Annotated in this window: 53 protein-coding genes and 6 pseudogenes (2 of these 59 running past the window's edge); 27 read left to right on the forward strand and 32 right to left on the reverse strand. The window is 72.6% G+C overall.

The window, feature by feature from the left end; genetic code table 11:
- Window positions 1-125: the end of a lactate 2-monooxygenase gene (locus tag ACIP94_RS19590; RefSeq protein WP_402426684.1), read on the forward strand. The gene continues 1045 nt to the left of window position 1, outside the view; 125 of the gene's 1170 nt are visible here — the last part of the coding sequence; its start codon lies beyond the left edge, outside the window; it ends in the stop codon at window positions 123-125.
- The gene (locus ACIP94_RS19595; RefSeq protein ID WP_402426686.1) at window positions 122-1099 is read left to right on the forward strand and encodes a 2-hydroxyacid dehydrogenase; all 978 of its coding nucleotides are present in this window, start codon (window positions 122-124) and stop codon (window positions 1097-1099) included. The genes ACIP94_RS19590 and ACIP94_RS19595 overlap by 4 nt, the downstream gene beginning before the upstream one ends.
- Before the next feature lie 59 nt (window positions 1100-1158).
- Here the strand turns inward: ACIP94_RS19595 and ACIP94_RS19600 are convergent, their stop codons facing one another.
- The 3 genes from ACIP94_RS19600 to ACIP94_RS19610 form a co-directional block, all read right to left on the reverse strand.
- Window positions 1159-2847, reverse strand: coding sequence for an RICIN domain-containing protein (locus tag ACIP94_RS19600; RefSeq protein ID WP_402426688.1), 1689 nt, complete (start codon window positions 2845-2847; stop codon window positions 1159-1161).
- Between the two features lie 799 nt (window positions 2848-3646).
- Window positions 3647-4024, reverse strand: coding sequence for a toxin Doc (locus tag ACIP94_RS19605; protein WP_402426690.1), 378 nt, complete (start codon window positions 4022-4024; stop codon window positions 3647-3649).
- A 3-nt stretch (window positions 4025-4027) separates the two neighbouring features.
- Window positions 4028-4273: a hypothetical protein gene (locus ACIP94_RS19610; protein WP_402426692.1), complete on the reverse strand. Its 246-nt coding sequence runs from the start codon at window positions 4271-4273 to the stop codon at window positions 4028-4030.
- Window positions 4274-4520: 247 nt separating this feature from the next.
- On the opposite strand from ACIP94_RS19610, the gene ACIP94_RS19615 reads away from it, so the two are divergent.
- On the forward strand, window positions 4521-6938 hold the full coding sequence (locus tag ACIP94_RS19615) for a SpoIIE family protein phosphatase (protein ID WP_402426694.1): 2418 nt from the start codon (window positions 4521-4523) through the stop codon (window positions 6936-6938).
- On the opposite strand, the gene ACIP94_RS19620 is transcribed toward ACIP94_RS19615, so the two are convergent.
- Window positions 6923-8869 carry a ricin-type beta-trefoil lectin domain protein gene (locus ACIP94_RS19620; RefSeq protein WP_402426696.1) on the reverse strand — a complete coding sequence of 649 codons (1947 nt, stop codon included), beginning with the start codon at window positions 8867-8869 and terminating at the stop codon, window positions 6923-6925. The two genes, ACIP94_RS19615 and ACIP94_RS19620, sit on opposite strands and share 16 nt — an antisense overlap.
- Window positions 8870-9222: 353 nt before the next feature.
- On the opposite strand from ACIP94_RS19620, the pseudogene ACIP94_RS19625 reads away from it, so the two are divergent.
- Window positions 9223-9631 (forward strand): annotated as a pseudogene (locus ACIP94_RS19625) (phytanoyl-CoA dioxygenase family protein); the annotation flags it as partial.
- A 7-nt stretch (window positions 9632-9638) separates the two neighbouring features.
- Here the strand turns inward: ACIP94_RS19625 and ACIP94_RS19630 are convergent.
- A complete protein-coding gene (locus ACIP94_RS19630) occupies window positions 9639-10526 on the reverse strand; it encodes an alpha/beta fold hydrolase (protein ID WP_402426699.1) in 888 nt (295 codons plus the stop codon).
- Between the two features lie 59 nt (window positions 10527-10585).
- On the reverse strand, window positions 10586-11116 hold the full coding sequence (locus ACIP94_RS19635; RefSeq protein ID WP_402426702.1) for a flavoprotein: 531 nt from the start codon (window positions 11114-11116) through the stop codon (window positions 10586-10588).
- A gap of 102 nt (window positions 11117-11218) precedes the next feature.
- Between ACIP94_RS19635 and ACIP94_RS19640 the strand changes: the two genes are divergently transcribed.
- Window positions 11219-11773 carry a TetR/AcrR family transcriptional regulator gene (locus ACIP94_RS19640; RefSeq protein WP_402426704.1) on the forward strand — a complete coding sequence of 185 codons (555 nt, stop codon included), beginning with the start codon at window positions 11219-11221 and terminating at the stop codon, window positions 11771-11773.
- A gap of 170 nt (window positions 11774-11943) precedes the next feature.
- Here the strand turns inward: ACIP94_RS19640 and ACIP94_RS19645 are convergent, their stop codons facing one another.
- Both ACIP94_RS19645 and ACIP94_RS19650 read right to left on the reverse strand, forming a co-directional pair.
- Window positions 11944-12162, reverse strand: a complete 219-nt coding sequence (locus tag ACIP94_RS19645; RefSeq protein ID WP_402426884.1) for a ferredoxin — start codon at window positions 12160-12162, stop codon at window positions 11944-11946.
- 25 nt (window positions 12163-12187) lie between these two features.
- On the reverse strand, window positions 12188-13396 hold the full coding sequence (locus ACIP94_RS19650) for a cytochrome P450 (protein WP_402426707.1): 1209 nt from the start codon (window positions 13394-13396) through the stop codon (window positions 12188-12190).
- A gap of 399 nt (window positions 13397-13795) precedes the next feature.
- Between ACIP94_RS19650 and ACIP94_RS19655 the strand changes: the two genes are divergently transcribed.
- Both ACIP94_RS19655 and ACIP94_RS19660 read left to right on the forward strand, forming a co-directional pair.
- Window positions 13796-14428, forward strand: a complete 633-nt coding sequence (locus tag ACIP94_RS19655; RefSeq protein WP_402426710.1) for a LysE family transporter — start codon at window positions 13796-13798, stop codon at window positions 14426-14428.
- Between the two features lie 162 nt (window positions 14429-14590).
- Complete coding sequence (locus ACIP94_RS19660) at window positions 14591-15037, forward strand: nitroreductase family deazaflavin-dependent oxidoreductase (protein ID WP_402426887.1); 447 nt, start codon at window positions 14591-14593, stop codon at window positions 15035-15037.
- A gap of 67 nt (window positions 15038-15104) precedes the next feature.
- Here ACIP94_RS19660 and ACIP94_RS19665 read toward each other — a convergent pair whose 3' ends face one another.
- The 3 genes and pseudogenes from ACIP94_RS19665 to ACIP94_RS19675 all read right to left on the reverse strand — a co-directional run bounded on the left by ACIP94_RS19665 (window position 15105) and on the right by ACIP94_RS19675 (window position 19398).
- On the reverse strand, window positions 15105-17438 hold the full coding sequence (locus ACIP94_RS19665; RefSeq protein ID WP_402426713.1) for a SpoIIE family protein phosphatase: 2334 nt from the start codon (window positions 17436-17438) through the stop codon (window positions 15105-15107).
- A gap of 175 nt (window positions 17439-17613) precedes the next feature.
- Window positions 17614-17820 (reverse strand): annotated as a pseudogene (locus ACIP94_RS19670) (transcriptional regulator); the annotation flags it as partial.
- A gap of 510 nt (window positions 17821-18330) precedes the next feature.
- Window positions 18331-19398: a cation diffusion facilitator family transporter gene (locus ACIP94_RS19675; RefSeq protein WP_402426716.1), complete on the reverse strand. Its 1068-nt coding sequence runs from the start codon at window positions 19396-19398 to the stop codon at window positions 18331-18333.
- A gap of 104 nt (window positions 19399-19502) precedes the next feature.
- Here ACIP94_RS19675 and ACIP94_RS19680 point away from each other — a divergent pair, with 104 nt between their 5' ends.
- Complete coding sequence (locus ACIP94_RS19680; RefSeq protein ID WP_402426719.1) at window positions 19503-20513, forward strand: glutathione S-transferase family protein; 1011 nt, start codon at window positions 19503-19505, stop codon at window positions 20511-20513.
- An 85-nt stretch (window positions 20514-20598) separates the two neighbouring features.
- Window positions 20599-20907 (forward strand): DUF4235 domain-containing protein, encoded by a 309-nt coding sequence (locus ACIP94_RS19685; RefSeq protein WP_402426722.1) that lies wholly within the window; start codon window positions 20599-20601, stop codon window positions 20905-20907.
- Window positions 20908-20938: 31 nt separating this feature from the next.
- Here the strand turns inward: ACIP94_RS19685 and ACIP94_RS19690 are convergent, their stop codons facing one another.
- On the reverse strand, window positions 20939-21331 hold the full coding sequence (locus tag ACIP94_RS19690) for a VOC family protein (RefSeq protein WP_402426725.1): 393 nt from the start codon (window positions 21329-21331) through the stop codon (window positions 20939-20941).
- Between the two features lie 92 nt (window positions 21332-21423).
- Between ACIP94_RS19690 and ACIP94_RS19695 the strand changes: the two are divergent.
- A pseudogene (locus tag ACIP94_RS19695) lies at window positions 21424-21725 on the forward strand (amidohydrolase family protein); the annotation flags it as partial.
- A 348-nt stretch (window positions 21726-22073) separates the two neighbouring features.
- Here ACIP94_RS19695 and ACIP94_RS19700 read toward each other — a convergent pair.
- Window positions 22074-23021: a GlxA family transcriptional regulator gene (locus tag ACIP94_RS19700; RefSeq protein ID WP_402426728.1), complete on the reverse strand. Its 948-nt coding sequence runs from the start codon at window positions 23019-23021 to the stop codon at window positions 22074-22076.
- 71 nt (window positions 23022-23092) lie between these two features.
- On the opposite strand from ACIP94_RS19700, the gene ACIP94_RS19705 reads away from it, so the two are divergent.
- On the forward strand, window positions 23093-24043 hold the full coding sequence (locus ACIP94_RS19705; RefSeq protein ID WP_402426731.1) for an NADP-dependent oxidoreductase: 951 nt from the start codon (window positions 23093-23095) through the stop codon (window positions 24041-24043).
- A gap of 282 nt (window positions 24044-24325) precedes the next feature.
- Here ACIP94_RS19705 and ACIP94_RS19710 read toward each other — a convergent pair whose 3' ends face one another.
- Together ACIP94_RS19710 and ACIP94_RS19715 are read right to left on the reverse strand one after the other, a co-directional pair.
- Window positions 24326-26503 (reverse strand): DUF1996 domain-containing protein, encoded by a 2178-nt coding sequence (locus ACIP94_RS19710; protein ID WP_402426890.1) that lies wholly within the window; start codon window positions 26501-26503, stop codon window positions 24326-24328.
- A 285-nt stretch (window positions 26504-26788) separates the two neighbouring features.
- Window positions 26789-27742 carry a ribose-phosphate diphosphokinase gene (locus tag ACIP94_RS19715; protein WP_402426734.1) on the reverse strand — a complete coding sequence of 318 codons (954 nt, stop codon included), beginning with the start codon at window positions 27740-27742 and terminating at the stop codon, window positions 26789-26791.
- Window positions 27743-28047: 305 nt separating this feature from the next.
- On the opposite strand from ACIP94_RS19715, the gene ACIP94_RS19720 reads away from it, so the two are divergent.
- Window positions 28048-28728, forward strand: a complete 681-nt coding sequence (locus ACIP94_RS19720; RefSeq protein WP_402426737.1) for a DUF4230 domain-containing protein — start codon at window positions 28048-28050, stop codon at window positions 28726-28728.
- Window positions 28729-28742: 14 nt separating this feature from the next.
- Here the strand turns inward: ACIP94_RS19720 and ACIP94_RS19725 are convergent, their stop codons facing one another.
- Genes ACIP94_RS19725 through ACIP94_RS19750 form a run of 6 tightly spaced genes read right to left on the reverse strand, consistent with a single transcriptional unit; the run spans window position 28743 to window position 32495 of the window.
- Window positions 28743-30500, reverse strand: a complete 1758-nt coding sequence (locus ACIP94_RS19725) for a complex I subunit 5 family protein (protein WP_402426740.1) — start codon at window positions 30498-30500, stop codon at window positions 28743-28745.
- Window positions 30500-30847, reverse strand: a complete 348-nt coding sequence (locus ACIP94_RS19730; protein ID WP_402426743.1) for a sodium:proton antiporter — start codon at window positions 30845-30847, stop codon at window positions 30500-30502. The genes ACIP94_RS19725 and ACIP94_RS19730 overlap by 1 nt, the downstream gene beginning before the upstream one ends.
- Window positions 30844-31611 carry an MnhB domain-containing protein gene (locus tag ACIP94_RS19735; RefSeq protein WP_402426746.1) on the reverse strand — a complete coding sequence of 256 codons (768 nt, stop codon included), beginning with the start codon at window positions 31609-31611 and terminating at the stop codon, window positions 30844-30846. Before ACIP94_RS19735 ends, ACIP94_RS19730 begins: the two co-directional genes overlap by 4 nt.
- Entirely contained in the window at window positions 31608-31871 is a 264-nt protein-coding gene (locus ACIP94_RS19740; RefSeq protein ID WP_402426749.1) for a DUF4040 domain-containing protein, read from the reverse strand. Before ACIP94_RS19740 ends, ACIP94_RS19735 begins: the two co-directional genes overlap by 4 nt.
- The gene (locus tag ACIP94_RS19745; RefSeq protein ID WP_402426893.1) at window positions 31864-32316 is read right to left on the reverse strand and encodes a monovalent cation/H+ antiporter complex subunit F; all 453 of its coding nucleotides are present in this window, start codon (window positions 32314-32316) and stop codon (window positions 31864-31866) included. Before ACIP94_RS19745 ends, ACIP94_RS19740 begins: the two co-directional genes overlap by 8 nt.
- On the reverse strand, window positions 32313-32495 hold the full coding sequence (locus tag ACIP94_RS19750) for a hypothetical protein (protein WP_402426752.1): 183 nt from the start codon (window positions 32493-32495) through the stop codon (window positions 32313-32315). The genes ACIP94_RS19745 and ACIP94_RS19750 overlap by 4 nt, the downstream gene beginning before the upstream one ends.
- 253 nt (window positions 32496-32748) lie before the next feature.
- Here ACIP94_RS19750 and ACIP94_RS19755 point away from each other — a divergent pair, with 253 nt between their 5' ends.
- Both ACIP94_RS19755 and ACIP94_RS19760 read left to right on the forward strand, forming a co-directional pair.
- Complete coding sequence (locus tag ACIP94_RS19755) at window positions 32749-33306, forward strand: VanZ family protein (protein ID WP_402426755.1); 558 nt, start codon at window positions 32749-32751, stop codon at window positions 33304-33306.
- Between the two features lie 268 nt (window positions 33307-33574).
- A complete protein-coding gene (locus tag ACIP94_RS19760) occupies window positions 33575-34813 on the forward strand; it encodes a ricin-type beta-trefoil lectin domain protein (protein WP_402426758.1) in 1239 nt (412 codons plus the stop codon).
- Window positions 34814-34894: 81 nt separating this feature from the next.
- Here the strand turns inward: ACIP94_RS19760 and ACIP94_RS19765 are convergent, their stop codons facing one another.
- Window positions 34895-35134 carry a hypothetical protein gene (locus ACIP94_RS19765; RefSeq protein WP_402426761.1) on the reverse strand — a complete coding sequence of 80 codons (240 nt, stop codon included), beginning with the start codon at window positions 35132-35134 and terminating at the stop codon, window positions 34895-34897.
- A 206-nt stretch (window positions 35135-35340) separates the two neighbouring features.
- Between ACIP94_RS19765 and ACIP94_RS19770 the strand changes: the two genes are divergently transcribed.
- The 3 genes from ACIP94_RS19770 (at window position 35341) to ACIP94_RS19780 (ending at window position 38376) form a co-directional block, all read left to right on the forward strand.
- Complete coding sequence (locus ACIP94_RS19770) at window positions 35341-36369, forward strand: PHP domain-containing protein (protein WP_402426764.1); 1029 nt, start codon at window positions 35341-35343, stop codon at window positions 36367-36369.
- Between the two features lie 47 nt (window positions 36370-36416).
- The gene (locus ACIP94_RS19775) at window positions 36417-37079 is read left to right on the forward strand and encodes an HAD family hydrolase (protein ID WP_402426767.1); all 663 of its coding nucleotides are present in this window, start codon (window positions 36417-36419) and stop codon (window positions 37077-37079) included.
- Between the two features lie 328 nt (window positions 37080-37407).
- The gene (locus ACIP94_RS19780; RefSeq protein ID WP_402426770.1) at window positions 37408-38376 is read left to right on the forward strand and encodes an SDR family NAD(P)-dependent oxidoreductase; all 969 of its coding nucleotides are present in this window, start codon (window positions 37408-37410) and stop codon (window positions 38374-38376) included.
- A gap of 87 nt (window positions 38377-38463) precedes the next feature.
- On the opposite strand, the gene ACIP94_RS19785 is transcribed toward ACIP94_RS19780, so the two are convergent.
- Together ACIP94_RS19785 and ACIP94_RS19790 are read right to left on the reverse strand one after the other, a co-directional pair.
- On the reverse strand, window positions 38464-38727 hold the full coding sequence (locus tag ACIP94_RS19785; protein WP_402426773.1) for a hypothetical protein: 264 nt from the start codon (window positions 38725-38727) through the stop codon (window positions 38464-38466).
- Between the two features lie 116 nt (window positions 38728-38843).
- Entirely contained in the window at window positions 38844-40133 is a 1290-nt protein-coding gene (locus ACIP94_RS19790) for an ROK family protein (protein WP_402426776.1), read from the reverse strand.
- Between the two features lie 341 nt (window positions 40134-40474).
- Between ACIP94_RS19790 and ACIP94_RS19795 the strand changes: the two genes are divergently transcribed.
- Entirely contained in the window at window positions 40475-40753 is a 279-nt protein-coding gene (locus ACIP94_RS19795; RefSeq protein WP_402426779.1) for a hypothetical protein, read from the forward strand.
- A 15-nt stretch (window positions 40754-40768) separates the two neighbouring features.
- On the opposite strand, the gene ACIP94_RS19800 is transcribed toward ACIP94_RS19795, so the two are convergent.
- Together ACIP94_RS19800 and ACIP94_RS19805 are read right to left on the reverse strand one after the other, a co-directional pair.
- Window positions 40769-41290, reverse strand: a complete 522-nt coding sequence (locus tag ACIP94_RS19800; protein WP_402426782.1) for a GNAT family N-acetyltransferase — start codon at window positions 41288-41290, stop codon at window positions 40769-40771.
- Between the two features lie 147 nt (window positions 41291-41437).
- Window positions 41438-41888, reverse strand: a pseudogene (locus ACIP94_RS19805) (DUF3626 domain-containing protein); the annotation flags it as partial.
- Window positions 41889-42005: 117 nt separating this feature from the next.
- Here ACIP94_RS19805 and ACIP94_RS19810 point away from each other — a divergent pair.
- From ACIP94_RS19810 to ACIP94_RS19825, 4 genes and pseudogenes are all read left to right on the forward strand, one after another.
- Window positions 42006-42500, forward strand: coding sequence for an FBP domain-containing protein (locus ACIP94_RS19810; RefSeq protein WP_402426785.1), 495 nt, complete (start codon window positions 42006-42008; stop codon window positions 42498-42500).
- 188 nt (window positions 42501-42688) lie between these two features.
- The gene (locus ACIP94_RS19815) at window positions 42689-43939 is read left to right on the forward strand and encodes an aromatic acid exporter family protein (protein ID WP_402426788.1); all 1251 of its coding nucleotides are present in this window, start codon (window positions 42689-42691) and stop codon (window positions 43937-43939) included.
- 37 nt (window positions 43940-43976) lie between these two features.
- A pseudogene (locus ACIP94_RS19820) lies at window positions 43977-44225 on the forward strand (hypothetical protein); the annotation flags it as partial.
- 215 nt (window positions 44226-44440) lie between these two features.
- Window positions 44441-45655, forward strand: coding sequence for a lactonase family protein (locus tag ACIP94_RS19825; protein WP_402426790.1), 1215 nt, complete (start codon window positions 44441-44443; stop codon window positions 45653-45655).
- On the opposite strand, the gene ACIP94_RS19830 is transcribed toward ACIP94_RS19825, so the two are convergent.
- Together ACIP94_RS19830 and ACIP94_RS19835 are read right to left on the reverse strand one after the other, a co-directional pair.
- On the reverse strand, window positions 45623-46348 hold the full coding sequence (locus tag ACIP94_RS19830; protein WP_402426793.1) for a DUF2470 domain-containing protein: 726 nt from the start codon (window positions 46346-46348) through the stop codon (window positions 45623-45625). The genes ACIP94_RS19825 and ACIP94_RS19830 overlap by 33 nt on opposite strands.
- A 131-nt stretch (window positions 46349-46479) precedes the next feature.
- Window positions 46480-47088, reverse strand: a complete 609-nt coding sequence (locus ACIP94_RS19835; protein WP_402426798.1) for a TetR/AcrR family transcriptional regulator — start codon at window positions 47086-47088, stop codon at window positions 46480-46482.
- A gap of 130 nt (window positions 47089-47218) precedes the next feature.
- Here ACIP94_RS19835 and ACIP94_RS19840 point away from each other — a divergent pair, with 130 nt between their 5' ends.
- Entirely contained in the window at window positions 47219-48739 is a 1521-nt protein-coding gene (locus ACIP94_RS19840) for a cytochrome P450 (RefSeq protein WP_402426801.1), read from the forward strand.
- Here ACIP94_RS19840 and ACIP94_RS19845 read toward each other — a convergent pair.
- A complete protein-coding gene (locus ACIP94_RS19845; protein WP_402426804.1) occupies window positions 48701-49531 on the reverse strand; it encodes a pentapeptide repeat-containing protein in 831 nt (276 codons plus the stop codon). The two genes, ACIP94_RS19840 and ACIP94_RS19845, sit on opposite strands and share 39 nt — an antisense overlap.
- Before the next feature lie 228 nt (window positions 49532-49759).
- On the opposite strand from ACIP94_RS19845, the gene ACIP94_RS19850 reads away from it, so the two are divergent.
- A complete protein-coding gene (locus tag ACIP94_RS19850; protein ID WP_402426807.1) occupies window positions 49760-49954 on the forward strand; it encodes a DUF5999 family protein in 195 nt (64 codons plus the stop codon).
- Window positions 49955-50054: 100 nt separating this feature from the next.
- On the opposite strand, the gene ACIP94_RS19855 is transcribed toward ACIP94_RS19850, so the two are convergent.
- The 3 genes from ACIP94_RS19855 to ACIP94_RS19865 all read right to left on the reverse strand — a co-directional run bounded on the left by ACIP94_RS19855 (window position 50055) and on the right by ACIP94_RS19865 (window position 53723).
- A complete protein-coding gene (locus ACIP94_RS19855; protein WP_402426810.1) occupies window positions 50055-51356 on the reverse strand; it encodes an alpha/beta fold hydrolase in 1302 nt (433 codons plus the stop codon).
- A 250-nt stretch (window positions 51357-51606) separates the two neighbouring features.
- Entirely contained in the window at window positions 51607-52632 is a 1026-nt protein-coding gene (locus tag ACIP94_RS19860; protein WP_402426813.1) for a LacI family DNA-binding transcriptional regulator, read from the reverse strand.
- Between the two features lie 254 nt (window positions 52633-52886).
- Complete coding sequence (locus ACIP94_RS19865) at window positions 52887-53723, reverse strand: helix-turn-helix transcriptional regulator (RefSeq protein ID WP_402426816.1); 837 nt, start codon at window positions 53721-53723, stop codon at window positions 52887-52889.
- A gap of 102 nt (window positions 53724-53825) precedes the next feature.
- On the opposite strand from ACIP94_RS19865, the gene ACIP94_RS19870 reads away from it, so the two are divergent.
- From ACIP94_RS19870 to ACIP94_RS19880, 3 genes and pseudogenes are all read left to right on the forward strand, one after another.
- Window positions 53826-54533, forward strand: a complete 708-nt coding sequence (locus tag ACIP94_RS19870) for an SDR family NAD(P)-dependent oxidoreductase (RefSeq protein WP_402426820.1) — start codon at window positions 53826-53828, stop codon at window positions 54531-54533.
- Between the two features lie 34 nt (window positions 54534-54567).
- A pseudogene (locus tag ACIP94_RS19875) lies at window positions 54568-54725 on the forward strand (rhamnulokinase); the annotation flags it as partial.
- A 72-nt stretch (window positions 54726-54797) separates the two neighbouring features.
- Window positions 54798-54830 carry the 5' portion of a (Fe-S)-binding protein gene (locus tag ACIP94_RS19880; protein ID WP_402426823.1) on the forward strand. Its footprint extends 723 nt past the window's final position, so the window shows 33 of its 756 coding nt (coding positions 1-33); its start codon is at window positions 54798-54800; the stop codon falls past the right edge of the window.

Here is a 54830-nt window from a genome sequence, read left to right on the forward strand (position 1 = left end):
GGCAGGCGGGCGTCGAGCACGTCATCCGCTGTCTGCTCGCCGAGTTCGACCTCACGCTCGCCCTGTCCGGGCACGCCCGCCCCGCGACCCTCGGCCCCGCCGATCTGATCGAGGAGACCTCGTGACCGACCTCAAGAACGTCCTGGCCGTCGTCTCGCCCCATGTCGGCGGGCGCACGGCGGGCTCCGCGCTCTCCGCCGTCTTTCCCGGCGAGGCGAACGTCACCGTGGTGGAGCGGCCCGACGAGAACCCGGAGGCGTTGCGCGCGGCGCATGTCATCGTCACGGGGCTCGCCCCGGTCACGGCCGAACACATCGCCGCCGCACCGGAGTTGGAGCTGATCCAGTGCGCGAGCCATGGCTTCGACTACGTCGACCTGGACGCGGCGCGCGCCCGGAACGTGCCCGTGTGCAACATCGGCTCCAGCGGCGCCGAGAAGCAGAACGTGGCCGAGCAGACCTTCGCGCTCATGCTCGCCCTGGCCAAGCAGTTGGTGCCGGCGCACACCGCGCTCGTCGACGCCGACTGGGCGCTGCCCCGCCTTCAGCAGTCCATCACCGAACTGTCCGGCAAGACCCTCGGCATCGTCGGACTCGGCCATATAGGCGAGGAGGTCGCGCGGCGCGCGGTGGCCTTCGACATGACCATCGTCTACGCGGGCCCCGAGCGCGTGGACGCGGAGACGGAGGCACGCCTCGGCGGGGCGCGCCATGTCCCGCTCGACGAACTGCTGCGCACAGCGGACTATGTGACGCTGCACGCACCGCTCACGGAGGCGACACGGCGGCTGCTCGACGCCGACCGCCTGGCCCTGATGAAACCGACCGCGTTCGTGATCAACACGGCGCGGGGCGCCCTGATCGACCAGGAGGCCCTCGCGGACGCGCTGGAGCGGGGCACCCTGGCCGGGGCGGGCCTCGACGTCTTCGACCCCGAACCGCCCACCGCGGCCCTCAGGGTGCTCAAGGCACCGAACGTGGTGCTGTCCCCGCATGTCGCCGGGGTGACCCGGGAGACCCTCGTACGCATCGCCCTGGCGGCGGTGCAGAACGCCGCCGACTTCCTGACCGGGAAGGAGCCACGGGACGTCGTCTCCTGATGGTCTCCCAGGGGTCCGGCGCGCCGTGGGATGGCCACGGCCCGCCGGTGCCAAGGGGCTCAGAGCGTCGTCGTCAGACGCGCGGGCGAGAGCGCGGTCGCCTGCGGAGGCAGGGTGCCCGCGGGATCGGAGGCACGCGGAACCCGGGTGGTCGGCCGCTCGCCGGTCCCGGCGATCGACAGCGACCGGGGCGCCGCCGACGGGCCGTCGGTCGTCCACCGCTGGACGTCGGAGTCATCGCGGGTCCGGACGACGACGTCGGTGTCCGGGTCGGTGCTCGCGGGTGCGACGGCGAGGTTGTCGCCCCTGCGCGGCAGCAACTCGCCCCGTACGGTGAGGTCGTAGCGGACGTCGTCGGCGCCCGCCTCGTCCGCGTCGACGCACCGGGCGAGCGACACGACACCGTCGGCGGCACGGGAGTCGAGGCAGAGCCCCGGGTCGGCGACGCTGCGCAGCAGACCGTCGCCCTCGTACGACCACTGCTGCGTCCACGCGGACGAGCACGCCGCGAGCCGGGTGTCCGCGCCGGCCCGGACCGTGCCGCGGACGTCCAGGCAGAGGCCGGCGGCGACATTGCGCAGCCGGGTCCGCTGCGGGGCCACGGACTGTCCGGCGGTGCCGGGCGGTGACGCCGGGCCGGGACCGGCCGAGAGCCTCGAGTTCCTGCCGCTCGCGCTGGTGGAGGCTACCGGGTCGGCACCACCGTGGTCCGACCACATGCCGGCCACCAGAAGCGACGCGAGCACGGCGGCGGCGATGAAGCCGACACCCGTCAGCAGCGCTCTGCTGTTCCGCTGGTCCGCCAGGATCCGGCGGCCCTGCCCGGGGATCCGGGAGAGCAACCGGTGGCGCCGGCCGCCCGCGTGTCTGCCGCCCGGCCCCGTCCCTGTCCGGGCGGCCGCGCCGGCCGCCGTGCGGCCGGGCCGGGACTCGAGATAGCGCCGTGCTCCCCAGCCGAGGACCGCTTCGGCGAGCAGACCGCCGAGTCCGCCCTCGAAATGGCTGAGCTGTTCCGCGGCGGAACGGCAGTAGGGGCATTCGAAGAGGTGCTGCTGCACGTCCGGCAGCAGCGCGCCTCCACGGCGCAGCGGGACGTCGAGGAGCCGGTTGTGGAAGCGGCATGCGTCGGTCGGGGCGAGTTCTCGGTGGGCCCGTACACAGCCGGCCCGGAATTGCTCACGGGCCTGCTCCAGCGCCCCCGCCGCGGCCCCGGGGCCCATGCCCAGCAAGGCTGCCGGCACGGAGACGTCCTCTGCCTCGACCTCGGTGTGCCACAGCAGGCACTGGTCCAGTTCGGGAAGCGCCTGGAAGGCGCGCCGGGCGAGGACCCGGTTCTCGGGGGTCAGCGACTTCGCGGCACGCATACCCCGGCCCCCCGCGGGCTTTCTCAGCTGGCGCAGAACCCCCGATATCCGCTCGTCGGCCGCCCACTGCCCGACCGTGTCCCGTACCGCCACGAGGATCCGGGGCCGCAACGCGCCCGCGAATCCGGAGCGCACGAGCTCGCCGAGGATCCGGTGGAAGGCGGTGGCGGTCACCATCGAGGCGACGTCCGCCGAGGAGGCGAGGCAGACGACCGCGTACTCGTGCGCGGGCTGCCAGTGCCGCGCCATCAGCAGTGCGACCGGCTGGGTGACCTCGCCCACGGGCCGGCCCCTGAGCCGGGCGGCCAGGACCTCGTCGGATTCCCCGGTGGCTGGAACGGGGCGAGGAGGATGGGGCGGACGCGGGGGGTGGGGGGTGCGCACTGAGCGGGTTCCTTCCAAGGCACAAGGCGGCACACGTGGTTCGGGTCGCCGAAAGGGCCCGTGCGGGTGGGGTCCATTGCGGCGCAGGCGCCGGGTACACGGCACGGGGAAGGCCGCACGACGGCCGCCGCGTGATGAGCTTTGTGAGCTCGTCGGCGGCCCGAAACGGAGAGCGGCGATTCCGAGCGGCCGTGGCCCCTGCGCGGAAGGTCACCTTCGCACACGTCACTCAGGGCCAACAAGGCGCTTGAACAACATCGGTACCAGGGAAAGGACGGGCGGGTGCCAGGGCAACTCCGCGCGTTCGCACCGGCTTTCGACTCGCCCCGCACTCCGCGTGCCGGTAATCCCCGCACCCCGTCCGCGGATGCTCCCCGCCTCCCGACTGCCGGTAATCCCCGCGCCGCCCGTGCCGGTAATCCCCCGCACCCCGTCCGCGGCTGAACCCCGCCTCCCGACTGCCCGGCAATCCCCGCGCCGCCCGTACCGGCAATGCCCGCGCCGCCGAGCACCGGCATTCCCGCCGCCCCGGAGAACGCCATTCCCCCGCGCCCCGGTCACCGAAATTCCCCGGGCCCAGGTGGCGCCTTTCCCGCGCCCCGTGTGAACCGCGCGCCCACACCCGTACCGTACGCACGCTCCCGGCGCGGAAAGCGCCGTAGTGCACTGGGAAACCGGCCCCTCCGCTCGGGCCCCGCACGGGACGGCGGCTCTCCCGTGCGAGACGGCCGCCGACCCCGTTCCCCCCGCCCTCGGTCGGCGGCCCGGGGCCGGCCCGGGGCTGCGGGACGGCCAGGGGTCAGATCTGCCAGGACCGCAGCCGGTCCGCCGCCCCGTAGACATCGGTCTTGCCGGAGATGAGGTCGCGGGCGAGGTCGACCAGGGCGCCGTACGGCGGGTCGATGCCGACGCCACTGACGAACATGTACGCGACCGCCGTGGCACAGGCGAAGCGCGCGTTCGCCGACGGCAGCGGCTTGAGCAGCGCCAGCGTGTGCAGCAGGGCGGCGGCGCGCCAGGCCGGATCGGAGTCCACGCCGAGGCGGGGCGGGTCCACCCGGTGGCGGGCGACCGCGGCGACCAGCGCGGAGAAGTCGTTGATGACGGGCTGGTCGGGAAGGACCTCTTCGTGGCGCTGAAGCAGCCAGGGCACGTCGATATGGAGGATGGAGGCCATGGGTCAGGCGTCCTGCCGCTCACCCTTCACGGGCGGCTCGTCCTCGGGGAAGGCCGCCGCGAACTCGTCCGCGTGCCCGGCGAAGAACCGGCGGAATGCCTCGGCGCCCTCCTGCAGGGCCCGGTGCCGCGCGATGTCGGCCGCGGCTGCCTCGCGCACCAGGGCCTTCATCGACGTCCCGCGCTCCTTGGCGATCTGTCGCAGGTCCTCTAGCTCCCGATCACTGAACTCCACGTTGAGGGCTGGCATGTCCCACACGGTACCTGCCGGGTACTCGGCGGTAAATACCCGCAGGTGGGAAGAGGGTGAGAGGGGTACCGGAGGCGGGTGAAGGGCCATCGTCCCGGCGCCACGGGAGCCGGCGGGCGGGCCGGCGAGGCGGTCGGCGCCGTGCCGGTCGCGCCGCCATGCACTTCGCGGGTAGGGAATCCGGCCACGGACTAGGCTGGAACACGAGCGATGCGCTTGTTCACCGAGTGTGCGCAAGGGAGTGGCGATGAGCCCGGTCCATCCCCCAGGCGAAGCCGCCACGGCTCGGGCAGTCATCGATGAGAACGGCATCCTGGTGCACTGGAACGAGGACGCGCGCCGACTGCTCGGCTACGGGCCCGGGGAGGCCGAGGGCCGCCCCGCCGCCGATCTGCTCGTCCCCGGCAGCCCGGTACCGGGGCCCGAGCCGGACGGCACCCGCTGGAGCGGCACGGTGGAGCTGCGTCACCGCGACGGCCGCACCCTGCCCTTGTGGCTGCTGGCCCATCACCGTCCGCAGGAGCACGGCGGCGCCTGGCTGGTCGTCACCCCTCTCGGCGGCCTGGACCGCCTGCTGGAGGACGACCGGCTGCTGCGCACGGCGCTGGCCTGCTCGCCCTGCGCCCTCGCCGTCTTCGACGAGAACCTGCGGCTCCATGCCTGCAACGAGGCGATGGCGGACCTGGTCGGACTCCCGCGGGAGCGGATCCGCGGTCTGCGGCTGGCGGAGATCAGCGGCAGACCGGAGAGCGAGGACCTGGAGGGCCAGGCCCGCGAGGTCCTGGAGACCGGCCGGAAGCGGGATGCTTACACCTATCGGCGCAGTGGTGGCGAGAGCCTGGCGCATGCCTGGCTCGCCCGGTTCGCCCCGCTGGTCGACGATCACGGCCGGGTGTGCGGGGTGTGCGTCACCGCGCACGACTTCACCGAACAGTATCTGGCGCGGGAGCGGCTGCAGTTGGTCAACGAGGCCAGCGTCCGGATCGGGACCACCCTCGACGTGACCCGCACGGCACAGGAGCTGGCCGACGTGTGCGTGCCCGCGCTCGCCGACTTCGTCAGCGTCGATCTGCTGGAGCTGCCGGAGGAGGGCGCCCGGGCCGGGCCCTCCTCGGTCACCGCGCCGGTCACGCTGTGCCGCGTCGCCCACCAGTCGGTCACCCCCGGCTGCCCGGAGGCCCTGGTCCAGCCCGGCCGGGTCGGCCGGTACCCCGCCTCCTCCCCTCAGGCATCCTCCCTGGTGGCCGGCCGGACGATGGTCGCCACGAACATCGCCACGACGCTCACCGAGTGGCTCGAATGGGACCGGGCCCGCGGCAGGCGCGTCCGTGAACTCGGTGTGCACTCCACGATGTCGGTGCCCATCCAGGCCCGCGGCGGGACGTTCGGGGTGGCCGTGCTGCGGCGGTTCCGGCGGTCGGACCCCTTCACATCGGACGACGTGCTGCTCGCCGAGGAGATCACGGCGCGGGCCGCCGTCTGCATCGACAACGCCCGGCGGTTCGGCCGCGAGCGCGAGACGGCACTCGCGCTCCAGCGCAGTCTGCTGCCCCGCAGTCTGCCGCGGACCGCCGCACTGGAGGCGGCCTCCCGCTATCTGCCGGCGGCCCGCGCCGGTGTCGGCGGCGACTGGTTCGATGTGATCCCCCTGTCCGGGTTGCGGATCGCCATGGTGGTCGGCGATGTGGTCGGACATGGTGTCCAGGCCTCCGCCACCATGGGACGGCTGCGCACCGCCGTGCGGACGCTAGCCGACATCGATCTGGCGCCGGAGGAGCTGCTCACGCACCTCGACGATCTCGTCACACGCATGTCGCAGGAGGTGGGGCTCGAGGGCGCGAGCGGTGAGGTGGGGGCCACCTGTCTCTACGCCGTCTACGACCCGGTCTTGCGTCGGTGCACGCTCGCGCGGGCCGGCCATCCCGCTCCTGTGATGGTGCCGCCGGGCCAGGCCGCACGGCAGATCGAGCTGCCCGGCGGACCGCCCCTGGGACTCGGCGGGGTGCCCTTCGAATCGACCGAGGTCGACGTGCCCGAGGGCACGGTGCTCGGTCTGTACACCGACGGGCTGATCGAGAACCGTGAGCGGGACATCGACACCAACCACCGGCTGCTGTGCTCAACCCTCGCCGGATCCGCGGCCGGCCCGGACTCGCTGGACGACACCTGCGACCGGATCCTGCACACGCTGCTTCCCCCAGGCGGTGTCCCGGACGACGTGGCCCTGCTGCTCGCCCGCACCCGCGGGCTGCCCTCCGCACAGGTCGAGACCTGGGAGGTCCGTGCCGATCCGGCACTGGTCGCAACGGTCCGCAAGCAGGTCGTCAGGCAGCTGGACCTGTGGCGGCTGAGCGAGGCCGTGTTCACCGGCGAGCTGGTGGTCAGCGAGCTGGTCACCAACGCCATCCGCTACGGCGAGCCTCCGGTCCGGCTCCGGCTGATCCATGACGACACCACGCTGATCTGCGAGGTCTCCGACGGCAGCCACACCGCCCCGCATCTGCGCCGGGCCCGGACGTACGACGAGGGCGGTCGCGGTCTGCTGCTGGTTGCGCAGCTCGCCCAGCGCTGGGGCAGCCGCCACACCACCGACGGCAAGGTGATCTGGGCGGAGCTGAGTGTGGTGTCCGAGGCGGCGGCCGATCCCGGTCAGTGGCCGCCGTAGGGCCCGGACGGACCCCGGCCGTCGTGCCCGCCCCAGCCGTGGTGGCCGCCCCAGCCGCCGGTTCCGTCCGAGCAGCCGTCTCCGCCCCGGGAGACGGGCCGGTCCGAGGCCCGGGTGCCTTCCGGCGGGGTGACGGTCGGCGTCGGTGTGCCCGCGCTCGCCGGGGCCGCCGCGCGGGAGGGCTGGGCGCTGTGGGTCGTCGGGGCCGTCGACGCGGTCACCGCGCCCCGGTCGGCCGTCTGCATCCGCAGCGTGTTCGAGGTGTCCGCGTGCCAGCGCTGGGTGTCGTCCCCGGTCCGCGGCTTGAGCACGAGCCCCGCGTCCCGGGCGGAGGAGGCGGGGGCCAGGGCGAGGTCCTGGTCCCAGCGCGGCACGAGCGCGCCCTGGAGGGTGAAGTCGTAGCGGACGTTCATCGCCGCCGGCCCCAAGGCCCCCGCGCAGGCGGTGAGTTGGACCGAGTAGCCGAGGTGGGAGTCGAGGCACAGATCCGGCACGGCGGCGCTGCGCAGCAGTCCGTCGGTCTGATACGCCCACTCCTGGGTCACGGAGGACGCGCAGGACTGGAGCACGGCCTCGGCGCCGACGACCGCCTTGTCCTGGTCGAGGCCGATACACAGGCCGCTGTCCTCGTTACGCAGGCGGCCCTCGAAGGCGCCGGTGGGCACGTTTGCGGCGGCACCGATCAAGGAGGGAGATCCTGAGCCGCTCGTCCCTCCCGGGCTGGGCTCACCGGACGGCGTGCCCCTGCCGGTCGCGGCACCCCCGCTCGACCTGGCGCCGGACCACACGGCCAGCGGGATCAGAGCGAGTGCGCTCACCGTGGCCACGGCGAGGACGACGTGCCGGCGCTGTGGTGAGCGCCGGGTGGCCTTGCGCGCGGCGGTGGAACGCGGGCCCCCGGCGCGCGGCGCGGCGGGCGGTGAGAGGTGGCCCGCCGGGGCGTTCGGCGCGGTGGCGTCCGGATCGCCGGGACCGGCCGGGCCGGCGGCGGCCGGGAGGTCGGCGGCCGTGGGCCGGGGGCGGATGTCGGCCGGGTCGATCAGCGGCTCCCCGCCGACGAGGGGCGTCACGGGCGGCGCCGGTGCCGTGGTTACCGCGCCGCGCTCGTTCCTCGTCTCCGGGTAGGTCTGCGCTCCCCAGCCGAGCACGCCCTCCGCCAGCAGCAGCGGAAGGCGGCGGTGGAAGCCCTCCAGCTGCTCAACGGCGTGGTGGCAGTGGGTGCAGCCGTCGACATGACGGCGCAGGTCGGGATCGAGGACGGCGTCCTCCCGGCGCAGGGAGACGTCCAGCAGACCCGCATAGCGACGGCACTCCTCGTCGGGGGCGGACTCGCGGTGGACGTGCAGAGACGCCTCGCGCAACTGCTCGCGTGCCCGGCCCAGCCGTACGGCGGCGTCGTCCGTGTCCATCCCCAACAGAGCGGCCGGTACGGCGAGTTCCTCGTGTTCGACCTCGGTATGCCACAGCAGACACCGGGCGGGCTCGGGGAGCCGCTGGAAGGCACGGGACACCAGCCGGCGGGTCTCGGGCGGCAGCAGCCGCGCTGCGGCGCGTTCGCCGCTGCCGGGGTGGGAGCGCAGGTCGGGGTGCAGCAGGGCGTGCCGGTGGTCGGTGTCCCATTCCCCCGCGAGGCGCCGGATGGTGACGAGCAGTTGGGGCCGCCACGCAGCCGTGGGCCCGCCCTGCCGCGCGGAGTCCTCGAAGAGCCGGGTGAACGCCGCCGTGGTGAGCATTCCGGCGGGATGGGCCCCGTCCGTGCACAGCCGGGCGTAGGAGAAGGCGGCCTCCCAGTGGCGGTCGAGCAGTTCGCCGACCGGATGGTGAACGGGCCTCTTGCCGGCGGACTTCTTCAGCTCGGCGGCGAGCTGTTCGTCCGTCGCCTCGTACGACGGGAGGGAGTCCGGGGAATTCCGCTGAATCCCGCCTTGCACGTCCACGTTCCTCCAAGCCCACACGACAGTTCTTTGGTACATACCAATGGAGGCACCGCCCGACCGGTCGAACACGGGAAGTGGCCCCGGAGATTATTCGCATGCCGCAGGAATGGTCCGCGCGTCGACGGTGACACCTTTGCACAGGTCGCCGAGCGCGAACAAGACAGGCCCTCACTTTCCCATTCTTGTGCGCCCGCAATGCGTTGACAGAAAGTCAGTAAACCGGGAAGCAGCCTTGGAAATAGCGGTCCGTCCGGTTCGCTTCGCACGGAAATTCACCGGCGGTGCCGTGCCGCGCCGAGCGGTAAGCGCCCGGTCGCCTGCCGTAGCGCGGGTGGAAGACCCGGTGGAAGTTCTGCGGCGTCTTCGCGGCGCCGCACGCCGCGGGCCCCGTGCCGGGGCACCTCGAGCCCCCCCGCGCGTCCGCCCCCGACACCGCCGCCGATCCGCTGGATGTTCTACTTCAAGCCACCGGGCGCCCGGGGCCAGGCGCTGCATCAGGACAACCTCTGTCTGCGCGTCGAGCCGGGCACCTGTGTGGCCGCGTGGATCGCCCGCGAGGCGATCGACCCGGAGAACGGCGGTCTGGAAGTGGTCCCGGGCACCCACCGAATGGATCCGTTCTGTCCCCAGAAGGCGGACCGCAAAGCCGTCGTTCGCCGGGGAGTACCCACGCCGCCGCCCGGCCCGGCCCCCGTGCCCGTCCCGATGGGCGATGTGCTGTTCTTCACCGGCAGACTGGTGCACGGCTCGGGGCCGGTGGCTCTCAGGAGGTGAAGGCGAGGATCTCCTCGGCGACGGCCCTGGGGTTCTCCAGCAGCATGGCGTGCGTGGCGTCGACATGGGCGACCGTCACGTTCGGCCGCTCCTCGGCGAGCGCGGCGAGGTCCCGGGCGAGCCCCTTGGCGTAGGCGGCCATCATGTGGTCGAACCAGTCCAGGCCGGGAGCGGAGGGCACCTGCCGCCGGGCGCGGCCGAGGAGCAGCGGCGCGGTCATCCTGCGGAAGAGGGCGAAGAGGTCGAGCGAGTCGATGACCGCGCACATCTGAAGCGCCTCCTTCCGCCCGGGACGCAGCTCCAGGATCCCGTCCTCCCGCTCCCGCACCGAGCGCAGCACACCGGCCTCGAGCAGCTCATAGGGGATGCCCAGCTGTTCGGAGATCGCGCGCTCCTCGGCGAGCAGACCCCTGAGCCCCTCCGGGGGCAGCTCCCTTCCCTGGCCGACGGCGCTCAACTCCCTGAACTGGGCGAGGCGTTGCGCGACGCGGTCAGGCTCGAGACCCACATACTGGTCCGGGCGCCCCCAGCCGAATCCGTCGAGGTTCACCGCGCCGGGGGTGACGTCCGGGTGCTCCAGCGCGTACCGCACGGCGAGCATGCCGCCGAGGGAGTGCCCCACCGGAAGAGCGTCGGGGATCCCGTGGGCCGCCAGGACCTCCTCGATGTCCTTGAGCACCTCGGACAGGTGCCACGGGCCGGAGGGCGAGTGGCCGTGGCCGCGCAGATCCACGGCCACCACCCGGTGATACGGCACCAGCAGAGGTGCGACGGCGGCCCAGTCGGCGAGGGTGCGCCCGGCACCGTGCAGGAGCAGCAGGGGTGGTCCTTCGCCTGCGTGGTCGTGCACGGCCGGCCCGATGCGGTCTCCGATCATGAATCGACAGCGGTCTCCGGTCATGAATCGACAGTAGAGCGCCGGGGCGGCCTGTGCCGTCAGGGCGGTGGGAGCAGGTCCAGGGCCCGTTCCCACCGGAACTGGAGACGCCCGCCGTTCTCGTCCGTCTCTCCGGCGTACGGGTCCCCGAACCGGACCCCCATGCCGCCCAGCCGTTCGAGGCTGGCGCGGTAGGCGGGATGGGCGGCCAGCGCCTCGCTCACACAGGGCAGGACGGCGATCGGCACGCCGAGTCCGTACGCCTCGCACAGGGCGCCCAGCGCGAGGGTGTCCGATATGCCGGCGGCCCACTTGTTGACGGTGTTGAAGGTCGCCGGGGCCACGACGACGGCGTCCGGGTCCGGAAACGGCCGCGGGTCGCCCGGGGCGCGCCAGGCGGACCGGATCGGGCGGCCCGTCCGCGCCTCGACGTCGGCGGTGTCGAAGAAGCGGAGGGCTAGCGGGGTGGCGATGACGCCCACCTCCCAGCCGGCCTCCTGGGCGGCCGCGATCAGCTTGCCGACGTCCTGGGCGATGCCCGCGGCGCAGACGACGACGTACAGGAAGGGCTTCGGGGCGTCCTGGTTCACGCCTGCACTCTAGGTCCACCCGGCACGGCGGGGCCGGTCGCGGCGCTGCTACCGTAGAGAACGATGGTTCTCTCGGTCGGGGCCCTCAGGAGGAGTTCGTACATGGACAGCGAAGTCGCCCGCGACCGGGCGCTGGACGCGGCGGAGAGGCTGTTCTACGGCCGTGGCATACAAAGCGTCGGGATGGACGACATCCGCGGCACCTCAGGTGTGTCGCTCAAACGGCTGTACCAGCTCTTCCCCGCCAAGGAGGAGCTGGTCGAGGCCTATCTGGAGCGGCGTGATGTGCGCTGGCGGCAGCGGCTGGCTGAGCATGTCGACCGGCGCACGGACCCCGTGGAGCGCGTCCTGGCCGTCTTCGCGTGGCTGCGGGAGTGGTTCGCCGAGCCCGGGTTCCGCGGGTGTGCCTGGATCAACTCGTACGGCGAACTGGGCGCCACGTCGCCCCGGGTGCTGGCCCTGGTCCGCGCCCACAAGCAGGCGTTCAAGGCGTATCTGGCCGGTCTGGTCTCCGACGCCGGGCTGCCCGCTCCCCTCGCCGGGCAGCTGTTCCTGCTGGCCGAGGGCGCCATGGTGACCGCAGGCATGGAAGGCTCCACGGAGCCCGCCGACCAGGCGGGCCGCGCCGCAGAGCTGCTGGTGGCGGCCTACCGGTAACGCGGCCGGCGAGCCGGGTGCCACCGCGGATCCGATGGCGGACCGGCGCCACGGCGCGGGTACGGCCTGTGTGGGCCGACAGCGGCCGTCGAGGACGACTCCGGGGGCCTGGTCCGGGGCTCCGGATGCCTGGCTCCGGGGAGGTGTCCTCGACGGGGGCCGGCGCGGGATCACCCCGCCCTGGAGGCCTCGACTCCCTTCTCGCTGATGGTGATGGCGCTCACCGGACAGGCGCGCGCCGCCTCCCGTACCAGCGGGTCGCCCCCGCCGTCCTCCTTGCCGGGCAAAACCTCGCTGTAGCCGTCGTCGTCCTGGGTGAAGACGCCCGGAGCGGTCAGGGCGCACTGTCCCGCGCCGATGCAGACGTCCCTGTCGATGGAGATGGTGATGTCATCGCTCATGGCCGACAGCCTCTTACCAGGTCACGGGGAGTTCCAGCATCCCCTGGATCGTGTCGCCCGGTTTGAACGGGATCTCCTCGGGCGGAGCGGCGAGCCGCAGCCCGGGGAGCCGCTCGAACAGGGTGCTCAGGGCGAGTTCCAGCTCGGCCCGCGCCAGGTTCTGGCCGAGGCACTGGTGGATACCGAAGCCGAAGGCGACATGGTGACGGGCGGGGCGGTGCCAGTCCAGCAGGTCCGGCTCGGGGAAGGCGGCGGTGTCCCGGTTGATGACGGACGTGGAGAACAGCACGCCCTCGTCGGCACGGATGACGCTCCCGGCGACCTCGATGTCCTCGGTGGCCACCCGCACCAGCCCGTCGGCGATGGACAGGAAGCGCAGCAGTTCCTCGACCGCGGCGGACATGAGGCCCGGGTCGGCGCGCAGCTCGGCGAGTTGCTCGGGGTGCCGGAGCAGGGTGAACGTGCCGAGGGAGATCATGTTCGCGGTCGTCTCGTGTCCGGCGACGAGCAGCAGCGTGGCCAGGGAGACCAGCTCGGCCCGGTCCAGGGTTCCCTCGCGCAGCTGCTCCTGGATCAGCTCGTCGAGCAGCCCGTCCCCCGGCCGCTCGCACTTGGCGTCGATCAGCTCCCCGAGGTAGGCGTCCATGCGGTCGCGGGCGTCCTGGGTGTCGGCCGGGGTGGGGCCGCGCAGCAGCCTGCGGGACTGCTCCTCGAAGAACTCGTGGTCGGCGTACGGGACGCCGAGCAGCGCACAGATCACCATCGACGGCAGGGGCAGCGCGAAGGCGCTCACCAGCTCGGCCGGCGGGCCGGCGACCTCCAGGGCGTCCAGCAGCCGGTCGACGGTCTCCTGGATGCGCGGGCGCATGGCGGTGACCCTCTTGAGGGTGAAGCTCGGGACCAGCATCCGGCGCTGGGTGCGGTGCTGGGGGTCGTCCACACCGAGCAGGGTCAGCCTGCGGTTGCGGGCGGCGGCGAAACGCGCGTTGGTCGCCGGGAAGGCGTCCCGGTTCCGGTCGGAGGACAGGCGGGGGTCCGCGAGAAGTTCCCGGGCCGTGGAGTGGCCGGTGACCACCCAGACGTCGCGTCCGTCGTAGAGCGTGACGCGGCTCAGCGGCCGCTCGCCGCGCAGGGAGTCGTAGGCGGCGGGCGGGTGGTAGGGGCAGGTGCGGTCCTGGGGGAAGGCGACGGATTCTGACTGGGTCACAGCGGATTTCGTCATGTACGACCTCGCAATGTATGACCTCGCAGGCGAAGATTCGCTCGTGCCGATCATCATCAATTAGATGCCCGAGGCATCTACAGGGCCACCCGAAGTTCGGCCAGATCCGCCGGATGCCGTATGTGGCCGAACCCTGCCGTCGGGCCGGCGGTCGAGGGCGGCCGATTCGTCCGGCCGAGGACTGCCGGCAGGACGCCTGTGCCGCCGCACCCGACGGGAGCGCGCGTCAGGCGCCCCCGCACCGACCATCGTAATTCGCTTGCCCGCGCATCCGCCGCTCCTGAAGGATCGGCGCATGCTCGCCGTCGACACCATGCTGCCGCCGCCCTCCGCCACCGCACGTTCGGGCCGGGGCCGACAGCGGACAGGCCGTCCACGGAGGCCCTCGCCGCCCCGGCCGTGACCGCCGCGCTGGTGGCCGGACTGGTCGCGGGGTACGGCATCGCCGTACCCGTCGGAGCGGTCTCGGTCTATCTCCTCTCCCTCACCGCCCGTACGTCCCTGCGCACCGGTGCGTGCGCCGCCCTCGGCGTCGCCACCGCCGACGGGATCTACGCCCTGGCGGCGACCGTCGGCGGCACCGCCCTCGCCGCCGCCCTCCAGCCGGTCCTCGTCCCCCTGCGCCGGCTGTCCGCGCTGGTGCTGGCCGCCCTCGCCGTGCGCGGCGCCGTCGGCGCGCTGCGTCAGTACCGCTCCGACGCACGGGCCACCCCGGCCCGCGCGGCACCGTCGGGCCCCGGGCGGGCGTATCTGGGACTGCTCGGCGTCACCCTGCTGAACCCGACCACGGTGATCTACTTCGCCGCGCTGGTGCTCGGCGGCCGCGCCGCGGACCCGGTGCGGCCGCTGGAGCAGGGGCTCTTCGTCCTCGCGGCGTTCGCCGCGTCCGCGAGCTGGCAGCTGGTGCTGGCCGGGGGCGGTGCGCTGCTCGGCCGGGCGCTGGCCGGGCGACGCGGGCGCCTGGTGACGGCGTTCGTCTCCAGCGCCGTGATGGCGACACTGGCGGTGCGGGTGCTCACGGCTCCCGCGTGAGCCGGGGGCGTCGTCATCCTGCCTCCGCGCCGGGAGCGTGGTGAGGATGAAACCGGGCGTGGCTGGTGTTCAATCATGAGCGCGCGCTCGCGCGGCAGGGCCGTGTGGCCGCGGCGCGACAGGGGGAGACAGGAGTCGTACGCGACGATGGGACGGATGCACATGCCTCTTGAGGGCGAGTACGAACCCAGCCCTACGCAGTGGGTGCGCGACCAGGTGGAACTGTACGAGAGTTCCGGCGGCACCGAGGGAACGACGCTCCAGGACACGGGGATGCCGGTGGTCATCCTCACGACCCTGGGCGCCAGGAGCGGCAAGATCCGCAAGACCCCGCTGATGCGCGTCGAACACGACGGCCGGTACGCCGTCGTGGCCTCGTTGGGCGGCGCGCCCCGGCACCCGGTCTGGTACCACAACGTGACGCAGCATCCCACCGTGGAACTCCAGGACGGGCCGGTGCGCAGGGAGATGACAGCCCGTCAGGTCACGGGCGAGGAGAAGGCGCGGTGGTGGGAGCGGGCCGTGGCCGCGTACCCGCCGTACGCCGACTACCAGAAGAAGACGGACCGGGAGATCCCCGTCTTCGTGCTGGAGCCCACCGGGAAGTGAGAGCGCCGCGTCGACGGGCCGCACGGCAACCGCGCCGTGCGGCGCGTCCGTGTGCCGGGGCGACGGGTCAGTCGGGAAGCGGCTGTTCGGCCCAGATCGTCTTGCCCTCGTCGGTCTGCCGGCTGCCCCAGCGCTCGGTGAGCTGGGCGACCAGCAGCAGACCTCGCCCGCCCTCGTCGAAGGCGTGCGCCCGGCGCAGATGCGGCGAGGTGGAACTGCCGTCGGAGACCTCGCAGATCAGCGAGCGGTCGCGGATCAGCCGTAGCTGGATGGGCGGTCCGCCGTACCGGATCGCGTTGGTCACCAGCTCGCTGACCACCAGCTCAGTGACGAACGCGGTCTCCTCCAGGCCCCATTCGGCCAGTCGGTCGACGGCGTGCTGCCGTGCGGTGGCCACATACGCCGGGTCCATGGGGACGTCCCAGGTGGCCACCCGGTCGGCGCCCAGGGCCCGGGTGCGGGCCAGCAGCAGGGCCACGTCGTCGCCGGGCTCCTCGGGGAGCACCGCCTTCAGCACCGCGTCACACAGGGCGTCGAGGGAGTCCTTCGGCGCCTGAAGCGCACGGCACAGTGCGGCGGCGCCGCAGTCCACATCGCGCCCGCGGCTCCTGATCAGCCCGTTGGTGTACAGGGCGATCAGCGCGCCCTCCGGCAGCTCCAGCGCCGTGGCCTCGAAGGGCAGGCCACCGACGCCCAGGGGCGGGCCGGCCGACATCGGGACGAGCCGGGCGCTGCCGTCGGGCCACAGCACGGCCGGGGCGGGGTGTCCCGCGGCGGCCAGGTCCAGGCGGCGCGAGAGGGGATCGTAGACGGCGTACAGGCAGGTGGCGCCGAGTTCGGCGACCTCGTCACCGGCCCCCTCGGACGCCAGGTGGGAGACCAGGTCGTCGAGATGGGTGAGGAGTTCGTCGGGCGCCAGGTCGACATCGGCGAGGGTGCGGACGGCCGTGCGCAGCCGGCCCATGGTCGCCGTGGAGCGGATGCCGTGGCCGACCACGTCACCGACGACCAGGGCGACCCGGCTGCCGGACAGCTGGATCACATCGAACCAGTCCCCGCCGAAACCGGCCGTCGAGCCGGACGGGACATAGCGGTGGGCCACCTCGAGAGCGACCGGCCCGGGCAGGCCGCGCGGCAGCAGGCTGTGCTGGAGGGCCAGCGCGGTCGACCGTTCGCGGGCGAAGCGGCGGGCGTTGTCGATACAGACGGCCGCCCGGCTGACCAGTTCCTCGGCGAAGACGGTGTCGTCGGCGGCGTACGAGTCCGGGTTGCCGATACGTACGAACACCGCGACGCCCAGGATCGTGTCCCGGGCCATGAGGGGCACCGCCAGCAGCGAGTGCGCCCCCTCCCGGGCGGCGGGATCGCCGACGCCCCGGGCGTTGCGCTCCTGAAGCCAGCGGTCGAAGTCGGCTTCGCCCGCCCTGCGGAGCACGGCCCGGCACTCCCGCAGCGCCCGTGCGGGAGGTGAGTACGCCAGGTAGGTGTCGTCCTCGCCGAGCCTGACCGCAGCCTCGGGTGTCCCCTCGGTGACGGACCGGTGGGCGACCCTGCGCATGACCGGGACATCACGGTGTGCGGGCGGTTCGTCCTGGCCGAGGACCCAGCCCAGCAGATCCACGCTGGCGAAGTCGGCGAACCGGGGGACGACCACTTCCAGCAGCTCCTCGGCGGTGCGCGGCACATCCAGCGTGGTGCCGATGACTGCCGCCGCCTCGTTCAGCAGCATCAGGCGTCGACGGGCCCAGTACTGCTCGCTCTCGTCGACCGCCGCGATGGCGACCGCGGTCATCTCGCCGCAGGCGTTGTGCACCGGCCACATGTCGATGGTCCAGGCATGCTCCCGGTGCTCCGACGAGGTGCGGGTGTGGTTCTCGTAGTGCACCGGGCAGCCGGTCTCGGCGACCCGGCGCAGAAGGCGGTAGAAGCGCCGGCCGGACTCGTCGTCCTCGGACAGGGTGTCGGCGAAGTACCGCCCCACCAGTGCCTCCCCCTCGACCTTCAGGGCCTCGGCGGCCCTGTCGTTGGCGCGCAGATAACGCAGCTGTGTGTCGTACACGGACATGGCGACCGGTGCCTGCTGAAACGCCTGCGCCACCACCAGCGACTCCGCCGCCTCGGGCATGGTGGTCACCACGAACGCATGCGGCTCGCCGTCCGCGCCCAGCACGGGGCACGCGCTGACGCGCAGGCAGACGGAGCGACCGTTCCGGTGCCGCAGGACGACGGTGCCGGTCAGCGCGGTCAGCGCGGGAGGGGACACGTCCTCGGCGAGCAGCTCCTGCGCCGCGCGTCCCACGACCTCCCCGGCCGCGTATCCCGTCAGCCTCCGGGCACCCTCACTCCATCCCGTCACCGTGCCCCGGGCATCGACGGTCGCCGCAGCGGCGACTTCCTCCATATGGTCCAGAATGATCCCTCCGGGACATTGCCTCAACCCGGCCCGGCGGCGGGGGCGGGGGTCGTACGGTCCCGGGTCCTCGCCCTCGCGGTCCGGGTCCCCGGTGCTTCGGCGGATGCCGGGGGCCGCGCCCCCGGCGGCGGGCAGGGGTGGGTGGCGGGGGCCGGGTGCCCGGTCAGGCGCCGGCGGGCCGGCGGGCCGACTCGCTCTCCTGGGCCAGGCGCCGCAGCGCGAGCAGCGCGCGCTCCAGGAGGACGGTCAGCGGCAGCGCCCGTTCCACGAACTCCAACGAGTCGTCGATGCCCTCGAGTCGGTCCAAGTCGAGCACCGCCGTCCGCTCCGCCAGATGCGCGTACGGCAGCGGGGCACGCCAGTCGAGCGGGACGGACGCCGAGGGTGCGCAGGGAGGCAGGGTCGCGCGCCGTGCCCACACTTCCCTGGTCCACCGTCAACTCTCCCCCGCCGAACGCCGAGGCCGTCGTGGTGGCGTCCCGGCCGGAAGTCCGTTCCCTCGCCGACGTACCCCGGTTCTTCCTGAAATCGCTCGCCGCGTGGAAGCAGGCTCGGAGCGCGCCGGGCGCGTACGGCGTCGCCCTGTTCGCGCAGCCGTCCAGGCGCACGTTCCGGACCCTGTCGGCCTGGGAGGACCAGCAGGCCGTGTACGCGTACGCCAAGGCGGAGCCGCACCGGTCGGTCGTGATCGGTCTGCGCTCCACGATGAGCCGCTCCGTCTTCACGTTCTCGAAGGTCCCGGCCGCGGAGCTGCCCCTCAGACTGGCCGGACGCCCGGCGCCGGCCTGCCGGGCAGGACCACCGGGACGCACGGACCGCCGACGGGCCCGCGACCGCCGTGTGACCCGGCGCCACCGCCCACCGGCCGGCCACGCGACCGTCAGGTCCCGTCGTACTCCCGGGCAGCGGCGGGGTCAGCCGCGTCGCGCCGCTCCGCCGCACGGGTCGGGCCGTCCGTGATGTCGAGGAAGATCTGATCGGCGTCCGGGACGGTATGCGTGACCGAGCGTTTGATGCGTACCGCGGCCTCCTCGATCTCCTCGCTGTCCAGGCCCGGGGCCAGATCGACGCGCGCGGCCACCAGGAGGGACCCGAGGCCGAGCTGCATGGTCAGCAGCGCCTCCACGCTGTCGATCTCGGGCTGCGCCTTCAGCAGCGCCCGGATCCGGTCGCTGAGCTCCGGATCGGCGGCCTGCCCGATCAACTGATCCCGCGCGTCCCGGCCGAGCCGGTAGGCGACATACACGAGCAGGGCGCCGATGGCGAGCGAGGCGGACGCCTCCCACACGACGTTCCCGGTGACCAGGTGCAGCGCCATGCCGGCGATCGCGAGCAGCACGCCGAGCACCGCCGTGCTGTCCTCGGCGAGCACCGTGCGCAACGCGGGATCCCGCAGTCGCTGCGCCGTCGTGCCGCGCTGCCGGTGCACCTGGTGCAGGGCCCGCACCAGGGAGGCGCCCTCCGACAGCAGCGCGACCCCGAGCACGGCGAGCCCCGCCACATAGCCGCTGTGCGACTCCTTCGCCCCGCCCTTGAGGGCCTCGAGCCCCTGGAAGAAGGAGAAACAGCCGCCCATCACGAAGATGCCGACGGCCGCGAGCAGGGACCAGAAGAACCGCTCCTTGCCATAACCGAAGGGATGGCGCCGGTCGGCGGGGCGACGGCTGCGGCGCAGCGCGGCCAGCAGGAAGATCTCGTTCAGGCTGTCGGCGACGGAGTGCGCGGCCTCCGACAGCAGCGCGGGCGAGGCCGCGAGGAGTCCGCCGACCGACTTGGCCACGGCGATCAGCAGGTTCGCGCCGAGCGCCACGAGCACCGTCACGCGGGTCCTGCCGTCCGGGTCCCCGCCGTGCCGTGCGGGCCCGCGGTCCGGTGCGCCGCCTTCCGGAGGCTCCGCCGCCGGCCGTCGCCGTGCCCGCCTGTCCACGTTGGAAGATGTCCCGCTCACGTCGCCCGACTGCCCCCATCCGCAGATCTCATACGGTGCCAGGGCGGAAAACGGGGAACCCAACCACCGTGCGGGTGAACGCCCGCGTCAGGAGGCGCGGCACCATGACCGACGACAACAGCGCATACGGAACGAGGAAGTTCCAGCGCTCCAGGAGCCACTTCGCCGACCGCATCACGGCGGACGGACGGGACGGCTGGCCGGTGGCGGAGGGCCGCTATCGGCTGGTGATCAGCCGGGCCTGCCCCTGGGCGAGCCGTGCCGTGATCTCGCGGCGGCTGCTCGGCCTGGAGGACGCGCTGTCGATGGGCATCGCAGACCCGATCCAGGACGACCGGAGCTGGCGGTTCACCCTCGATCCCGACGGCCGCGACCCCGTCCTCGGCATCCGCTTTCTCAACGAGGCCTACGACGCCCGGGAGAGCGGCTATCCGGGCGGCGTCAGCGTGCCCGCGATCGTGGACGTGCCGAGCGGACGGCTGGTCACCAACGACTTCCAGCAGATCACCCTCGATCTGGCCACCGAGTGGACGGCGCTGCACCGCGAGGGGGCGCCGGACATCTACCCGGAACGGCTGCGCGACGAGATCGACGACGTGATGCGGGGCGTGTACGAGGACCTCAACAACGGGGTCTACCGAGCCGGATTCGCCACCGGCCAGAAGGAGTACGAGGAGGCGTGCACGGATGTGTTCCGCCGGCTGGAGTGGCTGTCGGAACGTCTGGCCGGGCGACGGTACCTGGTCGGCGACACGATCACCGAGGCCGACATCCGGCTGTTCACCACACTCGTACGTTTCGACCCCGTCTATCACGGCCACTTCAAGTGCAACCGGTGGAAGCTGGCTGAGGATCCGGTGCTGTGGGCGTACGCCCGTGACCTGTACCAGACGCCCGGGTTCGGGGACACCGTCGACTTCGACCACATCAAGCGGCACTACTACCAGGTCCACACGGGCATCAACCCGACCGGCATCGTGCCGCTCGGACCGGACCTGGCCGGCTGGCTCTCGCCCCACGGACGGGAGCACCTGGGCGGGTACCCGTTCGGTGACGGGACGCCCCCCGGACCGGTGCGGGCGGGCGAGGAGGTCCCCGTCTCCGGGCGGCCCTGAGAACGCTTCGGGGCACCGGTGGACGAGCACACCGACGGCTCACCGGTGACGAAGGCAGCGAACGCGACGAAGGAGAGGAACGAACGTGGCGAAGAGCAAGAAGGGGAAGGCCGGTCTTCCGCTGGTCTACAAGCCGGTGGGGTTCGCCCTCGGCTGGGCGAGCGGCGCCCTGGCGGGGATCGCCTTCCGCAAGGCATGGAAGGCGATCCGCCACGAGGACGACGCGCCCGACGCTCTGGACCAGGACCGCGGCTGGGGCGAGATACTGCTCGCGGCGGCCGTCCAGGGCGCCCTGTTCGCCGTGGCCCGCAGCGCGGCGGACCGCGCGGGGGCGAAGGCGATCGAGCGGTCGACGGGCACATGGCCGGTCACGTCGAAGGGCGGCCGGGACTGAGTCCCGCGCCGCCCCGCGGCCACGCCCAGCCTCACCCCCGCTTCGGTGCCGTGGCCCTCGTCAGGCGGAGGGTGAAGGAGTGACCGGCGGGATCGGCGTAGCCGCGTTCCTCGAACGGCCCCGCCGCGTCCTTGGCCTCCAGCGGACGGCCGCCCAGGCCGACCACCCTGCGCTCGGCCTCGTCGAGGTCGTCCACCAGGAAGTCCAGATGGACCTGGAGGGAGTTCTCGGGGCGGGGCCAGCTCGGCGGGGTGGCGTTCGTGTCGCGGCGGAACGCCAGCCGCATCCCGTCAGGGCTGCGTATCTCCACCCGGTTCGCGGTGGCGTCGGTCTCCTCGGCGCCGAGCAGTTCCCTGTAGAACACGGCGAGCTTCTCGGGCTCGGCGCAGTCCAGGACCACGACGCCCGCCACTACCAGTCCCATGTTTCCTCCGTACGCGTCCGGGGCGGGCGGCCCCCCGCCCGCGTCCCTCTCCGGATATCCCCCTCCCCCGCTTTCAGTCGGCCCGCGCCCGGGCGGGGCCGCGCCCGCTGCAGGGCATCCACGTAGCCGTCAACCGGGCCTCCCGGACGACTGCGGACCTGTCTTCCTGCCCGCGGAACGCATCGGCCTCACGGCGGCGTTGACGGCGTACACGGCGGGGTCCGCGTATGTGAACCACCTCGACGAGGCCGGCACCGTACGCCCCGGAGCACTGGCGGATCTGGTGATGCTGGACCGCGATCCGTACGCCGGTCCGCCCGAGGCGATCGGCGAGACGGGCGTGGCGCTCAGGTATGTCGGGGGCGAGCGCGTGTTCGCGGCGCCGGACGCCTGACGGCGGGCGCGGACCCGGGTGCGCACGCGACCCGCGCCATCCGGCTCACCGCATCTCGGGACGACCGACCGGGATTTCCCGGACACTTGTCCAGGTGCGCCGGACCCTGGGGGGCGGCGGCCCCGCTCGGCCGCGTCCTGCACCCGGAGCGCACGCCCGCGGCCGTGCCGAGCGCGACCTCGGGGCGCCTCGGACGCGCCCCTGGTGGCATCCGCCGTGGCCGCCTCCTTCGCCGGCGTGCCGGCGGACCGGCTGTACGGGGCAATCGAGGCGCCACCACGTCAGATGGCCGACCGATCCTGGCAGTTGCCGGTCGCTCTGCACCGCGGCCGGTGAACGGCACGCCCGTCAGCGGGCCGCCTTGAAGGTGCGCCGGTACGCCTGCGGGGACACCCCGATCGCCGCGTGCAGGTGCTGGCGCAGCGAGGCCCCCGTGGCGAAGCCGACCTCGCCGGCGATCTGGTCCACCGGCAGATCGGTGGACTCCAGCAGATGACGGGCGCGCGCGACCCGCTGTTGGATGAGCCAGCGTCCGGGGCTCATGCCCACCTCCTCCTGGAAACGGCGGGCGAAGGTGCGCAGGCTCATCCCGGCGTGCCGGGCGAGCTCGGCCAGCGTGAGGGAGTCGTCGAGGTGTTCGAGGGCCCAGGCGCGGGCCGCGGCCGTGCTCGCCGCCCCCTGCTGGGGGACGGGCTGCTCGATGTACTGCGCCTGGCCGCCGTCCCGGAACGGCGGCACCACGCACCGCCGGGCCACCGCGTTGGCCAGTTCACTGCCGTGGTCCGTGCGCACGATGTGCAGACAGACATCGATCCCGGAGGCGGCTCCGGCGGAGGTGAGGACCCGCCCGTCGTCGACGAAGAGCACCTCCGGGTCGAGGTCGACCTGCGGGAACCTCCGGCGGAACTGGTCGACGACCTGCCAGTGGGTGGTCGCCTTCCGGCCGTCCAGCAAGCCGGCCGCCGCCAGCACGAAGGCCGCCGTGCAGATCGAGACGATACGGGCGTCCGGACGGATCCGCGCGAGAGCGGCGGCGACCTCCTCCGGAAGCTCCGCGGCGACGTAGGAGGGCGCGACGGACGCGACCACCACGGTGTCGGCCGTGTCCAGGACCTCCGGCCCATGCTCCACGACAATCGAGAAGTCCGCGTTGCTGCGCACCGGATGCCCGTCGACCGAGCAGGTCAGCACCTCGTACCGCCCGTCGGCCGCGCCGAAGATCCGGCTGGGGATGCCCAGCTCGAAGGGGTAGACGCCGTCGAGCGCCAGGACCACGATCCGTTCGATACGCCGCATGGCAGGATCCTATCGAAGGTTGGCAATCATGCCATTTTCCCGGCCGGCGCCCCCCGGCACGCTGGGACACCATGAACACTGTGAACACCATGCGCGCCATCGGTCAGGACATCCTCGGCGGCCCCGAGGTCCTCAAGGAAGTCCGGCTGGAGCGCCCCTCCCCGCGTCCGAACGAGGTGCTGGTCCGGGTGCGCGCGGCCGGGGTCAACCCGACCGACTGGAAGCACCGCGCCACCGGCGGATTCCTCGGCAGGCCGCCGTTCGTCCTCGGCTGGGACGTCTCCGGAGTGATCGAGGAGACCGGACTCGGTGTCGCCCTCTTCCAGCCCGGGGACGAGGTCTTCGGGATGCTGCCCTATCCCTTCGGTCACGGCTCCCACGCCGAGTACGTCACCGTCCCGGCCCGCGCCCTCACCCACAAGCCGGCGGTGATCGACCACACGCAGGCCGGCGCGCTTCCGCTGGTCTCGCTGACCGCCTGGCAGGCCCTGGTCGAGACGGCGGACGTGCAGCCGGGCCAGCGGGTGCTGATCCACGCGGCCGCCGGCGGTGTCGGGCATGTGGCCGTGCAGATCGCCAAGGCGCGCGGCGCGTACGTCATCGGCACGGCCAGCGCGGGCAAGCACGACTTCCTGCGCGGACTGGGCGCGGACGAGCTGATCGACTACCGGGAGACCGACTTCGCCCAGGCGGTGCGGGACGTCGACGTGGTCCTGGACACGATCGGTGGTGACTATGTCCAGCGCTCGCTGCGCACCCTGCGCCTGGGCGGAATCCTGATCACGATGCTGCCGACGGGATCGAAGGAACTGCCACTGGAGGCCGAAAAGCTGGGGGTGCGCGCGACCGAGATGCTCGTCGACGCGGACCAGCACGGTATGCGGGCCATCGCCGGGCTCGTCGAGGAGGGCAGCCTGCGGGCGACGATCGCCGGGACGTTCCCGCTGGGCGAGGCCGCCAAGGCGCATGAGATCGGCGACAGCGGCCGGACCACGGGCAAGCTGGTCCTGCTGGTGGACTGATGAACTCGCGGCCGCACGCGCCACGTTGAAGGCATAGCGCAGGGCGGCACCCTGCACCTGGTCTGCACCCGTCCGCTGACGCGTGCGCATCCTCCCCACCCGGCTCGCCAAGGCACCGCCGCCGACGGCGTCGCCGGACGGTGCTGGGCCGGGCAGAGGCTCTCGGCCCGTTGGAGAGCGACTGATCCGGTGGGCGCGCGGGGCGCGCCGGGCCGGGACGCGTGAAGGCGGCGGGACCCGTCGGCAGGTCCCGCCGCCTTCATGTGCCGTCCGCGAGCAGGGTCAGTAGGACCTGCGTCCGATGCGGCGCAGCAGCACCAGACCCGCGATCACGAGCACCGCTCCGGCCGCGGCCGGCCACAGATGGGCACCGGTCTCGGCCAGTCCGCCGGTGACCGCCTGGGGCTGGGTCTGCGGCGGGGTGGACGGGGCGACCCCGCCTGCGGCGGAGGGCTGCGCGGTCGCCGAGGGCTGCCCGGCCGAGGAACCGCTGTGGCCGTCGTCCGAGCCGTTCTGCGGCGCCGTGGACGCGTCGCCACGGGTCGGCGAGACCGACGCGAAGACCCGGGGATGGGCCCCGCCGCGATCGTCGCCCGAGCCCGCCCCGGTCGCCGAGGTGCCCGGCGCACCAGCCGTCGGCCGCGCCGTCTGCTCGCCGCCGGAGCCGGAGCCGGAGTGGCCACCGGACGAGGAAGCCGAACCCGAGGAAGCCGAACCCGAGGAAGCCGAACCCGAGTTGCCGCCCGACGAAGAACCGGCGCCCGCGCCGGAGGTGCCGGCGGAGGAGGAACCCGAACCCGAGTTGCCGCCGCCGGACGAGGAGCCCTGACCGGCCCCCGAGTTGCCACCGGACGAGGAGCCCTGACCGGCCCCCGAGTTGCCACCGGACGAGGAGCCCTGACCGGCCCCCGAGTTGCCACCGGACGAGGAGCCGGAGGACGGGGGCGTGGTCTGCGACGAGTCGCCGGACCCGCCCCCGCACTGACGGCCGTTGTTGATGCAGTCGACGACCTGGCCCATCAGCTCGTCGGTCATGACGTTGATGAAGTCGTCGTGGTCGGTGATCGGCTTGTGCAACTGCTCGGGGAAGCCGTCCACCGCGTAGGGGTTCTTCACCTGGCCGTTCTCGATGACCGGCGGCGGCACGTCGTACACCAGGCGCATCGTGAGCTGTGGGATCGCCTTGAAGCCGTTCTGGCAGTTGCCGTCGGCGGCGGCGAAGGCCACGTGGGTGCGGTGGTTGGCGCTGTCGATGTTCTGGCCGTCCCAGCAGCTCTGGAAGGCGAACGAGCGCACCACACTGCTTCCGGAGGGGCAGATCGGGTACTTGTCGGTGAGCTGGCGGTCCTCGAAGCCGGTGCAGCTCCAGTGGGCGTTGGCGTTCGCCGGGCCGTTGGTGAACGCCTTGGCGTCACCGGTGATGATGCGCAGGAACCTGGGCATCGCGACGACCTTGCTCGTCGGGCTGCCGACGAACGTGATCTGGGCCTGCCTGGCCACCAGGATCTTGCCGACGTTGCCTTCCTTGCCGCCGCCGTCGTTGTTCTGGTCGAAGTCCTGCGTGCCGTCCTGCACCCGCAGCACCGGCCAGTAGTACGACGACTTGTCCTGCTGGTTCTCACAGCTCGTCTGGGCCGCAGCGAACGTGTCGTTGGTGGCGAAGGCGTCGTTCGACTGGTTGCCGACGTAGTCGTGCAGATGGTGCGCGCCGTTCTTGACGCCCGGCGCCACGATCACGTTGTCGGTGTTGTGGTTGCCGCCTGCGTTGACACCGCACTTCGTGACGAACGCGCCGGTCGAGGCGCCGTCCTGCCCAGCGGGCTTTTGCACGTTCGGCTGCACGCTCCGGATGTCCACGAAGTCCGAGGCGACGGGGCCGCCGGCGGCCTGTCCGCCGTTGCCCTGCTGCTGGCCGTTCTGGCCGCTCCCGCTCTGACCGGTGCCGTTCTGGCCGCTCCCGCTCTGGCCACTGCCGCTCTGACCCGCGCCGTTCTCGCCGTTGCCGTTCTGCCCGGTGCCGTTCTGCCCCTCCGCGGGAGGCTGCCCCTGGTCGGCGGGGACCCCGGTGCACGGCGCCATGCCGTCGATCGCGCCGGGAGCGGTGGCGCCCGCCCGCTGGTAGTCGGTCTTGATCCGGTCGATCACCTCGGTGCGCTTGTCCTTCAGCGGGCCGAGGATCGCGTTCTGGACGTAGCTCCCGTCGTTCGCCTGTGCCTCGCGCGTCGAGGCCAGCCGGTCATACGCCTCGGTGATCTGCTTGTCGAGGGCGGCCAGCTCGGTGTCGACCTGCCGCTTCGCCCCGTCCGGCGTCCGGGTCAGCTGCTGGCCGACGTCCGGACAGTCCAGGGTGACCGTGCGCGACGCCAGGGTCTGGTCGCCGCCGTTCTGGCCGGCGCCGCCCCAGCCGCCTTCGCTCGCGGAGGCGTAGACATTCGCTGCTACCAGCCCCCCTCCACCCATGATCAGCGCGACTGCTGCGAAGGTCGCGCGCCGTGCGCCGGTCGGGCGTCTGCGCGAGTTGCGTCTCAAGGGAGTACTCCTACACGTCGTGGGGGCCTGGCACGAAAATCCCCCTCCCTGTACGCAGCCGGGCCCGGGCGTGTTCAAACGCATCACGAATTCACAGGTGTCTCATAGGCGTTCGGGATGTCACCGCTGCTCACAGGGGTGGCGCCGCGTGAGGAATCCCGAGCACCCGACCGGCGCCCGCCCTCCGCCCGCCCTCCTGCGCGGTGCGCCTCCTGCCTATTCGTCCCGGGGCGCGTCGAACAGGGCGCTGACCGACTCGCCGTTGTGAATGCGGCGTACGGCCTCGGCCAGGGCGGGGGCGATGGACAGGACGCGCAGTTTCCCGGTGCGTTCCTCGACCGGGACGGGCACCGTGTTCGTGCACACGATCTCCAGGACGTCGCTCTGCTCGCTCAGCCGTTTGAGGGCACCGGCCGCGAACAGGCCGTGTGTGCAGGCGATCCGGATCGACCGCGGGCCCGACTCACGCAGCCGCTCCAGGAGTTCCAGGACGGTGCTTCCCTTGGCGATCTCGTCGTCCAGCACGATCACATCCCGTCCGGCGACCTCGCCGATGACGGAGTTGATACTGACGCGGTCGTCCGGGAACCGCTGCTTCGCGCCCGCCGCCACCTGCGCCCCGATCATCCGTGCGAAGGCCGCCGCCTCCTTGGCGTTGCCGAGGTCGGGCGAGACGACGGTGGCGTGCGAGAGGTCGTACTGGCGGAAGTGCGCGGCCAGCTCCCGGCGGGCGTGCAGGTGGTCGACCGGCACCGAGAAGAAGCCGTGCACCTGGGGCGAGTGCAGCGTCATGGCCAGGACACGCCCGGCCCCGGCCGCGATCAGCAGGTCGGCCACCAGCCGCCCGCCGATGGAGATCCGCGGCGCGTCCTTCTTGTCCGAGCGGGCGTACGAGTAGTGCGGCATGACCACCGTGATGCGCCCCGCGGAGGCTCCGCGTGCCGCGTCGCACATCAGCAGCAACTCGACCAGGTGCTCCTGCACGGGAGTGACCAGCGGCTGGACGAGGAAGACGTCCCGCTCGCGGCAGTTGGCCTGGAGCTGCACCTCCAGGCAGTCGTTGGCGAACCTGCTGACCCGCACCGGGCTGAGCGGCACCCCGAGGTGCGCGCACACCTCCGCGGCCAGCTCGGGATGGGCACTGCCGCTGAAGACGGCGATGTCACGCACGATCCGCTCCTCGCATGATCGAAAACGGGCTGCGGCACATGCTACTGACCGCCCCTCGCACCGCCCGGGGATGCGGGCCGGCGTCCGGCGGATGTCCCCCCGCGGTGGGAGAGGGCACCCGTCGGACGCGGTATCCGAAGTGGACGCGGTGCGCTGCCGGCGTACGGCGGATCGCGGTGGTGGCGGGAAGCCGTCCGTACGGCTCGGACGCCGGTGCGCGGTCTTCGGTGGCGGCAATCGGCCAACTCCGCGTTCTGCGGGGGCGTGCGGCGGGCAACCGGCGAGAAGAAGGGAGGACTGTCGACATGACGACGTCCACGAAGCAGAGGTCCGAGCCGGCGTCCGTGCAGCGGCGGACGCCCGGCTGGGTCAAGGCGGTCATCGCCCTGGTCGCGGTGCTCGCGGTGCTGTTCGCCGGGCTGCGGCTGAGTGTGCTGCCGGGACTGCGAGACCTGTTCGGCATGGACACCCACGACCGGTCGGGGCCCGCGCTTCTCGCGTCCATCCAGGACATGAGCCGTTACGAGGCCGCTTCCGGCAACTTCCAGGTGGTCGTGGACCTGGAGAAGGACTCCAGGTTCCTGCCGTCCGCGATCCGCGGCACCCGCACGCTGTACGTGGGTGCGGGCACCGTGGACGCGTACGTCGACCTCGGGAAGGTCGGCACACACGACGTGACGGTCAACGGCGACCGGACGTCCGCGACTCTCCGGCTGCCGCACGCGGCGCTGGGCAAGCCCACACTCGACCCCGACCGCTCCTACGCCGTCTCCAAGCAGCGGGGCCTGCTGGACCGGATCGGCGACCTCTTCTCGGACAACCCCAACAGCGAACGCGCCGTGCAGAAGCTGGCGGTGCAGCACATCGGCGAGGCGGCGAAGGAGAGCGAACTGACCACGCGCGCCGAGGCGAACACCACCACCATGCTGGACGGACTGCTCAAGTCCCTCGGCTTCAAGGAGGTGAAGGTGTCCTACGGCGCCTGAGCAGCCGCCCGTCCTCAGGTCAGGATGCCCGGCAGCGCCAGCGCCCCGAGCAGGACCGTGCCCACCAGGACCCAGGCCACGTAGTCCCCGATGTGCCCGGACTGCACCCGGCGCAGCGCCAGCGTCCACGGCCGTGCGCCGAGCAGTTCCGGGCGGCGCACGGCGAGCGCCGCCAGGGCGAGGGCGAGCGCCGTGGAGACCAGTCCCAGCAGCACACCGGCCGTGGTCCAGTGCGGGGAGGCGAGCGCCCCGCCGGACCCGGCCTCGTTCACCGAGCGCGCCACGACCCCGGCGAACCCCGGCACCACCCCCACGGCGAGCGACCCGGCGAGCAGCAGGGCGGGCACGGCCGTCATGGTGTCCGGGATCCGGCTCAACCGGTGCCGGGTTTCGGGCTTCTCGCCGGTCCCGGTGGTCTCGTAGCCGGACCCGTCCCGCGGCTGTGGCCCCAGCCCGTAGAAGACCCGCGCGGCGACCCGGAGCACCGCGCCGCCCGTCACCGCGGACACGAGAACGTAGACCACGGTCAGCGGCCCGCCCACCGCCTCCTCGATGACCGCCTTGCCGAGGGAGATGCCGAACGGCGGCAGTCCGGCGAGCGCCAGGCCGCCGAGCACGAACATCACCGCGACCCCGCGCAGCGGCCGGGCGCGCCCGTGCAGCGCGTGCTCGTCGACCGAGCCGAACCTGTCCAGCAGGAGGCCGGTGCAGGCGAACAGGGCGGCCTTCGCACCGGCGTGACCGAGGATGTAGAGCGCCACCCCGTCGTCGGACTCGGGCAGCAGGGAGCCGATGCCGACGAGGAACAGCCCCATGTGGGCGATGGTCGAACAGGCGAGCAGCCGCTTCACATGGCGCTGGTACCAGCACATCAGGGCGCCGACCACGCCCGTCAGGACACCGAGTACGGTGAGCGCCCGCTCGAGGTCGGGCGCCGGGATACCGCCCGGTCCGGAGAAGACGGTGCCGTAGACGCGCCAGACCCCGTAGGCGCCGAGTTCGACCATGACGCCGGACAGCAGCATGCACACCGGGGTGGGTGCGACGGCGTGCGCGTCGGGCAGCCAGAAGTGAAAGGGCACGGCGGCGGCCTTCACCAGCAGCCCGGTCAGCACGAGGACGAATGCGGCGAGGGTCAGCGCGTCCGGGCCGCCGTGGGCGTCCAGGCCCCTGCCCATATGGGTCAGGGACAGCTCGCCGGTGCGCGCGTAGAGCAGCCCGATGCCCATGAGCATGGCGTAGGCGCCGAGCGAGTTGATCACACCGAAGGTCAGGGCGCCCTGGACGGCCTTCGCCTCCTCGACGCGGTAGCCGGTCAGGGCGTAGGCGGCGGCGCCCATCAGCTCGAAGAAGACGAACGCGTTGAACAGGTCGCCCGCGATCACGAACCCGCACATGCCGCCCTGGAACAGCAGAATGAGGGCCGGGTAGGAACCGGCGTGTCCCGGGGGCGGTTCCTCGAAGTAGCGCCAGGAGTAAGCGAGCGCGGCCAGGACCAGCAGGGACGCCAGGGCGGCCAAGCCGAGGCCGGGGCCGTTGCCGACGAGGACGATCCCGACACTCACGCCGTTGTGGGGCGTCCACGCTCCCACCCATTCGGTCAGCGGCGGCGAGGAGTCGAGGCACAGCCCGATCGCGAGGGCCGCGGTTCCGGCCGCGACGGCACAGCCGAAGCTCTCGGCGGCGATGCGCGGCAGCCGGCGTCCGCACGCGATCAGCAGCCCGGCAGCGAGCAGCGGGACGGCGACCAGCAAGGGCAGCAGATGGTTCATCAGCCGCGCAACTCCCGCAGTGCGTCCGGGTCGACGGTGCCGTGGCGTTTGGAGATCTGCATGACGAGAGCGAGCAGCAGGGCCGTCACGGTGGCGCCGACGACGACATCGGTGAGGGTGAGGGCCTGCACCACCGGGTCCACCACCGGCCGTGAGCCGGGCTTGATGTCGGAGTAGACGGGCGCGGTCGCGCCGGCGCGGTAGCCGACGGCCAGCAGCAGGACGTAGGTGGCGGACTGGCAGACGGCGAGGCAGCCGACCGCGTGGATCAGATTGCGGCTGGTCGCGAGGCCATAACAGCCGGTCAGAAAGATCCACACTGCGACGAGGTACGGCAGTACGGTCATCGTTTCGCGTCGTCCTCCTCGTTGTCGCCCCCGTTGTCGTCCTCGATCTCGACGGCCTGGTCCAGGAAGCGGGCGAGCAGGACGACGACCGCGCAGGCGACCTCCATCCCGATGGCGGCGTTGAGCAGCGGCACCGTGCCGCCGGACGACAGTGTGTTGAAGGTGCCGTACGGGAGCAGGGTGTTGGCGAGGAAGGCCGTGCCGGCGAGAACGCCCGCGAGCCCCGTGACCAGGTATGCGGAGGCGGCGAGGGCGTCGCCGACCTCGAACAGGCCCACCGGCCGGATGCGTTCCAGTGCGCGGTAGTCGGCGCCGAGGTAGAGCAGGTGCAGGGCGGTCGCCGCGACGACCCCGCCCTGGAAGCCGCCGCCGGGGCTGAGCTGACCGTGGGCGATCACATAGAGGCCGCAGACGAGTGCGACGGGCAGGACGACGAGCGCGTACCGGCGTACGGGGGGCGCGGCCTCCTCCGGGGCCGGTCGTCCGCGCTTCTCGTCATGGGTCTGGCGCAGCAGGACGACCGTGCCGAGGACGGAGGCGAACAGGATGCTCATCTCGCCGAGCGTGTCGAAGGCACGCTGGTCGAAGTTGACGGAGGCGATGGTATTGGCGGTGTGCCGGGACAACGAGGCGCGCACGGCCCGGTCGCCGTAGGGGTGGCGGTCGCCGCCGAAGCCGGGCAGGCCGAGGCACGCGGCGACGAGCAGGGCCGCGAGGCCCGCTCCGCCGAGGGCCAGGAGGATCATCCGCAGGCGTCGGGTCATCGGGCCCTGTCCTTCCCGTCCTTCCGCCTCCGTCTGACCTTGCGCACCGAGAGCATGATCAGGAGGGGGGTCACCGCGGAGCCCACGGCGAGCTGGGAGAGGCCGACATCGGGGGCCTGCGCGGCGGTGAACAGCAGGGCGAGGCAGACGCCGAGCACGGCCAGGACCAGTGCCTGGCGCACGGGGTCGCGCACGGCGACGGCCGCGGTCGCGGCGGCGGCGACCAGCAGCAGGACGACGACGATCAGCGGGTCATCCACGCCGGCTCTCCGTGAATCCGCCGGACAGCGCCCGGGAGGCCACGAGATTGCCGCCGATCAGCAGCGCCCCGATGACCAGCAGCTTGACCAGGGCCCGCCCTGGGCCGGTGACGGCGCACAGGACCAGCACCACCACGGCCCCATACCCCGCGACGACAAGGGTGACGGCTCGGGCGTGCGGTGGGTCGGCGGCGAGGTCGTCGGCGAGCAGCCGGGCGAAGACGAGGGTGCCGACCGGGCCGAGCAGGGCGAGGAGCAGGGCGAGGTCGACGTACGCGGGGCGTTCGTAGCCCTGGGAGAGCAGAAGCAGTCCCGGGGTGGCGAGCGCGCTGGAGAGATTCTGGGCGACGACGCGCCGGCGCAGCGGCCCGGTGGCGACACCCCACACGGCGGCGCCGACGCCCACGGCGAGCGCGACGGTGCCCGCCCAGATCCAGCCGTTCACGGTCCGGTCACCGCCCGTCGGGCGGCGCATGCCGCGACCGCGCACACCAGCGCGCAGGAGCTCCCCACGACCCACTCCAGGGTGTCGACGGTGCTGATGAGGACGAGCCAGAGCAGGGTGAGGACTGCCCACCAGCCGAGCACTTCCAGGGCGGTCCCCAGTGCCGTACGCGCGTTCATGTCCCACCTCCGCCCATCACTTCCGCCGGGAATGTCCGGCATGTCATCCAAGCACCGCGTCGCCCCCGGGCAACGGCGGCGCGCGAGTGACTGCTGCCCGGAGTGCCCCGCCCGCGGGAGGGGAAACCGCCGGCGGCACACCTCGGGCGCCTCGGGCGCACACGGTTCCCCGGACCCGGTGCGGCCCGGCATCAGCGCACCCATCGGGGGTAACAGGCCCTAGCCAGAGCGAAGTCGCAACCGGGAGGGCGAGATGGCTCGTACAGCGCTGGGCGCGCGCACCGTGAAGGCCGGCCGCCGTCGGACCACGGGACCACGACGGGAGCGGCGGCCGCTCACGCTCCCCGTCCGGCTGCTGGTCATGGCACTCGCCTTCGTGGCGATGGTGGCCTTCGCCGCGGCACTCGCCCGGATCACGCTGGAGCCGTCCCCCGCCTCCCGGGCCCTGGTCCACAGCAATCTGCACCCGGGCCGCTCATTGCGCGCCTATCTGGAGCAGCCCGCGACGCGGGACGCCGTGAAGCAGATCGGCGGGAACATCCTGCTGGGCGTGCCCTTCGGGATCCTGCTGCCGGTACTGGCGCCCGGCACCCGGGGCATCCTGCGCGTGGGCATGGTGACCGCGACGGTGATGCTGCTGGTCGAGCTGGCACAGGGGGCGCTCGTCACCGGCCGCGCGTTCGACATCGACGATGTCATCCTCAACACGACGGGCGCGCTGCTGGGTTATCTGCTTCTCGGACGACGGCTGGGGCGCGCCGTGCACGCACGCCTGCAGCCGCGCGAGGACAAGGAGCCGGAGAAGAGCTGAGCAGGGGACCCGCCCGGCGTAACTGAGCAGGGGACCCGCCCGGCGCATGACGTTTGCGGCGGGGCACGCGCGCTCGACATGAGCGCCCGTCAGCACACCTCGTGTTATCAGTCCGGAGCAAAGTCTTGACGACCCCTTACCTCACCTCTTGAATCAAGAGCTGAATCAACACGCCGCTTCCGGCGCGCCCGGCATGTCCGGCCGCACCGTCCACCCCCCACCCCAGTCGGCCACCCGTGTCCGGGCGACCGTACGGAAAGGCAGCGTCATGGACTCCCCACGCCTGCTGCGCAGATGTCTCCTCGCCGCGCTCTCCGCGGTACTCGCCGCGTCCGCCTTCGCACCCGTGGCCCACGCGGCCCCGCAGGCGGCGGACACGACCGTCTTCTCCGACACCTTCGACGGACCGGCCGGGGCCGCCGTCGACTCCTCCAAGTGGCAGACGGAGACCGGCGACAACGTCAACAACCACGAGCGGCAGTACTACACCTCGGGCAACAAGAACGCGGCGCTGGACGGCCAGGGGCATCTCGTGATCACGGCCCGCCGCGAGAACCCGGCGAACTACCAGTGCTGGTACGGCACCTGCCAGTACACCTCGGCCCGGCTCAACACCTCGGGGAGGTTCACCGCGCAGTACGGCCATGTCGAGGCACGGATGAAGATTCCGCGCGGGCAGGGCATGTGGCCGGCCTTCTGGATGCTCGGCAACGACATCGGACAGGTCGGCTGGCCCAACAGCGGTGAGATCGACGTGATGGAGAACGTCGGCTTCGAGCCGGGGACCGTCCACGGCACGATCCACGGTCCCGGCTACTCGGGCTCCGGCGGCATCGGTGCCGCGTACTCCCTGCCGGGCGGCCAGGCGTTCGCGGACGCCTTCCACACCTTCGCCGTGGACTGGGCACCCGACTCGATCACCTGGTCCGTGGACGGCACGGTCTACCAGCGGCGCACCCCGGCCGATCTGGGCGGCAGGACCTGGGTGTTCAACAAACCCTTCTTCCTCATCCTCAATCTCGCCGTCGGCGGCTACTGGCCGGGCGACCCCGACGGCTCCACGTCGTTCCCCCAGCAACTCGTCGTGGACTCGGTGAAGGTGACGACGAGCGACACCTCCGGCGGCACCGGCGTCCCGATCACCGGGCTCGCGGGCAAGTGCGCGGACGTGGCGGGCGGGAATCCGGCCAATGGCACCCCGGTCCAGTTGTACGACTGCAATGGCACGGCCGCCCAGAAGTGGACGGTGGGACCGGACGGCACCCTGCGGGCGCTCGGCAAGTGCCTGGACGTGGTCGGCAACGGCACGGCGGACGGCTCCAAGGTCCAGCTGTGGGACTGCACCGGCGGACCCAACCAGAAGTGGACGGTCACCGCGGCCCACGACATCGTGAATCCGCAGGCGAACAAGTGCCTGGACGTGACGGACAACAACTCCGCGAACAGCACCCGGCTGCAGATCCGGTCCTGCTCCGGGGGCGCCAACCAGAAGTGGACGGTCGGCTGACCGCTCCGCTCCCACCCGCACACAGTGCCGTCCCGTGCCGCGGTGCGGGACGGCCCCCGGCACAGCGCGCGGGAGCGGCCTCTAATGGCGCGGCGTCCAGGTCAGCTTGTCGCCGCCCACCCACCGGACCACATCGGGATCATCGAGGTCGTGGACCGGGATGCCGGCCTCGGCGGCGATCGCCAGCACGTCGGTGAGCGACCTCGCCTCGGCGACCACCTCGCCGTCGATCTCCACGATACGGAACGGCGGATTGCCCGGCTGGACGCCGAGCACCATGATCCGTGGATGGGAGATATGGGGGCTCGCGATTTCGGTCATGCATAGATCGTAGAGCGCCCGGGGAGACGGAGCGCTTCGGGCGGCCCCGGTCCCCGGCACTCCCGGGCGCGCCCCTCGGCGCACCCCCGCAGCAGCCCGTACGGTCCGCTCCCCCCCCGATCGTCCGGCCTGGTGAACGGCGTCCGGCGGGCACCCGCCGTGCGAGCCGGGCGCCCGTGGGCAAGGCTGGGGGTGAGGAGGTGCCGATGGGTCCCGTCGCCGCGCTGGACCGGATCGCGTTCCTGCTGGAACGCGCCGGAGCGCCCACCTATCGCGTACGGGCCTTTCGCACCGCGGCCTCCGTGCTGGCAGCGCTTCCCGAGGGCGAGGTCGCCGAGCGGGCGGCCGCCGGGACACTTGAGTCGCTGCGCGGCATCGGGCCCAAGACCGCCCAGGTGGTGCGGGAGGCGGTGGCCGGACGGGTCCCGGGCTATCTCGAGCAGTTGGAGCGGGAGAGCGAGGAGCCGCTGGCCCGTGGCGGCGAACGCCTGCGGGCGCTGCTGCGCGGTGACTGCCATCTGCACTCCGACTGGTCGGACGGCGGCAGCCCGATCGAGGACATGGGCAGGGCGGCCGCGCGGCTCGGCCATGAGTGGGCCGTGCTCACCGACCACTCCCCCCGGCTGACCGTGGCCCGCGGGCTGTCCGCCGAGCGGCTGCGCGAGCAGTTGGAGGTGGTCGCCGCGCTCAACGAGCGGTGGGCGCCGTTCCGGCTGCTCACCGGCATCGAGTGCGACATCCTCGACGACGGTGCGCTGGACCAGGAGCCGGATCTGCTGGACCGGCTGGACGTCGTGGTGGTCTCGGTGCACTCGAAGCTGCGCATGGACGCGCGCTCGATGACCCGCCGGATGATCGCCGCCGTGCGCAATCCGCATGCCGATGTGCTCGGCCACTGCACGGGACGGCTGGTCACCGGGCGCGGGCGGCCCGAGTCGGAGTTCGACGCGGACGCGGTCTTCGCCGCGTGCGCCGAGTCCGGTACGGCCGTGGAGATCAACAGCAGGCCCGAGCGGCTCGACCCGCCGCGCCGGCTGCTGCGGCAGGCGGTGGAGGCGGGCGTGCTCTTCGCGATCGACACCGACGCGCACGCGCCCGGGCAGCTCGACTGGCAGATCCACGGCTGTGCCCGGGCCGAGGAGTGCGGGGTGCCCGCCGAACGCGTGATCACCACCTGGACCGCGGAGGAGCTGCTGGCCTGGACCCGGGAGCGGACGGTGCCCTCGCGCGTGTGACGGGCACGTCCCGTGGTACCCGAGCCCGTACGCGAGGGAGGAAGATCATGGGACGGGCGGCCGTGTTCGACGTGGATGGGACCCTGGTCGACACCAATCACCTTCATGTCACGACGTGGTGGGAGGCGTTCCGGCAGGCAGGCCACCAGGTGCCGATGCACGCGATCCATCGGTCGGTGGGCCTCGGGTCGGAAGACCTGATCGCCCACCTCCTGGGCGGCCCCGACCGGGACGAGGTGGACATGCTGGTCGCCGCGCACAAGGCCCTGTACGGGACCTACTTCGAGCGTCTGCCCCCGCTGAAGGACGCCGGACGGCTGCTGCGGCGGCTCGACCACGACGGCTGGAACGTCGTCCTGGCCACGTCGGCGAGCGGACAGGAGCTGTCGGCGCTGCGCCGGGCGATCGGGGCGGACGACGCCATCGCGGCGACGGCGAGCGCCGACGACGTGAAGGCCGGGAAACCGGCGCCCGAGCCCGTCGAGCACGCCCTGGAGCTGGCCGGGGTGCCGCCCGAGTCGGCGGTGTTCGTGGGCGACACGGTGTGGGACATGCGGGCGGGCACCCGGGCCGGGGTCATCTGTGTCGGCCTGCTGTCGGGTGGCATTCCGGAGGCGGATCTGCGGGAGGCGGGCGCCCGCTCCGTCTTCCGGGACCCGGCGCATCTGCTGGCCAGGCTGGGGGACAGTCCGCTGGCGCCCGACGCGTAGGTCCGGGTCCTGTCCCGCGACCGTGAATGGGTGACGTAGATCACGCACAGGTCGCCGATTTCCCGGAACACCGACCGGTAGTTTCCCGTTGAACCAGCCGTGGGAGCGGACGGGACAGTGTCCCCGGGCCTCATCTCCAGCCCACAGGGACGATCGTTCGGCTGAAGCCCTGTGGAGCCTTTCGCCGAGAGGCGACCGCCGTTCGCCCCCACCACAGACGGCCCCGACCGCGATCCCCCCGTCCGGTCGGGGCTCTTCTTCGCCCCGGAACGGTCAGGGCCGGGGCCGGATTGACTTCGAGTGCGCTCCACTTCGTAACGTGCGGCGTATGAGCACTGCACAGCACAGAATCGGGTCGGGCTTCGGCGCCAGGAGCACCACCGAGGACGTCCTCGACGGAATCGACCTCTCCGGCAAGCTCGCGCTTGTGACCGGCGGCTACTCCGGGCTCGGCCTGGAGACCACGCGGGCCCTCACCGGGGCGGGCGCCCGGGTCGTCGTCCCGGCGCGGCGCCGTGCCGCCGCCGAGGCGGCGCTGGCGGGCCTCGACCGGGTGGAGGTGGACGAGCTGGACCTCGGTGATCTTTCCAGCGTGCATGCCTTCACCGAACGCTTCCTCGCCTCCGGCCGCACCCTCGATCTCGTGATCAACAACGCCGCCGTCATGGCCTGCCCGGAGACCCGGGTGGGCCCCGGCTGGGAGGCGCAGTTCGCCGTCAACCACCTGGGCCACTACGCGCTCGTCAACCACCTGTGGCCGGCCATCGAGCCGGGCGGGGCCCGCGTCGTGTCCGTGTCGTCGGCCGGTCATCACCGCTCCCCGATCCGCTGGGAGGACCCGCACTGGAAGCAGGGCTACGACAAGTGGGAGGCCTACGGGCAGGCCAAGACCGCGAACGTCCTGTTCGCCGTGCACCTGGACCGGCTCGGCCGGGACCACGGCGTGCGCGCCTTCTCCCTGCACCCCGGCGGCATCCTCACCCCGCTCCAGCGCCACCTCGGCCGGGAGGAGATGATCGAGCGCGGCTGGATCGACGAGACCGGCGCACTGGTGGACCCCGACGCCTTCAAGAGCCCCGAGCAGGGAGCGGCCACCCAGGTGTGGGCCGCGACCTCGCCCCGGCTCACCGGCATGGGCGGGGTGTATTGCGAGGACTGTGACATCGCGGAGCCCGCGCCGGCGGATGGCGGGCGCGGCGGAGTCAAGGACTGGGCGACGGACCCGGACCAGGCCGCGCGTCTGTGGGAGATGTCCGCGGAACTCACCGGCGTCGACGCGTTCGCGTCCCGCGCCTGAGACACACGGACGGACCGGGTCCCGGCCGGAGTCCGGCCGGGACCCGGTCCGTCCCGGGGCTGCTTCCCCCCGTCTGCGTGGGGCGGCTCAGTCGGAGGGCTCGTCCGGGACCGGGTGGTCCGTGGGCGAGTGGTCCCTGGGCGAGCGGGGAGCCCCTCGCCTGCCTGTGCCTGCCTCGTCGGTGTCGGGTACGTCCTGCGCGGTCTCGGCGGTGTCCGGCGTGTGCGCGCGGTCGTCCCGGGAGGTGTGGACGTCCCACGGGTCCTCGGCACTACGGGCCTGCTGGTCCGGCATGTCACGCGGGATCGGACGGGCACGCTCGCCGGGATCCTGCTGCCGTTCTTCGGTCACGCCGCTTACTCCGTTCTTCGCTCGCCGAGCTGACGGGGCCCGCGAGCGGGACGCGGGCCCCTTTTCGGGCGAGGGCCGGGTACCCCGGCAGGATTCGGCAAAACCGCAGGCAGCGGTCAGCGGGGCGTCCGTTCCTCCAGTGCCGTCCGCCAGGCCGGCCGGCGCCCCTCGTGTGCGGGCTCCGCGCGCCGCCCGCCGCGGGCGAAGAAGTCCGCGAGGGGGAGGATCGCCGCCCCGACCGTCACCGCGTCCGGACCGAGCCTGCCCATGTCGATGGAGACCCGCTCGGCCGGATACCGCAGGGCGTAGGTCATGGCATGCCGGCGCACCGCCGACAGGAACCGGGAGCCGAGTTGCAGCCCCGCCCAGCCGCCGATGAGGATCCGCTCGGGCTGGAAGAGATTGATCAGGTCGGACAGGCCGGCGCCCAGGTACTCGGCGGTCTCCTCCAGGACGGCGAGCGCCACCGGGTCCGCCTCGGCGCCCTCGAGCGGGTAGGCGGCGGCCAGCAGGGAGGTCAGCGCCGTCTCCTCGTCGGCGTGCCGGGGCGGTCGCCCGCCCTGCTCGCGCCAGCGGTCGATGAGCGCCTCCGCACCCGCGTACGCCTCAAGGCAGCCGAGGGCACCGCAGCGGCACCGCCGCCCCCTCACCCGTACCGTCAGATGACCCCACTCCACGGCCCGCCCGCTGCCCACCTCCTCGGTGACCAGACAGGCCCCGACGCCGGAGCCGAAGAGGACCACGACCGCGCTGTGGGCGCCGCGCCCGGCGCCGAACCACATCTCGGCCTGGCCGAGGGTCCTGGCGCCGTTGTCGATGAAGTAGGGGACGGAGTCCGGGAGCCGGCACGTGGAACGGAGCAGGGATTCCACCGGCACGGCGTCCCAGCCGATGGTCTGGCCGTGCACGACGGCGCCCTGCTCGGCGGTGCGGGCGACGATGCCGGGGACGCCGATGCCGACGCCGAGAAGCCGCTCGGGGGCGATGCCGGCGGCGGCCAGGACCTCCTCGAAGCCGTCGCGGATATGCCCGACGACGACCTCGACGTCGTACCGCTGGTGCTCCAACGGCCTGTCCGTACGGGCGAGTTCGGTGAGGGCCAGGTCGAACAGCTCGACGCGGACCCGGGTTTCGCCGACGTCGACGCCGATCATGTACCCGCTGGCGGGGGCGACGCGCAGCAGGGTGCGCGGACGGCCGCCGTCGGAGTCGACGCTGCCGGCCTCCTCCACCAGGCCGTCCGCGACCAGTTCGGCCACCACGTTGCTGACGGAGCCGGAACTCAGGCCGGTCGCCGGGCCCAGTTCGAACCGGCTCATCGGACCGTCGAAGTACAGTCGCCGCAGCACCTCGGCGCGATTGCCCCGGCGCAGGTCTCGTACCGTGCGCCCGTTCCGTCCCGCCATGTGACTCCTTCCGGCCCTGACCCGATCCGCACGATACCGTCGGGCGGCCCCCTGGCGCCCCCCTTAACGCGATCTTAAATCAGGACCTAATTTAAGACATGACAGTGACGGGTGGATCGTACCTCCCGCTCGCCCCTCCCCCATTCGCTGCTCATTTCCGGCCGCGTAATGTCCTCCAGGTATCGGACCTGCGACTCGCCCTGGGCCGGAGAGTCGAACACGATGCGCGGGTCCGCGTCGAGCGCGGCACGATGTCGTGCGCCAGGGCCGACCGGTCGATCTCCGCGCCTGTCGAGCGGGTCGTGGAACGCGGCCTGGGCGGTCCCGCCTACTATCCGGCCGTGGCGAAGACCTTTGAGGAAATCGTGGAGATGCAGCGGGCGGCGAGCGAGGCGGAGACGAAGGCGGCCGGGCTGCGCGAGATGTACGGGCCGCCCACCGCTACGACGTGGACCAAGCAGCAGTCCGACCTGTACGAAACGGCATTGCGGGCGTGGCGGGACCTCGACCGCGACCTTCAGGCCGAGATCAGCGAGTACGCGAAGGAACACGGCAGGACGCGCAGCGAGGTCGAGGCCGAGGCGCGGGCACAGGCGGGCGTACCGGAGGAGGACGTCTGACGGCCCCGCCGCGCGTCAGATCCGGCCGAGGTCCACCCGCCAGTCGTTGGAGGTCATCCAGGTACCCTTCGGGTACTCGAAGTCGACCGGGCCCAGCAACTCGAAGCCGGCCCTGCGGCAGACCGCGTTCGAGGCGGCGTGGCCGACGCCCGGGAAGGCGTGCAGATACCGGTGCGTACGGGTGGCTCTCGCCGCCTCGACGACCGCCCGGGCGGCTCGCACGGCAAAGCCCCGCCCCTGGAACTCGGGCAGGACCCCCCATCCGGTCTCCCACACCCTCGTGTCCCGCCACGTCCGCTCCCAGAAGCCGATGGAGCCCACCGTCTCGCCGGTGCGCGCGAGCGTGACCCGGTACATCCGCCCGGGTTCCACGACGAGATAGCGCCGGTGGCGCGCCACGAGCTGTTCCTCGGTCTCGGGTCCGCCCAGGTGCTCGGTCATCTCGGGGCTGTTCGTCCGTTGCAGCAGCCAGAAGTCGCCCTCCGCCCAGGGCTCAAGGCTGACGTGCCGCGCGTCCAGGGTGCCTGTGGTGTCCATGGCGTCACCCTAGAGCGGGGGACCGACAATCGATCCGGGTCAGGCCGGGCCGGCTCGGGTCCGGTCCGGGTCCGGGTCCATCCGGGTCCGGGTCCGGTCCGGGTCGAGCTGTCCCCTGACGGCGATGTGCGCCCCCAACTCCACCTATCGCGGGCCGCGGAAGTCCGCGTGGCGGCGCAACTCGGCGACGGAGAGCCGGTACCCGGGGTGCCATTCGAGTGGGCACGGAAGCCGGCGGGCGGCCGCCTCGACCGAGGTGGCGCGGTAGCTCGCGTCCAGGACCAGGGCCTCCGCGTCCCGCTCCAGCACGACAGGATCGTGCACATGAGCTTCGATGTAGTCGTCGAGGGCGTCCCGGTCGTCGGCCTCGGCACGTTCGATCAGCTCCATCCCCGCGGCCACCCCGAAGTGGGATGAGGAACTGCGAGCGGTGGGCGCCGTCCGCGGCCAGGGCCTCGAGGATCGGCCGGCCGGCCGCGAGCCGGTCGGGATGGAAGTTGAGCGTGAGCCGCTCCTCCCGGCTCACCAGGGTCCTCGCGGAGCGTGCGGCCACATGACGCAGGGCGCGCTCGGCCGTCGCGGAGACTTCGGGCCTCACGGACCACTGGGAAAATTCATTCGTTCCCCCCTGTCCGCCTTGCTAGTTTAGGCAGAAACCTATGGGCCCTAGGTTCCATACCCTGGATTCAGCGCCGTTCCGCAAGAAGGACTCCTCATGAGATCGCTCACCGAGCAGGACATCCGCAACTCCTTCATCAACTGCTCGAAGGGAGAGGCGAAGCGGCTGGCGATCCCCCGCGACCTGGACGCGCGTCCTTGGGATGACCTCGACTTCCTGGGCTGGCGGGATCCCGGGGCACCGGACCGCAGCTACCTCGTCACCGAGCGGGCCGGCCGGCTCGTCGGAATCGCGCTGCGCTTCCCGTCCTCGCAGCGCGGCTTTCTGCACCGGAGCATGTGCTCGCTCTGTCTGACCACGCACCCGGGCAACGGCGTCTCGCTGATGACGGCCCGCAAGGCGGGCGCGGCAGGGCGCGAGGGAAACTCGGTCGGGATCTACATGTGCACCGACCTCGCCTGCCCCCTGTACATACGCGGGAAGAAGGTGCCCGAGGCCGGCGGCCGCTTCGAGGAGACGCTCACCACGGAGCAGCAGCTCGCACGGATGACGGACAACCTGTCCGCCTTCCTGGACAAGCTGCATTCCTGACCCGTTCCCGGACAAGCCGCATCCTGACCCGTTCCCGGACAAGCCGCATCCTGACCCGTTCCCGGACAAGCCGCATCCTGACCCGGGGCGGGCCACGGCCGCCCCACCGGCGAGGACGACGGTCCGCACACGGTGACGCTTGTCAGCCCTACGTTCGATGCCCAGGTGGAGCGGGAAGAGCCATAGGGATGCGAGATGTGCGTGATACGTGGGCGAGGGTCACCGCCCGGATCGTGAAGCTGCGCCAGGTGCCCGAGGTCGTCCAGGCGGTTCGTTCGACCGCGGCCGCGACCATCGCCTATGTGGTCGCCGTGCGCCTCAGTCCCGAGCCCGCCCCCCTCACCGCGCCCCTGACGGCGCTGCTGGTGGTCCAGGTGACGCTCTACGCGACGATCACCAACAGTGTGCGCCGGGTGAACTCCGTGGTGGCGGGCGTCGTCATCGCCATCGGCTTCAGCATCCTGGTCGGCCTGACCTGGTGGAGCCTGGCCCTGATCATCATCGCCTCCCTCGCGGTCGGCCATCTCGTACGGGTCAGCGAGTACGTCCCCGAGGTGGCGATCAGCGCCATGCTGGTCCTCGGGGTGACCCAGGTCGGCAGCACGGCCTGGGCGCGGGTCCTGGAGACCGTGATCGGCGCGGTGGTCGGCCTGCTGACGAATCTGTTCTTCGCTCCCCCGGTGTGGGTGGGCCCCGCCGGAGAGTCCATCGAGGACCTGGCGCGCCGCATGCGCCAGCTGATGCTGCGCGTCGGCGAGCAGGCGGCGGGCCGGGTGCCGGCGGCCCTGGCGACCGTACGGCTGTACGAGGCGCGTCGGCTGGACCACGAGATCGTCGAGGTGGACGCGGCGCTGCGGCAGGCCGAGGACAGTCTCAAGCTCAACCCCCGGGTCCGTGAGGGTCTGCTGCACCGGATCGTGCTGCGCACCGGTCTGGACACGCTGGAGATCTGCACGGTGGTGCTGCGGGTGATCGCCCGGACCCTCGCCGACCTGGCGAAGCAACGCGACCCCGACCCCCTGTTCGAGCCGGAGACCGGCGCGACGCTGGAGCGACTGCTGTCCGAGATCGGCGATGCCGTGGTCAGCTTCGCTGTGCTCGTCACCACCGACGTCAGCCGCAGCGCCGAGTCTGCGGAGGCCCGGCTCGCCGAGGAGCTGGTCACGGCGGGCGCGACCCGCGACAAGCTGGCCCAGCTCCTGCTGGAGGGGGTCCAGCGGGACACCCGGCAGTGGCACTTCCAGGGCGCCATCCTGACCGAGGTCGACCGCATCCTGGACGAGCTGGACACCGAGCACCGCACCCGCCGTCTGCTGGAGGAACTGGACCGCTGTGCCAGTGAGCAGCGCGAGCGGAACCCGCTGGTCACCAGGGTCCGGGAGGCCGTGCTCCATCCCAGGCTGTCCCGGCTGCGCGTTTTCCTCCGGGGCCGGAACTGATCCGGGGGCCCGCTCGTTCCAGGCGGTGAACGAGGGGCGAGCAAGGGGGGAGGCGGCTGCGCCGTCCCCGGTGGACCGTGCGGCGTACACCCGGGCGGGACTGCCGTGGTTCGACTACTACGAACAGGACGGCGAGGATCTGGCGCCCCCGGACACGCTCGGCGCGGTCAAGCCGGTGGGCGACTGGCTCGGGGACGACCACGAGCCGTGGCAGCAGCCGTCGCCGCACCAGGTGAAGCCGCTCGGCGACGCCCCGGGCAAGGCGGTGGAGGACGGCGGCTGGTGACCGGCCGTCGGTAGCCGGAGAACGTATGCGGCCGCGACCGCCACAGGACGACTACCACGGGACGACCGGCGACCCGGCGACCCGGCGACCCGGCGACCCGGCGACCCGGCGAGTGTTGCGCGCTTCGCAACGCTCGTTGCCCGCCTTGCCTTTGGCGGCCGGTACACGCCATGGTGGCTGTCGCAGATGAGGCCGTCGAGTTTCGAGGTGCGGGCATGACCAGGGGTGTGGGACGGACGCGGACCTCGTCCGGCGGGGGCTGGAGCCGGCGCCGTCTCCTCGGCGCCGCCACGGCCGCCACCGCGGTGACCACGCTCCCGGCACCCGTGATGCCCGAGCAGGCCCCGGACGCGCCCCGGCCGGCCCCGGCCGAAGCGTCCCCGCCGCCGCACCGTCCCTCCGGCCCCCGCCCGCTGTACCTCGGCACCTACACCTCGGTCGACGGCGGCGGCCGGGGCATCGGCCTCGCGACGTACGACCCGGAGACCGGCGGGATCACCGGTGCCGGCACGCTGACCGGTGTGCCCGACCCGTCATATCTCGCGGTGCATCCGGACGGCCGTACGCTGTACGCCGTCGATGAGCAACAGGACGGCTCGGTGACGGCCGTACGCCTGGACGGGCACCGGATCCTCGGCACCCGGAGCACCGGAGGGGCGGGTCCCTGCCATCTGTCGGTGCATCCGGGCGGGCGGTGGCTGCTGAGCGCCAACTACCTCTCGGGCAGCGTGGCGGTGCACCCCATCGACCCCTCGGGCGCGCTGGGCGAGCGCACCGACCTCGTCACCCACACCACCCCGCCCCCGGGGCCGGGCCGGCAGGGACCGCATGCCCACCAGTTCCTCACCGCACCCGACGGCGGCCATGTGCTGGCCGTGGACCTGGGCACCGACACCGTATACACCTACCGTCTGGATCCGTCCCTGGGCACGCTCACCGAGGTCTCCCGGGCGCGGACCCGGGCGGGGGCGGGGCCCCGGCATCTCACGTTCCACCCCGGCGGCCGCTTCGCATACCTCGCCAACGAGGTCGACAACACCGCCGTCGTCTGCGGCTACGACCCCACGAGCGGAAGCCTCACCCCGGGCGAGCCGCAGTCCACGGGCACGGGCCCGGGGACGAGCTATCCGGCACAGTTCGTGGTGACGGCGGACGGCGCGTACGCGTACCTCGCCAACCGCGGCCACAACAGTCTGACCCGGTACGCCGTGGAGGCGGGCGGGGCCCGGCTGCGGCTGCTGGACACGGTGCCGGTGGGCGGTGACTTCCCGCGTCATCTCGCGCTCTCGCCGGACGGACGGCTGCTGTTCGCGGCGAACCAGCGGTCCGGCACGGTCAGCGTCTTCCATGTGGACCGGGTGAGCGGTGGGCTGCGGCTCGCGGGCGAGCCGTTCGCCTCACCGGTCGCCGTCTGTGCGGTGCCGCTGTAGCGTCCGGGGGCAGGCGGCCCGTGCCGCCTGGGCGAGCAGCACATGCATCCGTTCGGTGAGCTGGACGGTGTCATCGGCGGGCCGGTGGAACGTCAGGCGTACGTCACCGTGTCCGCGCGTCCGCTCGATGCGCAGGGTCAGCCCGTGGCGGTCGATGGCGAGCGGCCGGACGCGTACCGCGCCGTGCAGACGGTCGGGCTCGACGAGACGGGTGAGCCGCTCGACGGCGTCGGGGCGGGCGCCGGCGAGATGGGTGAGCAGCCCGGTCTCGGCCGCGGCGAGCGGGTCGGGCTCGGCGGCCGCGTACTCGGCGGGGTCGACGGCGGCCACGCCGTTCGCCCGGCGCAGTGCGATGCGGGTCGGCCGCAGGACCAGGTTCCCCTCGTCGGGCACGAACGTGCCGGCGAGCCACAGCCGTGCGCGGATCCGGGACCGTACCGGGACCGGCGCGACATCGGCGAATTCCAGTACGGCGGACGGCTCTCCGCGTGGTGCGCAGAGCGCGAGGGCGCGCAGCGTGCTGTTCTCGGGCAGATGCAGCAGTACCCGTCCGTCCGCCAGGGCGGTGTGCGCTCCGACGAGTTCCTCCCGGCCGCCCTCCGCTGTCACCGCGCAGGACCATGCGGCGGCCGGCACCGATCGGGCACGCTCCGCCGCGGCGGGCGCGGCAATCCAGGCATGACGGTCACCCATTCCCAACCTCCTTAGGTAAGCCTTGCCTAACTTATCGGAGATCGGGGTGCACGCCAACAGGCCCCGGCAGAGGACGGACCGCGTCCCGGGGCGGCTTCAGGACACAGCAGGCGGCGGCCACCCGGCCGCCTTCAGGACGCGATGACTCCCCAGAGCGCGCGGGCGCACAGATCACGCACCTGATCCCGGGACAGGGCGGCCCCCCTGAGCCACTCCAGGCACACGGCCGTGGTGAAGGCCAGCCAGCCGCGGACGGCGATCCTCAGGTCGGGCCGCTCCGCGACGCCCGGACCGAACTGGGGATCCGCCGCGAGCGCCGCCAGGACCTGCCGCTCCTGCGCGGCCAGTGACCGCTGGTAGACCTTCCGCACCGCCTGGTCCCCCGCCGCGTCGGCGCGATGGAAGGCGCGGAAGCCGTGCGCGTGTTCCTCGACATACGCCAGGAACGTGTCCAGCGAGGCGGCGAGTTGATCGCGCACCGGAACCCCGGGGACGGCCTCCGTCATCCGGAGCATCCGCTCGCTCTCGCGCTCCACGACCGCCGCGAAGAAGTCCCGCTTGGTCGGGAAGTAGTGGTACAGCAGCCCGCGGGAGACCCCGGCGATCTCGGCCACCTGCTCGATCCACACCTCGTCGTAGGGGCTCTCCGAGAACAGCCGGGCCCCCACCGCGAGGAGTTGCTCCCTGCGTTCCCCGGTGCTGAGCCGGCGGCGCGTGCGCTCCCCCTGGTTCGCGGCCATGAAGGCACTCTACTTGACGCCGGTTCAACGAGGGGACGAGACTGGAACCGCTATTGAACCGACGTACAACATGCCGGTTCACCCTGCTCGACCCGGGCCCGACCTGCGTTGCTTCAAGGGAGATGGCGTCATGGCGGAGACGACGGCGACCGCGCTTCCGAGGGGTTTCCGTAACGCGGAACTGGGCTGGCCGCAACTGGACCGCATCCCGCACCCGCCGCACCGCCTCCCGTTCATCGGCGATGTGCTCGGCGCCGACCGCCGCAGGCCGCTGCAGGACTCGATGCGCTTCGGCCGGCTCCTCGGCCCCATCTTCCGGCGGAAGTACTTCAGCCGGGAGATCGTCTTCGTGTGGGGCGGGCGCCTCGCGGCCGATCTCGCCGACGAGTCGCGCTTCGCCAAGCACGTGGGACTCGGGGTCGCCAACCTCCGGCCGATCGCCGGGGACGGCCTGTTCACGGCGTACAACGACGAGCCCAACTGGCAGCTCGCACACGATGTCCTGGCCCCCGGCTTCAGCCGCGAGGCGATGGCGGGGTACCACCCGATGATGCTGGATGTGGCCGAGAGGCTGCTGGACCGCTGGGACACGGAGCAGGCGGGGGGCCGGGCCGTGAACGTGCCCGGGGACATGACCAAGCTGACCCTGGAGACCATCGCGCGGACCGGATTCGGCCATGACTTCGGCTCCTTCGAGCGCTCCCGGCCGCATCCCTTCGTCACCGCCATGGTCGGCACGCTGACGTTCGCGCAGCGCCGCAACGTCGTTCCCGAGCCGCTGAGTTCGCTGATGCTGCGCGACGCCGCCCGGCGCAACGAAGCGGACATGGCATATCTGAACCACACGGTGGACGAGCTGGTCCGCGCCCGGCGTACCGGCGACGGCAGCGGCGATCTGCTCGACCGGATGCTGGAGACCGCGCATCCGGAGACCGGGGAACGGCTGGCGCCCGGGAACATCCGGCGCCAGGTGATCACCTTCCTGGTGGCCGGTCACGAAACGACCTCGGGGGCGCTCTCCTTCGCCCTGCACTATCTCTCCCGGCATCCGGACATCGCCGCACGCGCCCGGGAGGAGGTCGACCGGGTGTGGGGTGACGCCGCCCGGCCCGGCTACGAGCAGGTCGCCAGGCTGCGGTATGTGCGCCGGGTCCTGGACGAGTCCCTGCGGCTGTGGCCGACCGCCCCGGCCTACGCACGGGAGGCCCGGCACGACACCGTGCTCGACGGCGTCCATCCGATGCGCCGGGGCGCCTGGACCCTGGTCCTGACGCCCCTGCTGCACCGGGATCCGGAGGTGTGGGGCGCCGACGCGGAGCGGTTCGACCCGGATCGCTTCGAGGCGGGCGCGGTACGGGCGCGCCTCGCGCACACCTTCAAGCCGTTCGGGACGGGGGCGCGGGCCTGTATCGGGCGGCAGTTCGCGCTGCACGAGGCGACGCTGGTGCTGGGGCTTCTGCTGCGCCGCTACGAGCTGCGGCCGGACCCCGGCTACCGGCTGCGGGTGGCGGAGCGGTTGACGGTGATCCCGGAGGGGCTGCGGCTGCACCTCGACCGGCGGGCCGCCGTCGCGGGCACCCCGGCGGCCGTAGACGAGACGCCGTCGGCACCCTCAGGGGCCCGCTGTCCAGTGACCGGGAGGGGAGACTGACGCAGGCAGGCGGGTGCCCGCGCCGCCCCGGGCCGCGTTGATCTGCGGCTGGGTCAGGAAGAACGCGCCCGTCAGATCGGCGTCCGTGAGGTCCGCGTCGCGCAGATCGGCACCGATCAGATCCGCGTCCCGCAGGTCGGCGCCCGTCAGATCGGCGGCGATGAGCAGAGCGCCGCGCAGGTCGGCGCCCCGGAGATCCGCCCCCTTGAGCCGGGCGCCGACGAGATCGGCGCCCCGACGGCTCCTGCCCCGGCGTCCCGTCGCCGAGCGGACCAGCTCGCTGGTGCGCAGCAGCAGCACATTGACCTCCTGCCGGTGCGGGCCCACATCCAACTCCCCCAGTTCCCGGGGCGTTCGCAGCGTCAGTCGCTCGGTCGTCTCCAGCATGCGGCGCAGGTCAGCATGGACGGGACGGGCCGCGGGCAGAGTGAGCGCCTCCGTCAGGTACCAGAGCAGTTCGTGGAGTTGACGCACCACAGGAAAGACGTCGAACATCCGGCGGCCGTGCTCGGGGCCGCCCGACCGCCAGTCCTGTCCGCCGAAGGTGACCTGGGAGACCTTCTGCCCGGCGCCGAAGCAGTCGTAGACGGTGCAGCCCGGGAAGCCGCGCGACCGCAGCCGGGTGTGGATGCCACAGCGGAAGTCGTCCTGGAGATTGCGGCAGGGCGTGCCGGCGTCCTTGTCGACCGCGAAGTCCGCCGAGCGCCCGAAGGGCAGGGCGACACAGCACAGCGCGAAGCAGTTGCCGCAGTCGGCGCGCAGGTCGGAGCGGTCGGCCGGGGTGGTGTACATGACGTCCATCCTAGGCGGCGCCTTCTGCCCGGGGCCGCGGGTGCCCGGGACGGACGTACGGGACGGGGACCCCTGCCGTGTCGGTGCGCGGATCTCGGAGCCGCCGCGTCCCGGTGCCGCAGGCAAAGCTCACCGCCGAGTTTCCTGCGCCGTGGGAGTCCTCTCATCCGTACGAAAACAAGGACCGCTACCACGGAGGTACCCGTCGTACGACCCAGGAGAGACGTCATGTGCACGCACTGGCCTCCGTGCCCACCGGCCGACCGTCCCGACCACGACGCGGCGACGGTCGTCTCCGCCCACCCCGAGCAGGGCTGGAGCCTGCTGTGCAACGGCACGATCGTCTTCGACGACACCGGCGAACTGCTGCCGGACGGCCGGGCCGTGGCTCCGCAGCGCGGAGTGGAGCGGACCCTGCGCTGACGGCTCAGGCGAGCACCGCCGTGAGGTCGAGCCGGGGGGCGTGGCTCCCGTCCGGCTCCCCGGCTCGCGCGTCGGGCGGCGACGACCGTGCGGACCCGGGTCAGACCTCGTCCCGCGCCAGCGCCAGCAGCCGGTCCAGGACCCGCGGGCCGCCCGCGCGGACGCCGTCGTGCTCGAACTCGTCGGTGACCCAGGTCCGCAGTCCGCGGATCGCGCGGGCGGTCCGCAGGGCGTGCTCGGTGTCGACGTACATGTCGTCGTGGTAGACCGCCGCGGCCACCGGCACCTCGTTGGCGGCGAGGCGGGCGGGGTCGTAGAGGGGGGTCCAGTCGGTGCGCTCGGCGAGCAGATGCGCGGTGTCGCGCAGCGGGCGCAGCGCCGGGTCGGTGTCGAACATCCACGGGTGCACGGACTCGCCCGTGAACAGCACCGGTGCGTCGCCGGCCAGTGCCTTCGCCGCCTCGAACTGCGGGAACTGCGCGCGTACCCGCTCCGCCGACCAGGCGGTGGGGCGGCCCTCCTGACCGTAGATCGCCTCGTGGACCAGCGCGTAGAGGGGGTGGCCTGCGTATGAGAGGAGGGTCTGGACCTCCTCCTGGAAGGCATCCGCGAGCGCGAGGCCCTGCGGGGTACGCACAAAGGCGTTCTCGAGGAGGAAGTGGAGACGGTGGCTGCCCTCGCTGCCGCCGAGGAGGATGCCGAGGGACTGGAACGCCTCGACGGTGAGCCGGTAGCCGCCGGGAAGGACGGGCTCGTGCTGGAGCAGGTACTCGGCGATACGGCGGGCGCGTTCGACGTCCTGCGGGTAGCGGGCGTAGTGGGCGGCGACCTTGCGTTCGATACGGGGGTACGCGGCCCGGTAGACGTCGTCCGCGTGCGCGTCGAGGGAGGGCAGCCCGCCGGTGATCAGGGCGGTGCGCAGGCCCTCGGGCGCGGTCGAGAGGTAGTTCACGGTGCAGAAGCCGCCGAAGCTCTGCCCGAGGACGGTCCACGGGGCGCCGCCGGTGAGCCGGGGGCGGATGGCCTCGCAGTCGCGGACGATGGAGTCGGCGCGGAAAAGGGTCAGGTAGTCGGCCTGTTCACGGGGGCCTCCGCGCAGCGGGAGCGTCTGGCGGTTGGCGGGCGTGGAGGCACCGGTGCCGCGCTGGTCGAGAAGGAGGACGCGGTAGTCCTCCAGGGCGCGGCCCAGCCAGGCCTGCTTTCCGATGAAACGGTTCGCCCCGAAGCCGGGGCCGCCTTGGAGGTAGACCAGCCAGGGCAGGTCGGCGTCCGCCTTGGCGCCCGCGACGACCTCCCGCCCGTACAGCTCGATCGTCTCCCCGTCGGGCGCGTCGTGGTCCAGGGGCACGGTGAAGCGCCGGTCGGTGAGGACGACACCGGGCTGACGGTAGCTGAGGCTCAAGGAGGCTCCCCGGGGCGGACGGATTCGGGACGCTTGTCAGTTCAGCACATGGTCCTGCGGCATCCGCGCCCGGGGATCCGGAAGCCGCTCCTGACCAGCCGGTCAGCCGGTGCCCAACACCCGTACGACGCGCCGCCGCGGGGAGGCAGGTCAGCGCGGAGGCACGTCAGCGCGGCGCCAGGCACGGAGGCAGGTCAGCGCGGCGCCAGGCACGGAGGCAGGTCAGCGCGGCGCCAGGCACGGAGGCACGTCAGCGCGGCGCCAGGCTCGAGCGGCGCACCACCAGCTCGGGCTGGAGCACGACCCGCCGGTGCGCGTGCCGGCGCGCCCCCGACTGCGCCTCGGTCTCCTCCAGCAGCAGTTCCGCGGCGAGCGCCCCCAGAGTGACGGCGGGCTGCCGTACGGAGGTGAGGGGCACGGCGGCCGCCGCGGCGAACTCGATGTCGTCGTAGCCCACGAGGGCGAGGTCCTCGGGGACGCTCACCCCGGCGGCGTACAGCGCCTGCAGGACGCCGAGCGCGAGCAGGTCGTTGGCGCAGAAGACGGCGGTCGGGCGGTCGGCGAGCCCGAGAAGCCGGGCACCGGCGTCCCGGCCGGCGGCGACATCCAGGCGCTCGGTGGGCAGTTCCCGCAGCGCCTTCGGGCCGAGCCCGGCCTCGGCCAGCGCGTTCAGGGCGCCGATACGGCGGTCCCTGACCTGGTTCAGTCCGGGCGGCCCGCTGACGTAGGCGATGGAGCGGTGGCCGGCGTCGACCAGATGCCGGACGGCCAGGGCGCCGCCCGCCACGTCGTCGACCGAGACCGAGCACTCCATGGTGCCCTCGGCGACCCGGTCGACCAGCACGAACGGGATGCCGTGGCGACGGAACGCCTCGATGTTGCGGCCTGTCGCGTCGGCCGGTGTGAGCAGCACGCCGCGCACCCGCTGCTCGGCGAAGAGCGAGAGGTACTCGGCCTCCTCCGCGGGGCTCTGCGCGCTGTTGCAGACCATCACGCCGAGCCCGGCCTGGCGGGAGGTGCGCTCGGCGCCGCGGGCCACGTCCACGAAGAACGGGTTGCCCATGTCGAGCACGAGCAGCCCCATGATCCGGCTGCGCCCGGCCCGCAACTGCCGTGCCGACTCACTGCGCACATAGCCGAGGCGGTCGATCACGGACAGCACGCGGGCGCGGGTCTGGGCGGCGACGGTCTCGGGACGGTTGATGACGTTCGAGACCGTGCCCACGGAGACTCCCGCGGCACGGGCGACATCCTTGATACCCACCGGCGGGGCCATCGGGCGGGAACCTCCAGAGCTACGAGGAGCGGCGGGGAAGACCTCACATTACCTGCGTGCCGCCCCACTTCCGCCCCGGTCGGACACGTGGTCGAACCGGAAGCCGCACGTCCGCCCACGGCAGTGGCGAGGGGTCCTCCCCGGCTGGGGCGCATGAGCAGGGGGGCGACGGCCGCACGGACCGGCGACGCACGGGAAGCGCGCGGGCGGACGCCGGCGCGGCACCGGTCCGGCAGCGGCAGGGAGCGCGGCCATCACACCAGCGCCTGGGTGCCGAGCACCGTCAGCAGGGCAAGGCGTTCGGCGTCCTCGGTGCCGGGCTCGGCCGTGTAGACCATGATGCGCAGATCGGCGCCCGCCACGGTGAGCACATCGCAGTCCAGGGTCACCGGGCCCACTTGGGGATGGTCGACGGTCTTGCGCGCGGCCTCATGGCGGCCGACGGCGCCGGAGTCCCACAGCTCGGCGAACCGCTCGCTGTGCGCGCGCAGTTCGCCGACCAGCCGTCGTATCCCCTGGTCGGCCGGATAGCGGTCGGCGGCCGCCCGCAGGTCCGCGACCAGCGCGGCCTCGAACGCGCGCCGCGACTCGGGGGTGTGCCGTACCCGGGTGCCCGGGCCGATCAGATTGCGCCACACGGCGTTGCGCTGGTTGCCGCGCCATCCCGACGGATCGCCCATCAGCGCGGCGTACGGCGCATTGGCCAGGAGCAGGGTCCAGGACGCGTCGTAGACGGCGACCGGCGTTCCCGTCAGCCGGTCCAGGAGCCGCTGCACGCTCGGGGTGAGGTGCGCGGGAACCGTGTCCGGGCCCGGCGGCGTCAGCCCGGCGAGCCGGAACAGATGCTCACGCTCGGTTCCCGACAGCCGCAGCCCTCTGGCCAAGGCCTCGACGACCTGGGCCGAGGGGTGGGAGGCGCGGCCCTGTTCGAGGCGCGTGACGTAGTCGACGGAGATGCCGGCCAGCAGGGCCAGCTCCTCACGGCGCAGGCCGGGCGCGCGCCGCTGTCCGCCGGAGGGCAGCCCCGCCGACTCGGGTGGGACCCGGTCACGCCAGCGGCGCACCGCCTTGCCGAACTCCGCCGTCGCCATGCCGACCAGTGTGCCCCGCACGACGGGCGTCTTCCTGGTACCGCTGGTCCCAGGAAGACCGGGCCCCTGGCTCCGCGGGAGGCCGCGCACCACCCTGGACGCATGACGACAACACTGATCACCGGAGCGAACAAGGGTCTCGGCTATGAGACCGCCCGCCGGCTCATCGAGGCGGGGCACACCGTGTACGTCGGCAGCCGGGACGCCGAACGCGGACGCCGGGCCGCCGAGCGGCTGGGCGCGCGGACCGTCCTGCTCGATGTCACCGACGACGCGTCCGTCGCCGCCGCGGCCAAGAGCATCGAGGCCGACGGCGGACTGGACGTCCTGGTCAACAACGCCGGTGTCGAGGGCCGGACGCCGGACGGCGGCGTGATCGGCGCCGCGGAGGTGACCGGCGAGGTGATGCGGACGGTGTTCGAGACGAATGTCTTCGGTCTGGTCCGCGTCACCCACGCCTTCCTGCCGCTGCTGCGGCGATCGGCCGCCCCCGTGGTGGTCAACGTGAGCAGCGGCCTGGCCTCGCTGGCCGGGGTCACCGCCGAGGGGACACCCGCGTACGGCTATCCCGGGGTGGCCTACCCGGCCTCGAAGGCGGCGGTCAACATGGTCACGGTGCAGTTCGCGAAGGCGTTCCCGGATATGCGGATCAACGCGGTGGAGCCCGGCTACACCGCCACGGACCTGAATCACCACACGGGCATCCAGACCGTCGAGCAGGGCGCCGAGATCATCGTCCGCATGGCACAGGTGGGTCCGGACGGCCCGACCGGTGGCTACTTCGACGCGGAGGGTCCGCTTCCCTGGTAAGGGCTGTGCATCGTTCCCGGAGAGGGCGCGTGGAGCGGGCACCGTGCTCGTCCAGGCCCGGGGCGACGGACTGATCGGCGACCGCGCGGACATGCGGCGCCCGGTGGCTCGTACGCAGCCGCCGACGCGGTACGAGCCGCGGGGCGACCGGCGCTGTGGCGTGCGGCGCAGGCGCGGCTCGCCACGCCGTGAGACGGGGTCTCCCACAGGCCGCGTCCGCCGATTACCCTGCACTCATCCGATGATCGACCGCAAGGAGCCGCGATGCGTGTCGCTCTGTTCCTGACCTGCGTCAAT

The organism is Streptomyces sp. NPDC093261, assembly GCF_044753645.1.
Lineage (GTDB): Bacteria > Actinomycetota > Actinomycetes > Streptomycetales > Streptomycetaceae > Streptomyces.

Coding starts and splice junctions, on each gene's coding strand:
- ACIP94_RS19730 (WP_402426743.1), bottom strand. CDS start 30,847: ATGACCGTACTGCCGTACCTCGTCGCAGTGTGGATCTTTCTGACCGGC.
- ACIP94_RS19765 (WP_402426761.1), bottom strand. CDS start 35,134: ATGACCGAAATCGCGAGCCCCCATATCTCCCATCCACGGATCATGGTG.
- ACIP94_RS19770 (WP_402426764.1), top strand. CDS start 35,341: ATGGGTCCCGTCGCCGCGCTGGACCGGATCGCGTTCCTGCTGGAACGC.
- ACIP94_RS19840 (WP_402426801.1), top strand. CDS start 47,219: ATGGCGGAGACGACGGCGACCGCGCTTCCGAGGGGTTTCCGTAACGCG.
- ACIP94_RS19610 (WP_402426692.1), bottom strand. CDS start 4,273: ATGCCAGCCCTCAACGTGGAGTTCAGTGATCGGGAGCTAGAGGACCTG.
- ACIP94_RS19750 (WP_402426752.1), bottom strand. CDS start 32,495: ATGAACGCGCGTACGGCACTGGGGACCGCCCTGGAAGTGCTCGGCTGG.
- ACIP94_RS19760 (WP_402426758.1), top strand. CDS start 33,575: ATGGACTCCCCACGCCTGCTGCGCAGATGTCTCCTCGCCGCGCTCTCC.
- ACIP94_RS19725 (WP_402426740.1), bottom strand. CDS start 30,500: ATGAACCATCTGCTGCCCTTGCTGGTCGCCGTCCCGCTGCTCGCTGCC.
- ACIP94_RS19810 (WP_402426785.1), top strand. CDS start 42,006: ATGAGATCGCTCACCGAGCAGGACATCCGCAACTCCTTCATCAACTGC.
- ACIP94_RS19720 (WP_402426737.1), top strand. CDS start 28,048: ATGACGACGTCCACGAAGCAGAGGTCCGAGCCGGCGTCCGTGCAGCGG.
- ACIP94_RS19870 (WP_402426820.1), top strand. CDS start 53,826: ATGACGACAACACTGATCACCGGAGCGAACAAGGGTCTCGGCTATGAG.
- ACIP94_RS19790 (WP_402426776.1), bottom strand. CDS start 40,133: ATGGCGGGACGGAACGGGCGCACGGTACGAGACCTGCGCCGGGGCAAT.
- ACIP94_RS19605 (WP_402426690.1), bottom strand. CDS start 4,024: ATGGCCTCCATCCTCCATATCGACGTGCCCTGGCTGCTTCAGCGCCAC.
- ACIP94_RS19705 (WP_402426731.1), top strand. CDS start 23,093: ATGAACACTGTGAACACCATGCGCGCCATCGGTCAGGACATCCTCGGC.
- ACIP94_RS19775 (WP_402426767.1), top strand. CDS start 36,417: ATGGGACGGGCGGCCGTGTTCGACGTGGATGGGACCCTGGTCGACACC.
- ACIP94_RS19735 (WP_402426746.1), bottom strand. CDS start 31,611: ATGACCCGACGCCTGCGGATGATCCTCCTGGCCCTCGGCGGAGCGGGC.
- ACIP94_RS19865 (WP_402426816.1), bottom strand. CDS start 53,723: ATGGCGACGGCGGAGTTCGGCAAGGCGGTGCGCCGCTGGCGTGACCGG.
- ACIP94_RS19800 (WP_402426782.1), bottom strand. CDS start 41,290: ATGGACACCACAGGCACCCTGGACGCGCGGCACGTCAGCCTTGAGCCC.
- ACIP94_RS19815 (WP_402426788.1), top strand. CDS start 42,689: ATGCGAGATGTGCGTGATACGTGGGCGAGGGTCACCGCCCGGATCGTG.
- ACIP94_RS19755 (WP_402426755.1), top strand. CDS start 32,749: ATGGCTCGTACAGCGCTGGGCGCGCGCACCGTGAAGGCCGGCCGCCGT.
- ACIP94_RS19630 (WP_402426699.1), bottom strand. CDS start 10,526: ATGATCGGAGACCGCATCGGGCCGGCCGTGCACGACCACGCAGGCGAA.
- ACIP94_RS19860 (WP_402426813.1), bottom strand. CDS start 52,632: ATGGCCCCGCCGGTGGGTATCAAGGATGTCGCCCGTGCCGCGGGAGTC.
- ACIP94_RS19650 (WP_402426707.1), bottom strand. CDS start 13,396: ATGACGAAATCCGCTGTGACCCAGTCAGAATCCGTCGCCTTCCCCCAG.
- ACIP94_RS19710 (WP_402426890.1), bottom strand. CDS start 26,503: ATGGGTGGAGGGGGGCTGGTAGCAGCGAATGTCTACGCCTCCGCGAGC.
- ACIP94_RS19845 (WP_402426804.1), bottom strand. CDS start 49,531: ATGTACACCACCCCGGCCGACCGCTCCGACCTGCGCGCCGACTGCGGC.
- ACIP94_RS19615 (WP_402426694.1), top strand. CDS start 4,521: ATGAGCCCGGTCCATCCCCCAGGCGAAGCCGCCACGGCTCGGGCAGTC.
- ACIP94_RS19850 (WP_402426807.1), top strand. CDS start 49,760: ATGTGCACGCACTGGCCTCCGTGCCCACCGGCCGACCGTCCCGACCAC.
- ACIP94_RS19825 (WP_402426790.1), top strand. CDS start 44,441: ATGACCAGGGGTGTGGGACGGACGCGGACCTCGTCCGGCGGGGGCTGG.
- ACIP94_RS19690 (WP_402426725.1), bottom strand. CDS start 21,331: ATGGGACTGGTAGTGGCGGGCGTCGTGGTCCTGGACTGCGCCGAGCCC.
- ACIP94_RS19780 (WP_402426770.1), top strand. CDS start 37,408: ATGAGCACTGCACAGCACAGAATCGGGTCGGGCTTCGGCGCCAGGAGC.
- ACIP94_RS19665 (WP_402426713.1), bottom strand. CDS start 17,438: ATGGAGGAAGTCGCCGCTGCGGCGACCGTCGATGCCCGGGGCACGGTG.
- ACIP94_RS19830 (WP_402426793.1), bottom strand. CDS start 46,348: ATGGGTGACCGTCATGCCTGGATTGCCGCGCCCGCCGCGGCGGAGCGT.
- ACIP94_RS19835 (WP_402426798.1), bottom strand. CDS start 47,088: ATGGCCGCGAACCAGGGGGAGCGCACGCGCCGCCGGCTCAGCACCGGG.
- ACIP94_RS19640 (WP_402426704.1), top strand. CDS start 11,219: ATGGACAGCGAAGTCGCCCGCGACCGGGCGCTGGACGCGGCGGAGAGG.
- ACIP94_RS19680 (WP_402426719.1), top strand. CDS start 19,503: ATGACCGACGACAACAGCGCATACGGAACGAGGAAGTTCCAGCGCTCC.
- ACIP94_RS19660 (WP_402426887.1), top strand. CDS start 14,591: ATGCCTCTTGAGGGCGAGTACGAACCCAGCCCTACGCAGTGGGTGCGC.
- ACIP94_RS19700 (WP_402426728.1), bottom strand. CDS start 23,021: ATGCGGCGTATCGAACGGATCGTGGTCCTGGCGCTCGACGGCGTCTAC.